Genomic DNA, 56,660 nt, shown 5'->3' on the forward strand with positions numbered 1-56,660 from the left:
GAGCTCTGGTCGTACGGTTCGTCTTCGGGTAGGGAGTCGTCGGGGTCGGGCTTGCTGTGCCTACCCATGCCGGTCTCTGCGTCCTCTCCTTGAAATCCTGTGCAGGTTGCCGCCCCTCGGTGGGCTGACTACGCGCCGGCGCGAGCTTTAAATTCCCGACGACGGCGGTGCAGGATCGGCTCGGTGTAGCCGTTAGGCTGCTGACCACCGGACAGAATGAGCTCCTGAGCAGCCAGGAAGGCGATGCTGTCGTCGAAGTTTGGCGCCATCGGAAGGTACGCCGAGTCGCCCTCGTTCTGCTTGTCCACCAGCGGCGCCATCCGTTCCAGGCTGGCACGCACGTCTTCGGCGGTGATCACGCCGTGCCGCAGCCAGTTGGCCAGCAGCTGGCTGGAGATGCGCAGCGTCGCACGGTCCTCCATCAGCGCCACGTTGTGGATGTCGGGCACCTTCGAACAGCCCACGCCCTGGTCGATCCAGCGCACCACGTAACCGAGGATGGACTGGCAGTTGTTGTCGACCTCTTCGCGGATCTCCTCGGGCGCCCAGGCCAACTCCTTGGCCAGGGGAACGGTGAGCAGTTCCGCTATGGTGGTGCGCCGCTTGCCTTCGAGCTCCTTCTGCACCGCGAAAACGTCCACCTGGTGGTAGTGCATGGCGTGCAGCGTCGCGGCCGTCGGCGACGGCACCCACGCGGTGGTGGCGCCGGCCTTCGGCTGGCCGATCTTCTGCTCGACCATGTCAGCCATCAGCTCCGTCATCGCCCACATGCCTTTACCGATTTGGGCTTTGCCGGCGAAACCGGTGGCCAGCCCGGTGTCGACGTTGGCGTCCTCGTAGGCCTTGATCCAGGTGGTGTTCTTCATCGCACCCTTGCGGATCATCGGACCCGCCTCCATGGAAGTGTGGATCTCATCGCCGGTCCGGTCGAGGAAACCGGTGTTGATGAAGACCACGCGGTCGGCGGCGGCCTTGATGCACGCCTTGAGGTTCACCGTTGTGCGGCGCTCCTCGTCCATGATGCCGACCTTGAGGGTGGACTGCGGCAATCCCAGGACGTCTTCGACGCGGCTGAACAGCTCGCAGGTGAAGGCGACCTCGTCGGGGCCATGCATCTTGGGCTTGACGATGTACACCGAACCGGTGCGGCTATTAACCAGCGGACCGTTGTCGTCGTTGCCCTTCAATCCGTGGATAGCGGTCAGACCGGTGAACAGAGCGTCCTGGATACCCTCGGGGATTTCGTTCCCGTCGGCATCGACGATTGCGTCGTTGGTCATCAAGTGGCCGACGTTGCGCACGAACATCAGGCTGCGCCCGGGCAGTGTGAGTTCGCCGCTGCCGTCCGGTGTGGTGTAGGTGCGGTCGGCATTGAGCTTGCGAGTGAACGACTTGCCGTCCTTGCTGACCTCTTCGGCCAGGTCACCCTTGTTGAGCCCCAGCCAGTTGCGGTAGCCGAGCACCTTGTCGTCGGCGTCGACCGCGGCAACGGAGTCCTCGAAGTCCATGATCGTGGTGATCGCCGACTCGAGCACCACGTCCTTGATTCCGGCGGCGTCGGTCTTGCCGATCGGCGACTCGGGGTCGATCAGGATCTCGATATGCAGTCCGTTGTTAACCAGCAACACCGACCAGTTGGGGGAGCCGAGTTCGCCGCTGTAGCCGACGAACTTCTCCGGGCTGGCCAACTCGGTGGCCTGACCACCGACCTCGATCTGCAGCGCACCGTCGACAATGCTCAAGCCGCTGGCATCCGCCCAGGACCCCGACGCGAGCGGGACAGCGCCGTCCAGGAAATTCCGGGCATAGGCGATCACCTTGTCGCCGCGCACCTTGTTGTAGCCCGAGCCCTTCTCGGCCCCGTCGTCTTCCGGGATGACGTCGGTGCCGTACAGGGCGTCGTACAGCGAACCCCAGCGTGCGTTGGCCGCATTGAGCGCGAACCGTGCGTTGAGCACCGGCACCACCAACTGCGGGCCAGCGGTCGCGGTGATCTCGTCGTCGACACCGGAGGTGGTGATGGTGAAGTCGGCCGGTTCGGGCTGCAGGTAGCCGATCTCGGTGAGGAACTGCTGGTAGGCCTCCAGGTCGAGCGGCTCAAGCACCCGCAAGCGGTGCCACTTGTCGATCTGGGCTTGCAGCTCGTCGCGGGTCGCCAGCAATTCCTGGTTACGCGGGGTGAGATCGGTCACCACCTTGTCCACACCGGCCCAGAAGCTGTCCGGGTCGATGCCCGTGCCGGGCAGGGCCTCGTTGTTCACGAAGTCGTACAAAACCCGGGCAACCCGCAGGTTGCCTGCCGACACACGCTCAGTCATCGTTCTCCTCCGTAACGGCCTTTCATGGCCCTTCATCAGCCCGCGCGCACCGTCATCGGACCCCGGATCAGCTACTGTCAGCCTACCCAGCGGTAACCTGACGAGCACCGATGATCCTAGCCCGGCCAAGCTGGGCTGCCAGGTCGCGGCGCGCTAAGAGCCGCTCCCGCGGCACATTCCGCGGGCCCCTCCAATAGCTTGGTGGCAACGAGAGCACCGGGGAATTCGTTCCCTTCGCGCTGTTCTGGTACCCGCGGCCGCTCAGATCATACGGCCCGCTGATCCGACGCGGGCGCCCCGTCGCGCATGCTGCCGAGCAAGTCTTCCACCAGATCCTCGAGCGCCACCATCGCCACCACCTGGTTCCGCGCCGTGTTCTTGGCGGCGCCGTCCTCACCGTCACCGGCGGTGACCAGCGCCAGGTGGCTGTTGCTGCGACGCATCCGGGAGAGCGCTTCTGGGAGGCCGAGCAATTGCGATACCCGTGGTAAGGGGCGCACCAGTGCAAGGTCGATCACCGTCGCGGGATCTGTTCCCAGCGCCAACACATCCTTGATGTGCAGGTAGCCGAGGTAATCCCCATCCCGGTCCACCACCGGGAAACGGGAGTAGCCGGTCTGCGCCAGCGCTTCCTCAATTGCGCCGATGGTCGGGCCCGACCCTTCAGCCGCCACCGGCACCGTGTGGACCTTAGCCAGCGGAACAGCAACGTCGCCGACCACCCGGGTGCGCACCCGCAACGCAAGCGTCAACCGGATGTGCTCCTCCGCGTCGAGCAGACCTTCGGAGAGCGACTCGGCGATCATCTCGGACAACTCCACCGTGGAAACGGTGATATCGAGTTCGTCCTTGGGCTCTACCCCCAGCAGCCGCAGGATGCCGTTGGCGCACTTGTTGTACAGCACGATGATCGGTCGCGCGGCCCGCACGTACGGCAGATACGCCGGGACCAGCAACATCGCAGTGCGCTCCGGGCCGGCGAGCGCAATGTTCTTGGGCACCATCTCGCCCAGCAGCACGTGCAGTGTCACCACCAGGGCCAGCGCGACCACGAACGCCAGGGTGTGCACCAGCGCGGGATAAAGCCCGGCCAAACCGAACACGGTGCTCAGCACCTCGGCCGCCGCCGGTTCGGCGATCCGGCCCAGCAGCAGCGATGACACGGTAACGCCCAGCTGCGCCCCGGCCAGCATCGCCGGCAGCTGCTCACCGGCGCGGATCACCGTCACCGCGCTGGCCCGGCCCTGTTCGGCCAGCGCCTCCAAGCGGTCCCGCCGGGCCGAGATCATGGCGAACTCGGCCCCCACAAAGAAGGCGTTGAGCGCTATCAGCAGAATCGCCAACAGCACCGCCGGCACCGGGTTCATCGCGCGCTCCCGCTCGCGGCGGGTAGCTCACAGAGTTCGAGCTGGTCGATTCGACGTCCGTCCAGCTGCACCACTTTGGCCTGCCAGCGCACTGACTCGTCGGGCAGGCCGTCACGGTCGAGTGCGGGCAACTCCACGGATTCGCCAGCCACCGGGATGTGCCCGAGTTCGCGCAGCACCAGGCCGCCGATCGTCTCGTACGGCCCTTCGGGCGCCCGGTAGCCGATGGCGGTCTCCACCTCGTCGATGCGCAGCAAACCCGACACCCGCCAGCCGTTGCCGAAGCTCACCACATCCGGCGTCGCGTCGTCGTGCTCATCGCGCACGTCACCGACGATCTCCTCGATCAGGTCCTCGACGGTGACCATCCCCGCCGTGCCGCCGTATTCGTCGACAACCATCGCCGTCTGCAGGAGGTTCGCCCGGATCTGCGCCATCACCGCATCGCCGTCCAGCGTCGACGGCACCACCGCGACCGGTTTGGCGACCGTCGTCAACAGGGTGGAGGCCCGGGCGGCGGGCGCCACTTCGAAGACCTGCTTGACGTGCACGATGCCGACGGTTTCGTCGAGGTCGCCCCGCACTACCGGGAACCGGGAGAAGCCGGTGTCGGCGACGGCGGCGACGAGGTCGGCGACGGTGTCGTCGGTCTGCAGAGCGACGATCTTCGACCGGGGCGTCATCAGCTCCTCGGCCGTCAGCGCACCGAACTGCAGCGAGCGGTGCATCAACGAAGCGGTGACGTCGTCCAGCGAACCGCGTCGCGCCGAGGTCCGTACCAGCGACACCAATTCCTGCGGTGTGCGGGCCGAACGCAGCTCCTCGGCGGGCTCGATGCCGAGTCGGCGCACGATCCAGTTGGCTGCGCCGTTCGTCAACCGGATAGCCGGGGTGAACAGCACCGAGAAACACCACTGCGGCAGCACGACCGCGCGGGCGGTCCGCAGTGGCCGGGCCACACCCAGGTACTTGGGGACCAGCTCACCGAAAACCATCGACACCGATGTCACAACTATCAACGCCAGAATCGCCATGATGGTGTCGGCCAGGTTGTCGGGCATTCCCAGCGCGTCGAACCACGGGTGCGGCAGGTTGGCCACCAACGGCTCGGTCAGATAACCGGTGGCCAGGGTGGTGATCGAGATACCCAGCTGTGCACCCGACAGCTGAAACGACAGTCGTCGGTGGGCGCGGCGGATGAATCGGTCGCGGCCTGAGCCGGTGCGGGCATTGGCCTCCACGGTGCTGCGGTCCAGCGCGGTCAGCGAGAATTCAGCGGCGACAAACACGGCGGTGCCGAACGTGAGCGCCAAAATAGCCAGCACGCTGAGCAAGGTGCTGGAGTGGTTCATCAGCCTTTCACCAACCGGTGGGCAAGGGGTGGCCCTCGGCGAACCCCGCCGCCGACTGGATGCCGACCACGGCTCGCTCGTGCAACTCTTCCAGGTTCGCCGCACCCACGTAGGTGCAGGTGCTGCGGACCCCGGACGTGATGTGGTCGATCAGGTCCTCGACGCCGCCACGGTCGGGGTCCAGGCCCATCCGCGAAGTCGAGATGCCCTCCTCGAACAGTGCTTTGCGCGCGCGATCGAACGGGCTGTCGGCGCCGGTTCGGGCGACCACCGCCCGCTTGGACGCCATGCCGTAGCTCTCCTTGTACGGTTGGTCGTCGCGGTCATGCATCAGATCGCCGGGGGACTCGTAGGTGCCGGCGAACCACGACCCGATCATCACATTGGACGCGCCGGCGGCCAGCGCCAGCGCCACGTCCCGCGGATGCCGAATTCCGCCGTCTGCCCACACATGCCCACCCAATTGCCTTGCGGCGAAGGCGCATTCGACTACGGCGGAGAACTGGGGCCGACCGACTCCGGTCATCATCCGGGTGGTGCACATGGCGCCGGGGCCCACGCCGACCTTGACGATGTCGGCGCCGGCCTCGATCAGGTCCCGGGTTCCCTGCGCCGAGACCACGTTGCCGGCCACCAGCGGCACACCCAGGTCCAGCGCCGCGATCGCCTTGATCGCCTCCAGCGTCTTGACCTGGTGTCCATGCGCGGTGTCGACCACCAGCACGTCGATCCCGGCCTCGGCCAACGCCTGCGCCTTGCTGGCCGCGTCGCCGTTGATACCCACTGCAGCACCGATCCGCAACCGACCGGCTTCGTCGACGGCCGGGCTGTAGATACCGGTGCGGATCGCCCCGGTGCGGGTCAGCACCCCGGCCAGCGCGCCGTCGTCGGCGGTCACTACTGCGACATCGATGGGCGAGTGCTCGAGCAGGTCGTAGATCTTGCGTGGCTTGGTGCCCACCGGCGCGGTGACGAAATCTGTGGCCGCGACGTCGCGGACCCGGGCGAACCGATCCACGCCGACGCACGATTCTTCGCGCACCACGCCGATCGGACGGCCTTCGAAGACAACCACCGCGATGCCGTGGGCCCGTTTGTGGATCAGTGCCATGGCGTCGGACACCGAATCGTCGGGCGCCAGCGTCACCGGAGTGTCGAGCACCAGGTTGCGGCTCTTGACGAACTGCACCATCTGCTGCACCGCCGGGATCGGCAGGTCCTGCGGCAGAATGACGATGCCGCCGCGACGGGCCACTGTCTCGGCCATCCGCCGCCCGGCCACCGCAGTCATGTTGGCGACCACCACCGGGATGGTGGTGCCGGAGCCGTCCACGGTGGACAGGTCGACGTCGAACCGCGACGCCACCTCCGACCGATTCGGCACGATGAATACATCGTTGTAGGTGAGGTCGAACGCTGGGCGGTGCCCGTCCAGGAATCTCATTCAGATAGCTCGCTACGCAGGTACTTCGCTTCGGTCTCCGCTCCACAGGGTGTGGAACTTCTTGCCCGGTTCCTCGTCGGTGCGCCCGTAGGTGTGAGCGCCGAAGAAGTCGCGCAGACCCTGGGTCAGGGCGGCGGGCAACCGCTCGGTGCGCAGACCGTCGTAGTAGGACAGCGCCGACGAGAACCCCGGAATCGGGATACCCAGCCGGGTGGCAGTTACCACGACCCGGCGCCAGCCGTCTATGGCTGCTTCGATCGCGCTACGGAAGTAGGGCGCCACGATCAGCGTCGGCAGATCGGGATCGTCGTCGAACGCTTCTTTGATCCGGTTGAGGAACTTGGCCCGGATGATGCAGCCGCCGCGCCAGATGGTGGCTAGATCACCCGGGGTGATGCCCCAGTCGTACTCGGCGCTGCCGGCCTGAATCTGGTTGAAGCCCTGCGCATAGGCGATGATCTTCGAGGCGTAGAGCGCCTGCCGGATGTCTTCGGTGAACTGAGCCGCATCGCTGGGCTTGGCGCCCAGGTCACCGGAGGCCAAGCCGGTGGTGGCTTTGCGCTGTGGCACTGAACCGGACAGTGCCCGAGCGAACACCGCCTCGGCGATGCCGGTGACCGGCACTCCCAGGTCCAGCGCGGACTTCACCGTCCACCGGCCGGTGCCTTTCTGCTCGGCTTCGTCGACGATTACGTCGACCAGCGGTTTGCCGGTCTTGGCGTCGGTCTGCCGCAACACCTTCGCGGTGATCTCGACCAGGAAGCTATCCAGGTCGCCGGAGTTCCATTCATCGAACACGTCGGCAATCTCGCCGGCGGACTTGCCGAGGGCATCGCGCAGCAGCTGGTAGGCCTCGCCGATCAGCTGCATGTCGGAGTACTCGATGCCGTTGTGCACCATCTTCACGAAGTGCCCCGCGCCGTCCGGGCCGATATGGGTGCAGCAGGGCACACCGTCGACATGGGCAGAGATCTCCTCGAGCAACGGACCCAATGACTCGTACGACTCAGCCGGGCCACCCGGCATGATCGACGGTCCGTTGAGCGCGCCTTCCTCTCCTCCGGAGATTCCGGCGCCGACGAAGTGCAGGCCGCGCTCGCGGATCGCTTTCTCCCGACGGATGGTGTCGGTATACAGAGCGTTACCGCCGTCGATGATGATGTCGCCTTCCTCCATGGCGTCGGCGAGTTCGTTGATGACGGCATCGGTCGGGTCACCGGCCTTGACCATGATGATGACCCGACGTGGCTTTTCCAGTGCGGCAAGGAATTCCGGGATGGTCTCGCTGCGCACGAAGTTCCCGTCGGAGCCGTGCTCTTGCAGCAGCGCGTCGGTCTTGGCAACGGACCGGTTGTGCAGGGCCACGGTGTACCCGTGGCGGGCGAAGTTGCGGGCCAGGTTCGAGCCCATCACCGCCAAACCGGTGACTCCGATCTGGGCGGTCGCGGTTGACGAGTCCGACGAACTCATGTCCTGCCTCTCAGGTCTGATGAACTACCGGGCCGGGACGAATAGCCCCGCAGCTGTCGGACCCACTCTGACACAACGGACTCGTGCCTCTCGTGTCTGCCTCGGGGTTAAGCGCTGAGCAACCGCTGCAGTTCGGTCAGCCAGGGAACGGCGAGGGAAATGGTGGGCACCACGAATACTGCCGCAGCGGCGAGGTAGGCGGCTACCGACAGCATCAGGCTGTTTCCTCGCCCGGAGAGCCTGCGCACCCGCACCACGGTGCTGGGGCCGCCCGCGGCCAACGCACCCGATGGTGCCCGTCCGGAGGCGCAGGCCACCAAGGCCCGGGCCAGGGGAGTGCGCCCGGTGGCGCGTACCGCGGCGTCGTCGGCCAGCAATTCCACCAGTAGTTGCACCGCTCCCAGCGCGTTGCCACTGCGGACCAGCCGCGGAAACGCGGCGTGCACCGCCGTGAAAGCCTCCAGCACCAGATCGTGCCGGGCCCGCAGGTGGGCTCGTTCGTGAGTCAGGATCGCCGTCACCTCGGTGTCGGCGAGCGTGTTAAGTGCACCTTCGCTGACTACGACGCGGCTCCGTACGCCGGGTAGGCAGTAGGCGAGGGGCTGTTCGACGTCCAGCACACGCAGGTCACGTGTCCTGGTGCAGGGCTGGGCCAGCGCCGCGTCACGCCCGACGCCGACCAGGTCGACGACCATCCGGTGCCGGGCGCGCCGGCGGCGGGTGGCTATCGCGACCCGCACCACCGCCACAACCAGGCGCACCCCGACCAGGACCGTCAGGGTGAAAACAGCCAGGTAGGCCGCCCACAGGGGCCAACCGAGGCGCCCTTCGGCGTCGAGGATTCCGGCGGTGGGTCGCCCGTCCGGACCGGGCATGAGCAGTCGGCTGGCAATCGCGATTCCGGCGCTGAATGTCGAGAGGACCGCGGCCAGGGCGATGGCCTGCCACAACACCATCGCGGCCCGGGGGGCCCGCAGCGGCCAGGAGGCGCGAGCCAGTACAGCCGGTGTCGGGCCAGCCAGCAGCACCGCAAGGATGGTGAAGGCCAGCGCAGACACGCTGTCAGTCTCCCTCAGTCGTCGGCTGGAGGTCCAGCGGATGGCGAATTACGGTGGTTTGCTTCCAGTTCGGCAAGTGCGCGTCGCAACGCGTCAGCTTCGTCGGCTCCGACCCGTTCGACGAAATGGACCAGTGCGGCCTGTCGGCCGCCGGAGTCCTCGGCCTGCGCCAGCGCATCGACCATCAGCCCGGCAACAAGCTCGTCGCGGCCGTGTACCGGCGCGTAGCGATGCGCGCGGTCGTCGCGGAGCTGGGAAACCAGATTCTTTTTGGCCAACCGTTGCAGCACGGTCATGATCGTCGTGTAGGCCAGATCGCGACGTGTCGACAGCGCCTCGTGCACCTGGCGAACGGTCTGGGGTTCCGGCTCGGACCATAGGTGATCCATCACTGCACGTTCCAGGTCTCCCAGCCGCGTCAGCTTGGCCATAGTTCATCTCCTGAGCGTTGGTATCAGCGTACTCCGGGTTACTACCGAGTGTCGTACCCAGTTGCCGGTGTTGTCCCGTTCGGGTAGTCGTATCCAGGCGTTGGATCGGCACTGTGACGGTTGTCACAGCAACACCGGAAGGGCGGCCGACTAGGAGGAACACACCGGCAACCCTACCCAATACATACTTGCAAAATTAGGGCAGCCTTGCCTATGCTAAATCCGGTCGAGCAAATAGATGACCGCGAAGGAGTCCTGAGGGCTGCAGTGACCCCCGGTCTACTCGATCGGCGAGCCCCGTGCCATGGGTACGGGGCTCGCCTGCTTTTCGGGTTTTCGGGGCCTTTTCGCACCGTGATCCGGATGGTGTAGACACAACAACGTGTCGTCAGCGCCTGACCCGAATCGTTTCCCGGCCGATTTTCTGGCCCCATTCGACAGCGAACTCGGTTTGCGATTCACCGAATTGAGTCCCGACGGCGCCAGGGCCGAACTCCAAGTTCAGCCCAAGCTGTTGCAGCCGATGGGCCTGGTGCACGGCGGCGTCTACTGCTCGATGGTCGAGAGCATGGCCAGTGTGGCCGCCTACACGTGGCTGGCCGAACATGGGGGCGGCAATGTCGTCGGAGTCAACAACAACACCGATTTCCTGCGATCCATCGGCTCGGGCACCGTGCATGGCAAAGCCGAACCCATACATCGAGGCCGCCGCCAACAGCTGTGGCAGGTCACCATCACCGACGACGACGACCGGGTGGTGGCCAGAGGTCAGGTACGCCTGCAGAATCTGGACGCCTGAGCGCCTGAGGTCAGCTGGCCACCTTGTCGACTGACGCCGATCCGTGCGCTTCAGCGGCGAGTTCTGCCAGCTGTTCGATTCGCGTTCGGGCGAATGCCTGCTGTTCGGTGATGGCGAGCTGGCCCCGGTGGGTGCTCAAGAAGGTAACCGTCCATGACAGCAGCGTGCTCACCTTGGTCTTGAACCCGACCAGGTACACCAGGTGCAGCACCAGCCAGGCCAGCCAGGCGATGAAGCCGCTGAACTCAAGCGGACCGATCTTGGCCAGCGCAGAGAACCGAGACACCGTGGCCATCGATCCCTTGTCGAAATACTGGAACGGTTCCCGCTCGCTCGGGTCGGCACCGGCCAACTCCGACTTGATCGTGCTGGCCACGTATTTGGCGCCCTGAATAGCGCCCTGCGCCACCCCTGGCACACCCTCAACCGCCGCCATGTCGCCGACGACGAACACGTTCGGGTGCCCCGGGATGGACAGGTCAGGCAGCACCTTGACTCGGCCGGCCCGGTCCAGTTCGACGTCGGACTGCTCGGCCAGGTCGCGACCCAACCCGCTGGCTTGGACTCCGGCCGACCACACCTTGCAGGCGGATTCGATGCGCCGCTCGGTGCCGTCGGAATCCTTGACCGTGATGCCGTTGCGGTCCACGGAGGTGACCATCGCGCCCAGCTGGATCTCCACGCCCATCTTCTCGAGCCGGGCCGCCGCCCGTTTGCCCAGCTTCTCACCCATCGACGGCAGCACTGCCGGCGCGGCATCGAGCAGTATCACTCGCGCTTTTGTGGAGTCGATGTGCCGGAAAGAGCCTTTCAGGGTGTGTCCAGCTAATTCGGCGATTTGCCCGGCCATCTCCACTCCGGTAGGGCCGGCGCCCACGACTGTGAAGGTCAACAACTTGGCACGGCGTTCCGGATCGCTGGACCGTTCGGCCTGCTCAAACGCGCTCAGGATCCGGCCGCGCAGTTCCAGCGCGTCGTCGATCGACTTCATCCCGGGAGCGAACTCGGCGAAATGGTCATTCCCGAAGTAGGACTGGCCGGCCCCGGCGGCGATGATCAGGCTGTCGTAGGGCGTCTCGTAGGTGTGGCCGAGCAGTTCTGAGACGACTTTCTTGTTGGCCAGGTCGATGTGGGTGACGTTGCCCAGCAACACCTCGACGTTGCGCTGCCGACGCAGCACCACCCGAGTAGCCGGGGCTATCTCGCCTTCGGACAGGATCCCGGTGGCAACCTGATACAGCAACGGCTGAAACAGGTGCTGGGTGGTTCGCGCGATCAGCTTGATGTCGACGTCGGCACGCTTGAGTTTCTTTGCCGCATTGAGACCGCCGAACCCCGATCCGACGATCACAACTCGATGACGACGGGGGGTTTCAACTGTGGTTTCTTGCTCAGAACTCATTGTGCGCTGCTCCTGACTGGGTCTCCTTGGGCGGGCGACTACAGTTAGCCATCGACCATTCCAAGCGTAGTCAACCGACTCCAACAAACCCAACTGCGAGCCTGTGCCCTTTGACACAGTCAGCGAAATACGCGTGTGCCGATACGGTTACCCGTCAAAGAGCGGTCGCAACACCTCGGCAGCCGCGGTGATTGTCCCGGGGATGTGGCCATTGGGCAGGTTGATTATCACTCCGCCCACACCGGCATCCAGGACTCTGGTCTGAACCTGCTCGGCGACGTCCGCGGGCCCGCCGATCGCGATGCGGGCGCTCATGTTCTCGGGAACCTGGTCCGCCTTGGCGTTCTCGTCGAGGATGACCGTCAGCATCAAGCTGGTTTCCAGGGTTGCGGGGTCGCGACCCACCTCTTCGCAACGGGCCTTGACCGCATCCATCTTGCGGGGCAGCTCGTCGAACGCGGCAACGATGTTGAGGTGATCGGCGTAGCGGGCGGCGAGTCGGAACGTCTTCTTCTCGCCGCTTCCCCCGATCAGGACGGGCACGCGGTCGCGGTAGCGCGGTTCCGCCATCGCCGACTCGGTGCGATACCAATCTCCGGTGAACGTGGGCCGTTCACCGGAGATCATCGGCTCCAAGATTTGCAGCGCCTCCTCGAGGCGGTTGAATCTGTCGGTGAAGGTGCCGAACTCGAATCCGAGCTCACGGTGTTCGAGTTCAAACCAACCGGTTCCGATGCCCAGCACCGCCCGGCCGGCGCTAACCACGTCCAGCGTGGTGATCACCTTGGCCAGCAGGGTGGGGTTGCGGTAGGTGTTTCCGGTGACCAGCGTGCCGAGTTGCAGCCGCTCGGTGGCGGTGGCCAGCGCGCCCAGCGCGGTGTAAGCCTCCAGCATCGGCTGATCAGGCGTGCCGATCATCGGCAGTTGGTAGAAGTGGTCCATCACGAAGAGCGAGTCGTAGCCAGCCGATTCTGCCTCGCGTGCCTGCGCAATGACGGTCGGGAACAGGCTTTCCACGCCCGTTCCGTAGGAGAAGTTGGGAATCTGGAATCCAAGCCGAATAGCCACGGTAACTACCGTAGCGATCGGTTTGAAAGGCCGAACAAACTCAGGCGAATTGAGCCAGTGCGCCGTGGCTGACGTGCAGCGTCTGCCCGGTGATGTGGCGAGCCGCGGGCGTGGTCAAGAACAGCGACAATCTGGCGATCTCCGCTGCGACGGGTGCGGGCGTGCGCGACAGGCCCTCGTAGCCCGCCTGCACGCTGCGACCGCATGCGACCGCGTTGACGGTGATTCCGCGGATGCCGTACACCTCGGCTTGGCCGCTGACCCAGTTGGACAGAGCGGCCTTGATCGCGGCGTCGACGCTACCGGTGGCCGGGTTTTCGGGTACCACCGTGATGATGTGTCCGCCCGAGCGCAGCAGCTCGCTGACACACTGCACGGTCAGCGCTACCGAGAGCACGGTGGCATCGAGCGTGCGGCGCCACGCGTTCGCAGTGTCGGACAACGAGTAGGTGCGCGGGTCGCCAGCGCCCCAGGTGGGCGCGGGAACGTGGACGATGGTGTCGAGGTGATGGGGGAACAAACTCCGCGCCTCTTGCAGGCTCGCGGGGTCGGTGGTGTCGCAGACTATGGCGTCGACGTCGAGTTCCTTTGCGACGACCTCGAGATCGCCACCACGGGCACCTACCAGGGTGACCTTGTGTCCATCCTCGCGGAAACGCTCCGCAACCGCGCGCCCAAGATCGGTGTCTGCGCCAGTGACCACTACCTCCACTGCCATGACCTCCTCGTGTTGGCAATTGCGGTTCATGTTACTGGACAGTAGCTATTCCACGAAACCTAGCGGCACCGCGACGCGCGGGCGAATTGGATAACTATTCAGTCGCACCCGCCCGGCATTACGTTGTACCGATGCGCCGCATCGGGTTCCTCACCGGATTGGTGACGTTATTGCTCGTCGGCGGAGTGGCAGCGTGTCACTCCAGTTCACCATCGGGCCGGTCGATCGTGGTGTTCGCAGCCGCCTCGCTGAACAAGGTGTTCACTCAGATCGGCGAGCGTTTCAAGGCCGACAACCCCGGGACAGACGTCAAGTTCAATTTTGCGGGATCATCCGACCTGTCCACCCAGCTCGTCGAGGGCGCGACCGCCGACGCCTTCGCCTCGGCGGATACCGCGCAGATGGACAAAGTCGCTAAAGCGGGGCTGCTGGCCTCGGATCCGGTCGCGTTCGCGGCCAACACATTGGTGATTGTGACCGCGCCGGGCAATCCCAAGCACGTTGCGTCCTTCGCCGACTTGGCCGCTCCGAGCCTCAACGTGGTCGTCTGCCAGCGCCCGGTGCCGTGCGGCGCCGCAACCGCGCGGGTCGAGGATTCCACTGGCACGCGGCTTCATCCGGTCAGCGAGGAACCTAGCGTCACCGACGCGCTCAACAAGGTCACCAGCGGACAGGCCGATGCGGCGCTCGTCTATATCACCGACGCGCGAACCGCCGGCTCGAAGGTAGCGACCGTCACGTTCCCCGAAGCTGCCGGCGCGGTGAACGTGTATCCCATCGCGACCCTGCGAAAGTCGCCGCAGTCCGAGCTGGCGCGCAAGTTCCTGGGGGTCGTCACCGGCGACGTCGGGCAGCAGATCCTGCGCGAAGCGGGCTTCGTCAAACCCTGACGGACTCTCGTGCACACGCCGACGGATCTGCCTCGCTGGGTCTACCTGCCCGCCGCGCTGGGGACGACGTTCGTGGGGCTTCCGCTGCTCGCGATCGCCGTGAGGGTCGATTGGCCACGGTTCTGGTCGTTGATCAGCAGCGATTCTTCGGCGGTGGCCTTGCTACTGAGCCTGAAGACAGCGACCGCCAGCACCGCTATGTGCGTCCTGCTGGGTGTGCCGATGGCACTGATGCTGGCTCGCAGCCGGCTGCGGGTGGTGCGGCTGGTGAGGCCGTTGATTTTGCTGCCGCTGGTGCTGCCGCCGGTGGTCGGCGGCATCGCCCTGCTCTACGCGTTCGGCCGGCTCGGTCTGCTGGGCCGCTACCTGGAGGCCGCCGGAGTCAGCATTGCCTTCAGCACCACTGCTGTGGTGATGGCGCAGACATTCGTTTCGCTGCCCTTCCTGGTGATCTCGCTGGAAGGCGCCGCGCGCACTGCCGGAGCCGACTACGAGGTGGTGGCAGCGACATTGGGTGCCCGACCCACCCGGATCTGGTGGCGAGTCACTTTGCCGCTGCTCTTGCCGGGGCTGGTGTCGGGGGCGGTGCTGGCCTTCGCCCGTTCGCTGGGAGAGTTTGGGGCCACGTTGACGTTTGCCGGGTCGTTGCAGGGAGTCACCCGCACGTTACCGCTCGAGATCTATGTGCAGCGCGTTAATGACCCGCAAGCCGCGGTGGCACTGTCGCTTCTACTGGTGGGGGTAGCGGCGCTGGTGGTGCTGGGGCTGGGCGCACGCCGGTTGGCCGGGTCGGTCTCAAAGTAGCTGGCAATGAGTGATCTGGAGCTGCGCGCGGTAGTGGCCGACCGTATGGTCGACGTCGATTTCGCGGTGGCCGCCGGCGAAGTCCTGGCCGTACTGGGACCCAACGGGGCGGGAAAGTCCACCGCGTTGCACGTCATCGCCGGCCTGATCCGACCCGATGCCGGGCTGGTGCGGTTGGGGGATCGGGTGCTCACCGACACAGCAGCCAAGGTGGAGGTCGCTACGCACGACCGGAGGGTCGGGCTGCTGCTGCAGGATCCGCTTCTGTTTCCCCACCTGAGTGTGGCCGCCAACGTCGCGTTCGGGCCGCGCAGCCGTCGCGGCATGTCGCGATCCGGCAATACTCGAGAATCTGCATTGCGCTGGCTGAGCGAGGTGGGGGCCGAGTCGCTGGCCAACCGCAAGCCCCGGCAGTTGTCCGGCGGGCAGGCCCAGCGCGTCGCGATCGCGCGGGCGCTCGCCGCCGAACCTCAAGCTCTGCTGCTCGACGAGCCGTTGACTGGCCTCGATGTGGCGGCGGCCGCCGCGGTTCGTGCGGTCCTGCGGGAGGTGGTCGCCCGCAGCGGTTGCGCAGTCATCCTGATCACCCACGACCTGCTCGACGTGCTCACGCTGGCCGACCGGGTGCTGGTTCTGGAGTCGGGTCGGGTCTGCGAGGTCGGGCCCGCCGCTGAAGTGCTGGCCGCACCAACAAGCAATTTCGGGGCCCGGATCGCCGGCGTCAACCTGGTTAGCGGAACGGTGGGCACCGACGGCGCCCTGCACACACCGGCCGGACAGATCTGGCACGGTTCGGGCTCGGGTGTGACCAGCGGCGATGCCGCGGTAGCAGTTTTCGGGCCATCGAGCGTGGCGGTGTTCCCGTCGCCGCCACACGGCAGCCCACGCAACGCCGTCGAGGTGACGGTGTCCGGGCTGGAAACCCGCGGCCCGACCGTCCTGGTACGTGGCGCAGACCAGCCTGACGGCGCGCCCGGGTTGGCCGCCAGCATCACCGGGCAGGCCGCAGCAGAATTGCAGCTCACGCCGGGTAGGCGGGTGTGGTTCGGCGTCAAGGCCCATGAGGTGGCGCTGCACCCCCGCCGCCGAGGATGAGCGAATGGTGAATGAACTGGCGAGACATACCTATTCGAATGGGCAGGTCTTCCTTGCTTCACAGCGCTAACACGGTAGGTTCGTCGCCATGCATCAGGTGGACCCATACCCGACCCGCCGCAAGGGATTGTGGGCGTCGCTGGCGATCGCCGCGGCGACCAGCGCCAGCGTCGTGACCATTGCGTTGCCGGCAGCGTCCAGCGCCGATCCGGAGACCCCGACACCCGTACCTGCGCCTGGCGCACCAGCCCCGGCTTCCCCGGCACCGGCCAATCCGGCGAACCCCGCAAACCCGGCAAATCCGGCGAACCCCGCAAACCCGGCAAATCCGGCGAACCCCGCAAATCCGGCCAACCCCGCCAATCCGGCCAACCCCGCGCCGAACGCTCAGCCCGGCGATCCAGCTGCGGCACCGCCCCCGGTGGACCCGAACGCGCCACCGCCCGACCCGAACGCGCCGGAACCCGGACGGGTGACCAACGCCGTCGGTGGGTTCAGCTTTGTTGTGCCGCCGGGCTGGGTGGAATCCGACGCGTCCCACCTGGACTACGGTTCGGCCCTGCTCAGCAAGACGGCCGGTGACGCGCCGATGCCCGGTCAGCCTCCCGCGATCGCCAACGACACCCGAATTGTGCTGGGACGACTAGACCAGAAGCTCTATGCCAGCGCCGAAACCACCAACCCGAAGGCCGCCGTCCGGCTCGGCTCGGACATGGGCGAGTTCTTCATGCCCTACCCGGGCACGCGAATCAACCAGGAGACGGTTCCGCTCAACGCCAATGGCATCTCGGGGAGCGCGTCGTATTACGAGGTGAAGTTCAGCGATGCCAACAAGCCGGTCGGGCAGATCTGGACCGGTGTCGTGGGGACCGCTGCAGGCGCCACGCCGCCGACCGGCCCGCCGCAGCGCTGGTTCGTGGTATGGCTGGGCACGTCTAACAACCCGATAGACAAGAATGCCGCGAAGGCGCTGGCTGAGTCGATTCGACCCTGGTCGGCCCCGGCACCAGAAGGGGCTCCGGGTGCGCCCGCAGTGGCTCCCGAACCCGGTGCCCCGGCGGCTCCGGCGCCCGCCGCTCCCGCGCCGGCGGCTCCCGCCCCTGCCGCTCCGGCGCCGGCGGCTCCCGCCCCTGCCGCTCCGGCGCCAGCTCAGGCTCCGGCCGCCGGAACCTCAACAGAGGCGCCACAGCGCAGCCAACCAGCCTGACGATATGAACCCGGGTGTCGGCCGAAACGACACTCGATTCGTTACGCAGAAGGGGTATACCGGGATCACGGTCCGGCACATGGGCTGGGCTGCCCAGTAATTACAAGGAGACCCCTCATGGACGTTCTGGCAGCTACCGAGTATTTGGCTCGCTCATCAACTCTGACCAGTGTTGGTGTCGTCGGCTACATCATCATCGGCGCGCTTGCGGGCTGGATCGCCGGCAAGATTGTCAAGGGCGGCGGATCCGGCATTTTGATGAACATCGTGATCGGTGTCGTCGGAGCGCTGATCGGCGGTTTTCTGCTGAGCTTCGCCTTCGACACCGCTTCGGGCGGCTGGTGGTTCACCTTCTTCACCGCGATCCTGGGTTCCGTGATCCTGCTGTGGGTCGTCGGGTTGGTGCAACGCCGCTGACCAGGCAGCCTCGTGGCGGCATGATGGGATGATGCCCGAACCGACGCCATCCTCGATGACCGCGTGGCAGGTACGCCGGCCCGGCCCGATGCAGACCAAGCCGCTGGAGCAAGTCAGCGTCGAGGTCCCCCGGCCCGGGCCGGCTGACCTGCTGGTACGCGTTCTGGCGTGCGGGGTGTGCCGCACCGACCTGCACGTCACTGAGGGAGACCTGGCGGTCCACCGCCAGCGGGTCACACCGGGCCACGAGGTGGTGGGAGAGGTCGTCGACGTCGGCCCCGACGCCGGTAACGACTTCAAGGTGGGGGACCGGGTCGGCATCGCCTGGTTGCGCCACACCTGCGGGGAATGCAAATACTGCCGCCGAGGGGACGAGAATCTGTGTCCACAGTCCCGCTACACCGGCTGGGATGCCGACGGTGGTTATGCCGAATTCGCCACCGTGCCAGCCAATTTCGCACATCACCTGCCGGCCGGCTACAGCGACACCGAGCTGGCGCCGTTGCTGTGCGCCGGCATCATCGGCTACCGATCACTGCTGCGCGCGCAGTTACCGCCCGGCGGGAGGCTTGGGCTATATGGGTTCGGCGGCAGCGCCCACATCACCGCCCAGGTCGCACTGGCGCAAGGGGCTGAGGTCCATGTGATGACACGTGGGGCCGAGGCGCGCGAGCTAGCACTGGCGCTGGGCGCGGCTTCCGCGCAAGGAGCCGCCGATCCACCGCCGGTGCCACTGGACGCCGCGATCCTGTTCGCGCCGGTGGGCGATCTGGTGCTGCCGGCGCTCGAGGCACTCGATCGCGGCGGCACGTTGTCGGTGGCCGGTATCCATTTGAGCGACATCCCGTCACTCAATTACCAACGGCATCTGTTCCAGGAGCGGCAAATCCGGTCCGTAACCTCGAACACCCGCGCCGACGCGCGCGCGTTCCTGGATTTCGCGGCGCATCATCACATCGAGGTCACGACACCGGAGTATCCGCTCGAGAGTGCCGATCGAGCGCTCGAGGATCTCAGTTCCGGCCGAATCGCCGGCGCCGCCGTGCTGCTGGTGTGATCGTCAGCTCGACAAGTGCCAGACCAGCGCGGCGGCCAGCGCGCCCATCCCGTTGAGCGACCAATGCAGCGCGATCGGCGCGATCAGGCTGCCGCTGCGCCGCCGCAGCCAGCTGAAGATGAAACCTGCTGCACCGGTCGCAAATACCGCCATCGTCACGCCTGCCATCATGCCGAAGACGCCACCACCGAACAGGTGGGTGAAACCGATGTTGTTGCTGGTCAAGCCCAACGATGTAGCGATGTGCCACAACCCGAACAGCAGCGATCCAGCCAGCGCCACCCCGCGGAATCCCCAGGCCCGGTCCAGCGCACCGTGCAGCACGCCGCGGAAGGCGAGCTCCTCAGGGATTACGGTCTGCAGCGGGATGATCACCATCGAGGCGATCAGCGCGCCGGAGACGGTCGCATAGTGGTTGTTCAGGAACATCGGCCGGGTTACGGGCAGCAGCACACCGATCGCGATGACCGACAGCACGAGGGCTACGGCGGCCAGCGCGTAACCCATGCCGGATTTCCAGTGCTCGCGGCCCAGGCCGAGTTCGGCCCAGCCCAGACCACGCCAGCGGACCAGGACCACCAGGCCCACGGCGGCAGCGGGGACCGTCGCGATGCCGGCCCAGGGAGTGGTGAAGTGCGCGACTAGGTTGGTGGTCACCAGCACCGCGACGACGACGGCGATGTCCACGTAGAGACGAAGCCGGTTGCGCTGCGGAACCGCCGGGGCATCGCACTGACCGTCCTGTCCTAACGCCTGACTCCGCACCGGGCTGATTCTACCTGCGATGGGCTAGGCGCCCGCTCAGTTCGCTTGCGGCGAACGGCGCCGCGCCAGTGCCTTCAGCTCGGTCGACAACGCATCGGCGACCAGCAATTGGGGGAGCAACTCGGGCGCGGTCATCTTCGCGCGAAAAGCCAGAGCAACCGTGACGTCGTGATCAGGCCGGTGGGTGATGCGGATCCGGTCGCCGGCGTGCAGGGTTCCGGGTTCGATAACCCGAAGGTAGGCACCGGGTTTGCCGGCCTGCGTGAACGTCTTGATCCACTGGTTGACGCTCAGGAACGCCGCGAAAGTGCGGCATGGGGTCCTGGGTGCGCAGACTTCCAGCAGCAAGCCGTGCGAGCCGACCTGCCAACGTTCGCCGATCAGCGCGCTGGTCACGTCGACGCCCTGGGTGGTCAGGTTTTCGCCGAACATCCCGTCGTTGATTTCGCGCTGCAGCTGGGTCTGCCAGCAGTCCAGGTCTTCGCGGGCGTAGGCGTAGACGGCCTGGTCGTCGCCGCCGTGCAGGTTCCGGTTGCCGATCGTGTCACCGACCAGGCCGCTGCCTAACCCACCCCGCATAGGCCCGGGTGCGCGGACTTCGACAGGACCCGTCGTAGGCAATTTGTCGATTCCGGTCAGCCGGGAAGACGCGCGTGGATCCGGATTGCGACGGGGCCGCGCCACGTTGACAGACAAGACCTTCGGCACGGGCCCAGGTTAGCGTCGCGCACCCCACCCGTCACCCTTACGGGCTACTCGCCAGAGCCCCAGGTCCAGCCGCTGATCTGCGGGTCGTCCTCACCGTGCTCGCGGGTGTAGCGGCGGGCAGACAAGCGCGCGTCGACCATCCGCTGGCGGAGTTCGGCGGCCCGGCTGGCCAGTCCGTCGACCCGGTCGATCACGTCGATCACCAGGTGAAATCGGTCCAGGTCGTTGAGCATGACCATGTCGAACGGGGTCGTTGTGGTGCCGCGCTCCTTGAAACCACGCACGTGCAGCTCGGCGTGGTTGGTCCGGCGGTAGGTGAGTCGGTGAATCAGCCACGGATAGCCGTGGTACGCGAAGATGACCGGCTTGTCCGATGTGAACAGGGCGTCGAATTCCTTGTCCGGCAGGCCGTGCGGGTGCTCAGCTTCTGGCTGGAGGCGCATCAGGTCCACCACGTTGACCACCCGCACCTGCAACTCCGGCAGCTCGTGGCGCAAGATGTCGGCGGCCGCCAAGGTCTCCAAGGTTGGGATGTCGCCGGCGCAGGCCAGCACCACGTCGGGCTCACCGACAGCCGTACTGGCCCATTGCCAGATCCCCAGGCCCCGCGTGCAGTGCAGGATCGCCTCGTCCATCGACAGATAGGACAGCGCGGGCTGCTTGCCGGCCACGATCACGTTGATGTAGTCGCGGCTGCGCAGGCAGTGATCGGCCACCGACAGCAGCGTGTTCCCGTCCGGTGGCAGGTACACCCGCACCACCTCGGCGCGCTTGTTGGCCACCAGATCGATGAACCCCGGGTCCTGGTGCGACGCCCCATTGTGGTCCTGACGCCACACGTGTGAGCTCAGCAGGTAATTCAGCGACGCAATCGGCCGGCGCCACGGCAGCTCACGGCTGGTGGACAACCACTTAGCGTGCTGGTTGAACATCGAGTCGACGATGTGCACGAACGCCTCGTAGCAGTTGAACAGCCCGTGCCGGCCCGTCAGCAGATAGCCCTCCAACCAGCCTTGGCACAGGTGCTCGGACAGCACCTCCATCACCCGGCCGTTGGGCGCGAGGTGGGTTCCCGCATCCTCGTCTGGGTCGGTTCGGGACAGCCACACCTTGTCGGTGGACTCGAACACCGCGCCCAGCCGGTTGGAGGCGGTTTCGTCGGGTCCCATCAGCCGGAACCGGTCCAGGTTGCGCGTAATCACGTCGCGCAGGAAGGTGCCCAGCACCCGGGTAGCTTCGTGGGTCGCGGTCGCTGGCCGCTCGACGGGCACCGCGTAGTCGCGGAAGTCCGGCAGATCCAGATCGTGCAACAGCAACCCGCCATTGGCGTGTGGATTGGCACTCATCCGCCGATCACCTTGCGGCGCAATAGCTTTCAAATCCGTACACAGAGCGCCGTCGGCGTCGAACAACTCGGCCGGACGGTAGCTGCGCAGCCACTCTTCCAGCTGCGCGCGATGCTCGGGGTTTTCGTGGGTGCCTGCCAGCGGCACCTGGTGGGCCCGCCACGTGCCCTCGACCTGCTGGCCGTCGACGACCTTCGGTCCGGTCCAGCCCTTGGGGGTACGCAGCACGATCATCGGCCAGACCGGCCGCTCGGTCCGCTCACCGGCACGCGCCCGCCGCTGGATGGCGGCGATGTCATCGAACGCGTCGTCCAGCGCCGCGGCCAGCCGCTGGTGCACATCGGCGGGATCGTCGCCGGCGACCATGATCGGGCGGTAGCCGTAGCCGCGCATCAGCGCCTCGAGCTCGGCTTCCGGAATGCGGGCCAGCACCGTCGGGTTCGCGATCTTGTAGCCGTTGAGATGCAGGATCGGCAGCACCGCGCCGTCGACGGCCGGGTTGAGGAACTTGTTGGAATGCCAGCCGGCGGCCAGCGGCCCCGTCTCGGCCTCTCCGTCACCGACGACGCAGGCCACCACCAAATCGGGGTTGTCGAAGGCGGCGCCGAAGGCGTGCACCAGCGCGTACCCGAGTTCGCCGCCCTCGTGGATCGATCCCGGCGTCTGGGCCGCAACGTGGCTGGGGATGCCGCCGGGAAAGGAAAACTGCCGGAATAGCTTGCGCAGCCCCTCGGTGTCTTCCTCGACGCCGGTGTAGACCTCGCTGTAGGTGCCTTCGAGGTAGGCGTTGGCCACCAGGCCGGGGCCGCCGTGTCCGGGGCCGGTGATGTAGATGACGTTGGCGTCGCGGTTGCGGATGATCCGGTTGAGGTGGACGTAGAGCAGGTTGAGTCCGGGCGTGGTGCCCCAGTGGCCCAACAGCCGGGGCTTGACGTGCTCGGCGGCCAGTGGTTCGGCTAGCAGTGGGTTGTCCAGCAGGTAGATCTGGCCCACCGAAAGGTAGTTCGCGGCTCGCCAGTAGGCGTCGATGAGGGCCAGTTCGTCATCGTTGAGGATCGCGGGCGCCGTCTTTGTCTTTGTTGCGGTTTCTGGGCTCATTGAGCCGATTGTGCGCGAAGTCGGCGAACTCCGCTTTACGTGTCCTGCTCTTCGCCGCGGGCGCGGGCCTCGTAGGCGCGGCGCTTTTCGACGTCGACGTCCTCGGTGAAGACGTGTTCGGCGCCGACCAGCCGGTTAAGCCCCTCGGCCACGCGGCGCGGCCAGAATTTCTGCGATACAACCATGGCGCCGGCCGCCTTTGTGACCCGCACCCGCGGCTTAGGGCGGGCCACCAACCCGACGATCGCGCCGGCGATCTCGGTCGGCTCGGCGTTGCGGAATCCCTTCATTCCCGGTGTGCCGGCAACCAATTCGGTGTTGACGAAGGTCGGTAGCACCGCCGAGAAGTGCACGCCCGCCGACCGGTACTCCAGCCGCGCCGAATCGGTGAAGCCCAACACCGCATGCTTGCTGGCCACGTAGCTGGCCAGACCGACGATGTGCAGTTCTCCGGCCAGCGAGGCGACGTTGATGACGTGCCCGCGCCGGCGGGGCACCATGCGCTGAGCGGCCAGCTTGCTGCCCAGGATCACCCCGTAGACGTTGATATCCAGGATGCGGCGGGTGACGGCGTCCGGCTCGTCGATGATCCGGCCGACCGGCATGATGCCCGCATTGTTGATCAGCACATCGATCGGTCCGAGCTGGCGTTCCACCTGGTCGAGGAAGTCCGAGAATGAGGCCGGGTCGGTGACGTCGAGCTTGCCGTAGACCTCGAGGCCGAGCTCGGCGCCGGACTCCTTGACCGCGGTCTCGTCAACGTCGCCGATGGCAACCTTGGCCCCCAGTTTGTGTAAGGCGGTTGCCGTCGCCAGCCCGATGCCCCGGGCGCCCCCCGTTATGACGATGATTTTGCCGCCAACTTTGGCGGCAACCGATGCCGTGTCTGCCATGCCGGATACGTTATGCCGCCGGATACTGGCCAACAATGACCGAGGTGCGACCCGCCGTCCCCGAAGACGCCGACGAGGTGGCCCGCCTGCATGTGCGGGCGTGGAAATCGGCCTACCGGGGCTTGATCGACCAGGCCTATCTGGACAGCCTCACTCCGGAGGCGCGGGCCCGTCGATACGCCTTCGGCCAGCCCGGCATTCGGATACCCCTCACCCTGGTTGCCATTCGCGACGCCGCCATCTGCGGCTTTGCCACCGCCGGTCTATGCGGAGACCAGGACGCGGCGAATCTCGGTGAGCTGATGGCGATTTATGTCGACCCAACCCTCCTGGGCACCGGGGTCGGGCCATTGCTGATCCGTGCCGTCCGCGACAGGTTGCGGGGCCTCGGGGTCCCCGGCGCCGTCCTTTGGGTGCTGGCGGTGAACACCCCCTGGCCGATCAGCAGCTGGACGAGTTCGTCAGCAACGGCAAATGCGAATTCCTCGACGCTTATTCCAAACCGTATGCGTTGTTGGCGGTCGCCAATCTACTGGGCGTCCCTGAGAATGATCACAGAGAATTCCGTGCTGCACTGGCGAATTCGCACACCGCCGGCAACCTGGACCACGATCCCGCGGCGATCAATCCGCTCGAATTTCTCGACGAGAAGTTCAACCACTACGTCGAAAGCCGGCGCCGGGAACCACGTGAGGACGTACTGAGCGATCTGGCGGCCGCCACCTATCCGGACGGCTCGACGCCACCGGTGGTCGAAGTGGTGCGCGCTGCCACCTTCCTCTTCGGCGCCGGGCAGGAGACCACCGCCAAATTGCTTGGTGCGGCCTTGCGGATTCTTTGCGAGCAACCGGATCTGCAGCAGGCACTGCGTGACGATCGCAGTCTGATTCCCTCCTTCGTTGAGGAAACGCTGCGAATGGAGGCCCCGGTGAAGACCGCTTTCCGGTTGGCGCGCAAGTCGACCCGGGTGGGGGACGTCGACATTCCGGCCGGCACCACGGTCATGGTCTGCCCAGGGGCCATCAACCGAGATCCCGACCGTTTCCCAAAGCCGCACGAATTCCGGCTCGACCGCAACAACGTTCGCGAGCACATCGCATTCGCCCGTGGTGTACACAGCTGTCCGGGCGCGCCTCTGGCGCGGGTCGAAGGCCGGGTCTCGCTGGAGCGCATCCTGGACCGCATGGGCGATATCCGCCTCGACGAGGAAAAGCACGGACCGGCCGGTGACCGGCACTACAGCTACGCACCGACCTACATCCTGCGTGGCCTCAACGAGCTACACCTTCGATTCACACCCATCACTTAGGGACCGCGATGCGGCGTATCACATCGGCTTTGATTTCGGGCATGGCACTGGTCATTTCCAGCACAACAACTGCCCCTGCCGCAGGAGCGTCCGGTGACGGCTGGGGGATCAACGGAACCTTCCAGGCGACGTCGATCGGCGACTGGGCGAAAACGAACGACATATTCCACGACGAACCGACAGTGCAGAGCATATGGACGATCAGCACTGCGTGCAGTACGCCGCTCGAGCGCACCGGACGGGTCACCAGTGACATGGGGTGGAGCGCGGACGTCGCGCTGCACGGTAGCGAGTACGTGGTCAAACGCGACATCGCCAACTGGGAGCCCTGCCCGGACGGCGCCTCGCGCACCGGACATCAGATCTATAGGTTTTATCCGGTCGATGAAAAGGGTTGGGTAGCATTCAATTCCGGCTCGCGCATTCTTGCCGGCGTGGACCTAACCGCGGGTGATAGCGGCGCCTGCGGCGTCAACAAAGCGTTGGTGATTACGCTGCCGTTCCGGCTGGAGAAGCTGAGCTGAGACACGGGCTCCCGCGCTGGTCCCACGTGGCGCACGGGACCGGCCGAAACGGTCGCGATAGGTTCGATCAATGCCCGTGGAGCCCAGAACGCCGGTTTTGATCGGCTACGGCCAGGTCAATCACCGCGAAGACATCGACCTCGATCAGCCCTGTATCGAACCCGCCGACCTGATGGTCTCCGCGACCCGGCAGGCGGCCGATTCCCGGGTGATCGAAGCCGTCGACTCCATTCGGGTGGTGCAGATCCTCTCGGCGCACTACCGCAACCCCGGCCGGCTGCTCGGCCAGCGTCTCGGCCTGGCCGACTTCACCGCGTTGTACAGCCCGGTGGGCGGCAACACCCCACAGTCGCTGGTCAACCAGGCGTGCCTGGACATTCAGGCCGGCCGCGCGAACGTGGTGCTGATATCCGGCGCCGAAACCTGGCGCACCCGCACCGGCCTGAAGAAGCGGGGCCGCCGGCTGGTGTGGACCGAGCAGGACAACTCGGTGCCGGTGCCGCCGATTGCCGGTGCGGACGTGCCCATGGCCGGCGACGCCGAGATACGGATCAAGCTGGACCGGCCAGCCTTCGTGTACCCGATCTTCGAGCAGGCGCTGCGGATCGCCGGCGAGGAATCCATCGAACACCACGCCCAACGCGTCAGCGAGCTGTGGGCACGATTCAACGCCGTGGCCGTCGACAATCCCAACGCCTGGATACGCCGCCCCCTCAGCGCCGAGGAGATCCGCCGGCCCGGCCCACAGAACCGAATGATCAGCTGGCCGTACACCAAGCTGATGAACTCCAACAACATGGTCGACCAGGGTGCATCGCTGATCCTCACTTCGGTCGAGCAGGCCCGGCGGCTGGGGGTACCGACCGAGCGCTGGGTCTATCCGCAGGCCGGCACCGATGCGCACGACACACCCGCGGTCGCCGAGCGGGCCGAATTGCACCGTTCACCAGCGATCCGGATCGGCGGGGCGCGGGCCTTGGAACTGGCCGGCATAGGCATCGATGACGTCCACTACGTCGACTTGTACTCCTGCTTCCCGTCCGCGGTCCAGGTCGCCGCCAACGAACTCGGCCTGGCGATCGACGATCCGGCCCGCCCATTGACCGTCACCGGCGGGCTGACCTTCGCCGGCGGCCCGTGGAACAACTACGTGACGCATTCCATCGCGACCATGGCCGAACTGCTGACCGCTAACCCCGGTCGGCGCGGCCTGATCACCGCCAACGGCGGCTTCCTGACCAAACACAGCTTTGGCTTGTACTGCACCGAACCGCCGAAACGATTCGTCTGGGAGGATGTACAGCCGGTGGTGGACCGCAAGCCGACCACCATGGGGCTGGTCGACTGGGAGGGAGTGGGGACCGTGGAAGCCTGGACGACGCCGTTCGACCGGGACGGGCAGCCCGAGAAAGCGTTCCTGGCGGTGCGCACGCCGGAAGGCGCGCGCGCATTGGCCGTGATCACCGATCCGGCAGCCGCCGCCGCGACTGTGCAGGAGGACATCGCCGGGGTGAAGGTCGCCGTCGCTGCCGATGGCATCGCGACCCTGCGGTAACCGTCACGAACGACGTAACCGCAGTTCAAGGGTCACGTTAGAGACTCAAAACTGCGCAACCGGGGCCGTCGTGCCTATTGTCATGGGGTAGACGTTGGGGGAGGTGAGGCCACGTGCACGTGCTACTTACCGACGCCGCAGGCACTGTCGGGCGGTTGGTCGCACGTCAGCTGATCGCCGCCGGGCACACGGTCAGCGGTATCGGCCCGCGCCCGCACCAGTGCCTGGATCCCGACGTCGAGTTCGTCAGCGCTGCGCTGCACAATCCGGTCCTGGTGGATCTGGCTGCCGAAGCCGACGTGGTGATTCACCTGGCCGCGGTCGACGTCACCGCGCCCGGCGGTGCCGGTTCGACGGGCGTCGCACATGTGGCGAATGCGGCGGCCCGGGCGGGTGCGCGGCTGCTGTTCGTGTCCCAGGCGGCCGGGCCGGCCGAGCTGTACCGGCCCGCCGAGACGCTGGTGGCCACCGGGTGGGCACCGAGCCTGATCGTTCGGATAGCGCCACCGGTGGGCCGCCAGCTGGACTGGATGGTGTGCCGCACGGTGGCAACGCTGATGCGCAGCAAGGTCTCGGCCCTGCCGATGCGGGTGCTGCACCTTGACGACCTGGTTCGCTTCCTGGTGCTCGCGGTCGGCACCGACCGCACCGGCGTGGTAGACCTGGCCACCCCCGACACCACCAACGTGATCACCGCCTGGCGGTTGATCCGGGCCGTCGAGCCGCGCTTGCGGCTGCACGGAGTGCGTAGCTGGGACAAGCTGATACCAGAGATGGATATTGCTGTTGCACAAGAGGATTGGAGCTTCGAATACGGTTGGGGCGCGCTGGAGGCGATGGTGGATACCGGGCGCGGGCTCAAAGGCCGCAGGATCGAGCCCGCCGGCGCCATTCCCGGGTCGGGCCAACTACCGTTACCGGTGGAGGCGCCGCCGCGGGTGGGTCCGGCCGACGGCGCACCGCTGCGCAGCGCCGCCCCCGACGGGTTGGAGGGCGAATTCGACGACCGGATCGACCCACGGTTCCCGGTGTTCAGCGCGTCCGGCCTGTCCGCAGCGCTGCCGGGCCCCCTGACGCCCATCACGCTGGACGTGCAACTTGGCGGGCTGCGCGCGGCCGGTCAGGCGATGGGTCGGGTACTCGCGTTGGGTGATGTCGTCGCCGAGGAGTGGGCGAGCAGGGCGATCGCAGTGTTCGGACACCGACCCTATGTCGGGGTGTCGGCCAACATCGTCGCCGCAACCCAGCTGCCAGGCTGGGACGAGGACGCCATCACCCAGCACACCCTGCACAACCAGCCGCAGGTCGGCGACCTGCTGCCGCTAGGCCCACCCCAGCGAACGAGCGGCCCGCGTGGATCCGTGGCCAAGGTGGTAGTGACCGCGCGCTCGCTGGCGCTGCTGCGTCACCTGCGACCCGACACCCAGGATTACGTCGCCGCGGCTGCCGCCGAGCACCTCGAAGCCGCGGAACTGGAGTCCTTGAGCGACGCGGCCCTGGGTGTTCGGTTGCAGTTGCTGCGGGATCGGATCCAGCAGGGCTGGATCTTGACCGGGCTGTGGGTCATCGACACCGGCGTCACGGCGGCCACGCTGGGACACACCCGTGCGGGATCAAGCGTCTACGGCGTCGGAGTGATCATGGAAAGCGGTCGCATCGCAGATGAGTGCGCCGGGCTGGCCACCATTCTGCGCGCGGACCCGCCGCTATGCGCGCTGGCCCGCCAAGGGAATGTCGGCAGCATCCGCGCGCTGTCCCCGCGCGCCGCGACCGCACTCGAGACTGCCGTAACCCACCTCGGACACCGCGGCCCCGCCGAAGCCGAATTGGCCAGCCCCACGTTCGCCGACGACCCCGGGCTGCTGCTGGCGGCCGCCGCGGAGATCGCCGAGGCCGGCGCGGCACCCGAACCGCCTGGCACGTTGTCTCAGCGGTTGGCCGACAGCGCCCGCAGCTCACGCGAACTTGCGCATGACACCACCATCCGGTTCACCCACGAACTTCGGATGACGTTGCGAGAACTGGGCTCTCGTCTTGCGCAGGCGGATCTAATCGACGTCGTCGACGACGCCTGCTATCTGCTGTGCGACGAACTCGTCACCGTTCCGAGCGACGCGCGGTTGCGGGTCAAGCGCCGGCGCGCCGAGCGGGAACGCCTGCAGGCGCAACACCCGCCCGACGTGATCGACCACACCTGGAACCCCGGCGGCTAGCGGTTAGCCCAGAATCTCGCGCAGCGACAGCGCATTTCGCACCGCATGACCGCCTAGGTCGTTGTTGAAGTAGATCCACACATCCCGGCCCTCACCGTCCCACACGGTGATGCGTTCAGCCCAGTCGCGCAACTCGGCGTCGCTGTAACAGGCGGTGTACATTGTGGCGGCTTCGGGACCGTGCAGCCGGACGTAGACCAGGTCGGTGGTGGCCCGCGGCAGGCATGCCAGACCCGCACCGCTCATCACGACGTAGCCGGCTCGGTGCTGTTCTAGCAACGCGAACACATTCGGGTCGTTCCAGGTGGGGTGGCGGAGTTCGACAGCCACCCTGATAACGGGCGGCACGCCGGCGAGGAACCCCGCCAGGCGTTCGTCGTCGCGCTGTTGCTCAGGATGCAGTTGGACCAGCAGCACACCGCGACGATCGCCCAGGATTTGCCAACAGCGCACGAACCGCTCGATCCATGGTTCGGGAGCGGACAGCCGACGGTAGTGGGAAAGACCGCGGTGCGCCTTGACCGACATCGCGAATCCGCTCGGCAATTGATCCCGCCAGCCGGCGAAGGTCGAATCCCTGGGCCAGCGATAGAAACTCGCGTTCAACTCGACGGTGTCGAACACTTCGGCGTAGTGGCACAGCCGGCGGGCACTGGGCAATCCCGGCGGATACAACACAGCGGTCCAGTGGTCGTAGGACCACCCGGAGGTACCTATCCGCACTGTCATCGGACTCAGTCCAGCACCCGCCCACGCAGGTCGTCGTCCAGCGATACTCGCACCAGCGCTGCCGCCAGTCGTGCGCAGCTGCGCGGCGCGAATCCGGCGAGCTCGGCGGGGTCGGACGGCAGCCGCAGCGCCTTGGCCCCAGCCGTGGCACGCTCGTCGAAGTACGGCCGCACCCACGTCCACACGTCTTGGACCTCACGCAGGAATATGTCCGCACCAGTGCTGCCGATCCCCTTGAAGCCCTGGATAATTCGAGTGGCTTCGGCGACATCGTGATTACTGCTGCGAGCTAGCTCCCGCAGGTCGCCGGAGAATTCGTCGCGGACCCGGGTCGCCATGACGGTGAGCCGGGTCGCCGAACTTTCGTCGTACCGCACGTAATGGGCGCGCCCGAACGCGTCGATCACGGTGCGCCGATCGGATGCGAGTACGGCCTTGGGCGTACGCAGGCCGGATTTGAACAGCTCTCGCGTGGCACGCATGGCGGTCCCGGCGTCGATCGGTTTACTGGCCAGCATGCACAGCACCAGCAGCTGAAACAGCGGCATCGGCTTGTCGGCGATCCGGATTCCCGCCTCAGCGGCGTAGGTGGTGCCGGCCATATTGAGCAGGCGGCGCACTCGGCGTTCGGGCGTGTTCATACGGCGCGGCGTACCCGGCACACCGCCTGGCAAACGCGATCACTTAGGCGGCAAAGCACCCGCATAGTCGGCGCCGCGGTCGACCCAGCTCTGCAGTTGACGTTTTGTTTTCACACCGTCGGCGGCGACGCGCAGCCAACCGCGAGTTTGCCTGCCAGCCATCACCATCGGGCTGACGTGCGCACGTTCGAGCAGCCGATCGGTGTCCTCCCGCGGCACCCGCACCATCAGCCCACCCTGCCCGCTGGCACAGACCGCCAGGTGCCCACCAATCAGAAACGCGAGACCGCCGAACATCTGCTTCTCGTCCACGTCGGGGCGCCGCGCCAACAGTTCGCGGATCCGGTTGGCCAGGTCTTCGTCGTAGGCCATCAGTCCAGGTCGACTCGAATGGTGAGCATGTCGCTGGCCATCACGCGCACCACCGAGCTGTTGAGTCTCGGCAGTTTGCGCAGCCGCGCCTGTACGTCATCGTCGGGCAGCAGGTGAGCGGTTCCGTTACGCCACTGCCCACGAATGCGCACCCGAACGGCCGGGTTCGCTTTGATGTTGCGAACGTAGTCGGAGTGCTCGCCGTGTTCGGAGACCATCCAGAACTGGTTGTCGATCTCTTTGCCGCCGACTGCGGTGTGGCGCGGCTGCCCCGACTTACGGCCCGTCGTTTCCAGCATGGTGACCGGCAGTTTGCGACCGAGCGGATTGACCACGAACCGTTGCACGCGATGCACGAACTGCCGTTTCAGATCCTGAGCCATGCCCGCGATTCTGCCAGGATCAGGCAGCGGAGGCCGCGCTCACCTCGAATTCCAGGGCTTGCGCGACAATTTCGGCCACGTCCGTCATCGGCAGCACGGTCAGTGACGCGAGAACTTCCGCGGGCACGTCGTCCAGATCCGGCTCGTTGCGGGCCGGAATGAAAACCGTTGACAGGCCGGCACGTTGCGCCGCCAACAGCTTCTGCTTGACGCCACCGATCGGCAGCACGCGACCGTTCAACGTAACCTCACCGGTCATGCCCACGTCGGAGCGGACCTGCCGCCCCGTCGCCATTGAGACCAGCGCCGTCACCATCGTCACCCCCGCGGACGGGCCGTCTTTGGGCACCGCGCCGGCGGGCACGTGGACGTGGATACGCCGGTCCAGGGCCTTGGGGTCAAGGCCGAGCGCGTCGGCGTGCGAGCGGACGTAGGAAAGCGCGATCTGAGCGGATTCCTTCATCACGTCGCCGAGTTGGCCGGTGAGCTGCAAACCGGCCTCACCCTCGGTAGAACCTGCCTCGATGTAGAGCACGTCGCCACCCAGGCCGGTGACGGCCAGCCCGGTGGCCACACCCGGCACCGCGGTGCGTTCGGCCGACTCCGGCGTGAAGCGCGGTCGGCCCAGGTAGCCGACCAGATCAGGCTCGTCGACCGTAACCGGCCCGGAATCGCTGGCGAGCTTGGTGGTGATCTTGCGCAGTGTCTTGGCCAGCAGCCGCTCGAACTGTCGCACCCCGGGCTCACGGGTGTAGTCGGCCGCGATCTTGCGCAGCGCGGTGTCGGTGACGGTGACCTCGTCGTCGGTCAGCGCCGCCCGGTCCCGCTGCCGAGGCAGCAGATAATCCCGCGCAATGGCGACCTTGTCGTCTTCGGTGTAGCCGTCGATCTGGACCAGCTCCATCCGGTCCAGGAGCGCCGACGGGATGTTCTCGATCACGTTGGCGGTGGCCAGGAACACCACGTCGGACAGGTCCAGATCCAGGTCCAGGTAGTGGTCGCGGAAGGTGTGGTTTTGGGCCGGGTCCAGGACTTCCAGCAGTGCAGCACTCGGATCGCCGCGATAGTCGGAACCGACCTTGTCGATTTCATCAAGCAGCACCACGGGATTCATCGTTCCCGCCTCACCAATGGCACGCACGATGCGGCCCGGCAGCGCACCGACGTAGGTACGCCGGTGCCCGCGGATCTCGGCCTCGTCGCGCACTCCGCCCAAGGCGACGCGCACGAACTTGCGGCCAAGCGCCCGGGCCACGCTCTCGCCCAGTGACGTCTTGCCGACGCCAGGCGGGCCGGCCAGCGCCATCACGGCACCCGACCCGCGGCCGCCGACCACCTGCAGACCGCGCTGCGCCCGGCGGGTGCGCACCGCGAGGTATTCCACGATGCGGTCTTTGACGTCGTCCAGTCCGTGGTGGTCGGCATCCAAGATTTGCCGCGCCGCCGCCAGGTCGGTGGAGTCCTCGGTCCGCACGTTCCACGGCAGGTCCAGCACGGTGTCCAGCCAGGTGCGGATCCAACCGCTCTCCGGGCTCTGGTCGCTGGCGCGTTCCAGCTTGGCGACCTCGCGCAGCGCGGCGTCACGCACCTTTTCCGGCAGGTCAGCCGCCTCCACCCGGGAGCGGTAGTCCTCCGACCCGTCCGGCTCACCCTCGCCGAGCTCTTTGCGGATGGCGGCCAGTTGCTGGCGTAACAGGAACTCCTTCTGCGTCTTCTCCATGCCGTCGCGCACATCCTCGGCGATCTTGTCGTTGACCTCGACCTCGGCCAGGTGCTCGCCCGTCCAGTCGATCAGGACGCGCAGCCGCTCTGCCACATCCACCGTTTCCAGTAACTGACGCTTCTGCACGTTGGACAGGTACGACGCGTAGCCCGATGTGTCGGCCAGCGCCGACGGGTCGGTCAGGCTGTTGACATAGTCGATGATCTGCCAGGCGTCACGCCGCTGCAGCATCGCCAGCAGCAATTTCTTGTACTCGGCGGCCAATCCCTTGACCTCGTCGGTCACCTCGGCGTCGGGGATCTCGGCCACCTCGACCCATAGCGCGGTGCCCGATCCCGTGACGCCGGCACCGATGTGCGCGCGCCGTTCGCCCCGCACCACGGCGGCGATCCCGCCGCCGCCGGGGATGCGCCCCACCTGCAGGATCTTTGCCACCACACCGTGTGTGGGGTAGCGGTCGTCCAACCGCGGTGCGATCAGTAGCTCCCGAGATTCACTGCCCTGAGCAGCGTCGACTGCGGTGCGTGCGGCGTCGTCGAGTGCGATCGGCACCACCATCCCGGGCAGCACGATCGGGTCCGTCACGAACAAAACCGGCACTGATTTGGCCTCAGCCATCAATTCCTCCCAAAGTTAAGTCTGCCCGACTCAACCCAGGCCCCGGGCAGTTTGTTCCCGGGCACCGCTCAATACCGCGACGCGCACATGAAAATTGTTAGGAAACGTTAGATGAACGAAAGTTGAACGTACACTGGACGGGCGCATCTACCGGAACACCGACAGCGAAGGGACGCCCGCACGTGATCACTAGGATGACCGTCGCCGTCATCGGTGTACTGAGTTCGTTCGCGCTCGGCGTGGTGCCAGCATCAGCCGAGCCCTCCGAGCCCCATCCCAACCCTTTCGGCGGTCTTGGCTGCGACTGCACGACCGTCCCCAGTGGAAAGCGGCCCGGCCTGACCACAGAATTCGATCGCGGAATCGGGTCGGGCCTGGCGGCCAGCCGCGTCAACCAGGGTCAGCAGCACTAGAGGGGCCCCAGCCGCCGCAGTTGGGTCACGTGTTTGGGCGATAGCTCCTCGAGGCAGGTCACGCCCAACAACGCCATAGTCCGGTATATGCCGCTTTCCAGGATCTCGATGGCGCGGGTAACGCCCGCTTCGCCGCCGGCCATCAACCCATATAGGTAAGCCCGCCCGATCAGCGTGCAGCGCGCGCCGAGCGCGACTGCCGCCACGATGTCGGCGCCGGACATGATGCCGGTATCCACCAGGATTTCGGTGTCCTTGCCCAATTCCCGTGCCACCGACGGCAGCAAATGGAACGGAACCGGCGCTCGATCGAGTTGGCGGCCACCGTGATTGGACAACACGATCCCGTCGACACCACGGTCGACCACCGCGCGCGCGTCCTCGACGGTCTGAATGCCCTTGACGACGAACTTGCCCGGCCACTGTTGCTTGATCCAGGTCAAGTCGTCGAAGGTGACGCTGGCGTCGAACATGGTGTTGAGGTATTCGCCCACTGTGCCCGGCCAACGGTCCAGCGATGCAAAGGCCAACGGCTCGGTGGTCAACAGGTCGAGCCACCAGTGCGGATGCGGTATCGCGTCGAGAACCGTACGCAGAGTCAGCGCCGGCGGGATGGCCATACCATTGCGCAGGTCGCGAAAGCGAGCTCCCGACACCGGGACGTCGACGGTGACCAGGATGGTGTCGAATCCGGCGTCGGCTGCGCGCCGCACCAACTGCATCGAGCGTTCGCGGTCCTTCCACATGTATAGCTGAAACCACTTGCGAGCCTGCGGGACAGCGCTCGCCACGTCTTCGATGGAAGCGGTGGCCAGGGTGGACATGGAGAACGGGATGCCCGCGGCGGCCGCGGCCCTTGCTCCGGCGATCTCGCCTTCGGTGTGCATCAGGCGGGTGAAACCGGTCGGCGCGATGCCGAACGGCAACACCACCGGCTGGCCCAGCACATCCCATCCGGCGGTCACCGCGCTGACATCGCGCAGGATCGTCGGATGAAACTCGATGTCGCGGAAGGCTTGACGGGCACGTGCGATGGACAGCTCGTCCTCGGCGGCGCCGTCGGTGTAGTCGAACGCTGCCTTAGGAGTGCGCCTCTTGGCGATTCGCCGCAGGTCCTCGATGGTCAACGCGGCATCCAGGCGGCGTTTGGTGCGGTTGAACTCAGGCCGTTTGAACTGCAGCAGGGGCGCCAGGTCGCGGACTCTGGGCACCCGTCGTTGGACCGCCATCAGCTCATCTAAGCAGTGTGCGACGGTGGTGTGATGGACTCCGCAACCGACCCCTACAACTTAAAGCGGTTCGTAGACGCGCAGGACCGGGTCTATGCCAACGTGACCGCCGAACTGCGCGCCGGACGGAAACGCAGTCACTGGATGTGGTTCGTGTTCCCCCAGTTACGCGGGCTGGGCCGCAGCCCGACCGCCGAGCGGTACGGCATCGCCTCGCTTCAGGAGGCCAGTGCCTATCTGGCACACCCCGTGCTGGGACCGCGGCTGCACGAGTGCGTAGCGCTGGTCAATGAGGTCCAGGGACGCTCGGCCGGGCAGATCTTCGGCTCGCCCGACGATCTCAAGCTGCGGTCGTCGATGACCCTGTTCGCACAGGCCGATGATGCCAATCAAGACTTCGTAGCGTTGCTGGACAAATACTTCAACGGAGATCAGGACCAGCTGACGCTGCAGCGGCTGAAGGTCAGTTAGGTTGCAGGATCCGCCAACCGTGGCCTTCGATCGTCACCTCGCCGACCACCTGTTCGGCGGGTGCCGTCGATCCGGCGATCAACCGCGCCTGCGGCATGCCGAGGTCCGGCAGGGTCAAGTGCAGCGCACGGTCATCGATGTTGAGTGCAACCAGTAGCGAGTCGTCACCGCGCTGGACGCGGTACACGTAGTGCCGGTTGTCCAGTCGTAGCGCGCTGGTGCTCGCCGAGTGCAGCCAGGGGTGGCGGCGGCGCAGCCCGATCAGGTATCGGTGCAGCTCCCAGGCCTGGGCGCCGGATTCGTCGAGTTGAATAGGGGGAGTGCCGAACTCGGGTCGTACGGCGTCGTCGCCGCCGAAGCGCTCCTCTTTGACGCCACGGAAGCCGAACTCGTCGCCGGCGTAGATGCTGGGGATACCGCCCACTGTCAGCAGGATCACCAGTGCGTGCGGCAGGTGTTCGGGACGTTGCAGCCTGCTCGCGATCCGGGTGACGTCGTGGTTGCCGATGAACGTCAGCGGCGCGAACGTCTCCTGGAAGGTGTTGTGGCGTGCCAGCGCGTGGTCCAGCTCGAAGAAGTTGCCGTCGTTGAGACTGCTCCAGATGGCCTTCCACAATTCGTACTGGGTGGCCGAGTCGAATCGCGCCGCCTTGACCACCGCGGCGTAGTCGCCGTGGATGAGCTCGCCGACAAACCAGGCGTCGGCGAAGCTGGCCCGGACCCTGGGCAGCACATCGGCCCAGAACCGTTGCGGCACTGTGTAAGCCGCGTCCAGGCGCCATCCGTCGGCGCCCCGCCCTAGCCAATGCTTCATGACATCGACTACGTAGTCGGCGACCTCGGGGTGGTCATGGTTGAGACCGATCAGACCCTCATGACCCTCGAAGGTGTCGCCGCTGAACCAGTCCCGCGACGCGGGATCCCGGTAGCGGGGAAAGTCGACACCGACGTGGTTGAATACGCCGTCGAGCAGCACCCGCAAACCCCGGCGGTGCGCCTCGCCGACGAGATGGTCGAAGTCGGCGTCGTCACCGAGGCGCGGGTCGATTCGGAGGTGATCGGTGGTGTCGTAACCGTGTGTGCGCGAGGCGAATATCGGGCCCAGTGCCATACCTGAGGCGCCCAGTTCGATGGCGTGGTCCAGCCAGCCGGCCAGCCGCCGAAGCCGGTGTTGATCCGGGTCCGGCGGCCGGCTGGCGGGAAACGCGCCGACGAAGCCGAGCGGGTAGACCTGCCACCAGATCGCGTGCTCGGTCCAGGATGGCATGTCTACGACACTACGGTCAGCCGACCGCCGCCAGGGTCTCCGCGGCCACGATCGCCTGCGCAACACCGGCGACGATCGCCGCCACCTTCAGCGCCTCCAGCACCTCTTCGCGGCTCACTCCCACCTCCCGCAGGGTGTGCTCGTGGGCAACCACGCAGTGCGAGCAGCCGTTGATCGAGGACACTGCGAACGACCACAGCTCGAAATTCGCCTTGGCTACGCCGGGGTTGCCAATGATGTTCATCCGCAGCCCCGGGCGCAGGTCGTCGTATTGCCCGTCGAGGAAACCGCGTCCCCGATAGAAGACGTTATTCATGCCCATGATCGAGGCAGCCCCCAAGGCGGCCTGATAGGCGTCCGCCGACAGGTTGTCCGCGGCCTCGGCGCCGATCTCCGCCAGTACCCGGGCATTTCGCGTCGCTGCGGCGCTGGCCAGCAGCGTGCCCCACAACCGCTCGTCGTCGAGCACCGTGCTGCGAGCGATCGAACCGAGGTTCAGTTTGAGGTCCTTGGCGTAGTCCGGCAGGGCCGCCTTGAGGTTCTCGATACTCATCATGTCTCCGTTCGGGCGTCAGGCCGAGGCCTTCAGCAGTTCACCGGCGTCCAGCGTCGGGTCGCCCTTGCGCCAGTTGCAGGCACACAGTTCGTCGGACTGCAGTGCGTCGAGCACTCGCAGCACCTCGTCGACGTTGCGGCCGACGGAGCCGGCAGTCACCGAGACGAACTGGATCTCGTTGTTGGGATCGACGATGAACGTCACCCGGTCCGCGACCCCGTCGGCGTTCAGGGCGCCGGTGGCCGTGACGAGTTCCCGCTTGATGTCCGAGAGCATCGGGAACGGCAGCTTCTTGAGGTCGTCGTGCTGTGCGCGCCACTGGAAGTGAACGAACTCGCTGTCGACCGATACGCCGAGCACCTGGGCGTCGCGGTCGGCGAACTCGTCGTTCAGCTTGCCGAACGCCGCAATCTCGGTGGGGCACACGAACGTGAAGTCCTTGGGCCAGAAGAAGATCACACGCCACTTACCCGGGTGGTCGTCGCTGGTGACGGTGGTGAAGTAGTCGCCGGGCTGCTGCGCGTCGACCTTGGACAGGTCTCCGCCGATCAGCGCGGTCAGCTGGTAGGAGGGAAACTGGTCGCCGATGGTCAGCAGGGACATGAGAGCTCCTTATTTGGATTGAATCAAGATTAGGTCGGCCACTACCCATGTTGCCCAACGCGCGACCTGAAGTAAAGGTGATATATAGCACTATATTGATAGGTATGACCGATAAGAGTTTTCAGCCCACCCTGGCCGGAATGCGGGCCTTCGTCGCCATCGCGGAGCGACAGCATTTCGGCAGCGCGGCAACGCTTCTCGGGGTCAGTCAGTCGACATTGTCGCAGGGCCTGGCGGCATTGGAAGCAGGGCTGGACATCCGCCTGGTGGAGCGATCAACGCGACGCGTCACCGTCACTGCCGAGGGTGCACAACTGCTGCCGTACGCGCGTGCGGTGATCAACGCAGCGGACGCCTTCACCGGCGTTGCCACCGCCAGCTCGGATCCGCTGTGCGGCCGCTTGCGGTTGGGGTTGATCCCCACCGTCGCACCGTATGTACTCCCAACGATCCTGACCGGACTGTCGGGCGAGTTGCCGGAGTTGACGCTGCAGATAGTCGAGGACCAGACTGCCCGGTTGCTGCGACTGTTGGGAGATGCGGCGTTGGACGCGGCGCTGATCGCGCTACCCGCCCAGACCGCTGGCATCGCCGAGATCCCGATTTATGACGAAGATTTCGTGCTAGTGCTGCCACCCGGACACCGATTGTCAGGCAAGCGCAGGGTGCCGACGACCGTGCTGCCGGACCTGCCCCTGCTGCTGCTGGACGAGGGTCACTGCCTGCGCGATCAGACCCTCGATGTCTGCCGACAGGCCGGGGCGCGGGTACAACCGGCCGACACCCGGGCAGCATCGCTGGCCACCGCGGTGCAATGCGTGGCCGGGGGATTGGGTGTGACGCTGATCCCGCACACCGCTGTCGCGGTCGAAACGGCGCGCACCAAGTTGAGCCTGGCCCACTTCGCGGCGCCGCGCCCGGGCCGGCGGATCGGGCTGGTCTACCGCGCCACCAGCGGTCGCGAGGAGCCCTACCGCCGGCTGGCCGGGATCATCGGCACAATGATCGCCGACGAGCACCAGGTGCGCCTGGCCGTCGAGCGGCCTGCCGGGCGCTTGTAGGTTCGTCCGCTATGGAGAAGGTGATTGCGGTATTGCGCCGGGCCGAGGCCGACGACGAGTGGTGCGCCCGGCTACGGGGGCCGGTTGCCGACCAGCTGGCGGAGCTGGGCCTGCCCGGCATCACGGTGAATGTCCGGGACAGTGCGGTGCGGGAGTCGTTGATAACGCTGACGACGCTGGATCCACCCGTTGCCGCGGTGGTGAACCTGTGGACCCAGCAGTGCTACGGCCAACAGGTAGCCGACGCGCTCAGGTTGCTTGCCGGCGAATGCGAGCAGCTGGCCGCCTATCTGGTCACCGAATCGGTGCCGTTGCCTGGCCCGAAGTTCGAACCCGGCTTGCGCACAACCGGTTTGGCGAATATCGCGCTGCTGCGCCGGCCCGCCGGCGTGGACCAGGCGACCTGGCTGAACCGCTGGCAACTCGACCACACCCCGGTCGCCATCGAGACCCAGTCGACGTTCGGCTACACCCAGAACTGGGTGGTTCGCGCCCTCACCCCCGACGCGCCGGGAATCGACGCCATCGTCGAGGAGTTGTTCCCGGCGGAGGCGGTCACCGATCTGAAGGCGTTCTTCGGGGCGGCCGACGACGCTGACTTGCAGCAGCGGGTGGGCCGGATGGTGGCCAGCACCAGTGCATTCGGTGCCAACGAAAACATCGACACCGTGCCCACCAGCCGTTATGTGATCAAGACGCCGTTCGGGGATTGAGCGAGACAGGGAGGCCCCAGTGACCACAATCGAGGACGCGGCGGCGCTGGCTGCCCCCGAACACGGCCTGGCCGTGGTGTCCACCGTCCGCGCCGACGGCACCGTCCAGGCATCTCTGGTCAACGTCGGTCTCCTGTCACACCCGGCCAGCAAAACCCCAGTGCTGGGATTTACCACCTATGGCAAGGTCAAACTGGCCAACCTGCGGGTCCGCCCGCAGCTGGCGGTCACCTTCCGCAATGGGTGGCAGTGGGCGACCGTCGAGGGCCGGGCCGAACTCGTCGGTCCCGACGACCCGCCATCGTGGCTGAAAGAGGACCAGCTGCGGTTGCTGCTACGTGACGTGTTCACCGCCGCAGGCGGTACCCACGACGATTGGGACCAATACGACGCGACCATGGCCAAGGAGCGTCGAGCGGTGGTGCTGATCGAACCCACTCGCGTCTACAGCAACGGATAATGTCTTTCGCGTGACGCTGCTCATCGACGACGACAACCGGGTACGCACCCTCACTCTCAACCGGCCGGAGGCGTTGAACGCCTTCAACGAGGCCCTCTACGACGCCACTACGCAAGCGCTCTACGATGCCGCCGACGACCCCGAGGTGGCCGTCGTACTGCTGACCGGCGCAGGCCGCGGCTTCAGCGCCGGTACCGACCTGGCCGAGATGCAGGCCCGAATCACCGACCCGGACTTCCAGGAGGGCAAGTACGGCTTCCGCGGGCTCATAGAGGCGCTCGCCGCGTTTCCCAAGCCGTTTATCTGCGCGGTCAACGGAGTGGGGCTGGGCATCGGAACCACCATCCTGGGCTATGCCGACCTGGTTTTCATGTCGTCCTCCGCGCGGTTGAAGTGCCCCTTCACCAGCCTGGGCGTGGCACCCGAAGCAGCGTCGTCCTACCTGCTGCCGCTGCTGCTCGGTCGGCAGAACGCGGCCTGGCTGTTGATGTCGTCGGAATGGGTCGACGCGACCGAAGCGTTGCGGATGGGACTGGCCTGGCGAGTCTGCGAGCCACAGGACCTGCTGCCCGATGCCCGGCGGCACGCGAACATACTGGCCAGCCGCCCGATTCCGAGCCTGCTGGCGGTCAAACACACCATGATGGAGCCGCTGCGCGCCGAGATAGCGGCCGCGACAGCCCGGGAGAACGCGCACTTCGCGGAGTTGATGGGCGCACAGGCCAACGCCGCAGCCCTTGCCGATTTCAGCGGACGAAAGCGGGACTAACCGACCGCGGCGGCGGAATCGAGTTGGGCGGCGGCGGCAAGTATCGCGCGCAACGTCCGCCGGCAGCGCCCACAGTCAGCGCCTGCCCCGCACGCGGCAGCGATCTCCTTGGAAGTGGACGCACCCCGTGCGACAGCCTCGCAAACAGTCTGATTGGTGGCTCCGACGCACAGGCATACGTACATCAGCAAACACCCGCCACACAGACGCGCAGCCGCCCAGGTGGGGCCGGGAAGCCCGGCGACAATGCCGATATCAAGCGCCACATAATTAGTAGAGTCTAACCTAAGTCGATTAGTGGAGTCTAACCTAACTCACTGATACGCTGTCGAACATCATCGCGCCCGCCGGACACGCCGACGGCGCGATGAAGGCTGTCCTGACTCGCCAAAACTGCACTAGATTCATAAGCGGCACGCAAAGGTGCTGCTAGATCCCGCAGGCGCGCTCCAGCCCAGCCTGCCTGCGGTCTGACCCGACAGCCTTCACCGTAGGAGTGATCATGCAAAGTGATCCAGACGTTCTACGGCTGCTCAACGAGCAGTTGACCAGCGAACTGACTGCCATCAACCAGTACTTCCTGCACTCCAAGATGCAGGACAACTGGGGATTCACCGAACTCGCCGAGCACACCCGCGCGGAATCGTTCGACGAGATGCGGCACGCGGAGTCAATCACCGACCGCATTCTGCTGCTTGACGGCCTGCCGAACTATCAGCGCATCTTCTCGCTGCGCATCGGCCAGACGCTACGCGAGCAGTTCGAGGCCGACCTGGCAATCGAGTACGAGGTGCTGGCCCGGCTCAAGCCCGGCATCATCATGTGCCGCGAGAAGCAGGACAGCACCAGTGCCACCTTGCTGGAGAAGATCGTCGCCGACGAGGAGTCGCACATCGACTACCTCGAGACGCAACTCGAGCTGATGGACAAGCTAGGCGAGGAGCTCTACTCCGCACAGTGCGTCTCCCGTCCGCCGAGCTGACGCGGTCGTTGTAACCTTCCGAGCCGTAACATCGGAAGGCGACCATGACGACAACCGCAAGCGGCACGGCGACCTCTCCATCAATCGCCCCGGAAATAACACCGCAGCGGCGCAACTTCATCTTCCTTGCCGTCGTGCTGGGAATGCTGTTGGCGGCGCTGGACCAAACCATCGTCGCGACGGCATTGCCCACCATCGTCGCCGACCTGGGCGATGCGGGCCGCCAGTCGTGGGTGGTCACCAGCTACCTGCTGGCATCCACGATCGTCACCGCGCTCGTTGGCAAGCTCGGCGACCTGTTCGGCCGCAAGCGGGTGTTCGTCGTCGCGGTGCTGTTTTTCGTCGCTGGATCGGTGCTGTGTGGTCTGGCGTCCTCCATGACGATGCTGGTGGGATCGCGAGCCCTGCAGGGCATCGGCGGCGGCGCTATCACCGTCACCGCCAGCGCCCTCATCGGCGAGGTGGTCCCGTTGCGAGATCGTGGCCGCTACCAAGGGATTCTGGGCGCGGTGTTCGGGGTGACGACGGTGGTGGGCCCCCTGTTGGGCGGCTACTTCACCGACTACTTGACCTGGCGGTGGGCCTTCTGGATAAATTTGCCGGTCTCGGTGGTGGTGATCTGCGTGGCGAGCGCGGCGATCCCGGCGCTGACCAGCACGGCCAAGCCGGTCGTGGATTACGCCGGGATCGCCTTCATCGGTCTCGGTGCGGCTGGCCTGACCCTGGCGACCAGTTGGGGTGGCACTGTCTACCCATGGGGTTCGGCGACCATCATCGGGCTGTTCGCCGCATCTGTGCTGGCCCTTGCGGTGTTCGTGTGGGTGGAACTCCATGTTGCACAACCGATTCTGCCGATCCGGCTATTCGCCAGTCCGGTCTTCACAGTCTGCTGCGTGCTGTCGTTCGTGGTGGGCTTCGCGATGCTGGGCGCCATGACGTTCCTGCCGACGTTCATGCAGTACGTCAACGGCGTCTCGGCGACCACCTCGGGCCTTCGTACACTCCCGATGGTGGTCGGCATGCTGATCACTTCCACCGGCAGCGGCACCCTGGTGGGCCGGACGGGCCGCTACAAGGTCTTCCCGGTCGCCGGCACCGCGCTGATGACGATCGCGTTCGTGCTGATGTCGCGCATGGACGGCTCGACGCCTGCGCTGTTGCAGTCGGTCTATCTGCTGACACTGGGCGCCGGGATCGGCCTGTCCATGCAGGTGTTGGTGCTCATCGTGCAGAACACCTCGAACTTCGAGGATCTCGGCGTGGCCACCTCCGGGGTGAGCTTCTTTCGCACTATCGGCAGCTCGTTCGGGGCGGCGGTGTTCGGCTCGTTATTCGTCAACTTCCTCCATGGCAGGCTCGGCCCGGCGCTGGCATCCAGCGGCGTCTCGGCCGAGGCTGCCAGCTCGCCGGGTGCCCTGCACCGCCAACCTCCCGCCGTGATCGCCCCAATTGTGCATGCCTATGCCGAGTCGCTGTCCCAGGTGTTCCTGTGCGCGGCACCGGTCGCAGCGGTGGGGTTCGTGTTGGCGTTGTTCCTGCGCGAAGTCCCGTTGCGCGACATCCACGCCAGCACCGTCGACCTCGGTGACGGCTTCGCGATGCCCACCACCGAAACCCCCGAACAGATGCTGGAGAACGCAATCTCCCGGGTACTGCGCGCGGAACCCGGCATGCGGCTGCGCAGCATCGCGATGCGGCCGGATTGTCGACTCGACGTCGCGGGACTGTGGGCAGTGTTGCGCGTCAACCGCTACCAGCAGTTCTTCGGCGCGGCCCGGCTCACAGACATGGGCGAACACCTGAATATTCCCTTCGAACTGCTCGAGCCGACCTTCGCGCGGCTGGCCGCCGCCGGCTACGTGGTTCGTGACGGCGACCGGGTCCGGCTCACTCCCGCCGGGGTGGCGCAGGTCGACTGGGTGTACTCGCTGCTGGTCGCCTGGCTCACCGACAAACTTTCCCGCTCGGCCGGATTTGGCGCCCGACCGGACCACGAGGCCGTCCAGGCGGCGCTCGGACGTGTCGCATATCGCGTGATCGCCCAACGGGATTGGCACGAAGAGACGCCCACCCTCGCGATGTCTGCTGCAGGCGCCCGGGCCGAGGGCTAACGGTCGACGGGCGCGAGCGTACGATCTCGCCATGAGCCGAATCGGAACTTTCGCCGACGACGACATAGCCGGCTGGGTCCTCAAATCTCCTGAACTCGGTAGCGCGATGGCCAATTTGAGCCACGCGGTCTACACCAGCAATCGGCTGCCGTTGCGCACCCGCGAAATCGCGCGCGCGGTGATCGCCAATAACAACGAGTGCATCGTGTGCGTCAATACCCGCGATGCCGACGGCCCGGCGGCCGGTGTGGACGAAGATCTCTATGATCACGCCACGGAATGGCACACCTGGCCCGGCTACAGCGAGCAGGAGCGCCTGGCAGCCGAATTCGCCCACCGTTTCTCCACCGACCACACCGCGCTGCGCGACGACGAGGATTTTTGGGACCGGGCTAAGGAACACTTCTCCGAGGAACTGCTGGCCGACCTCGCCCTCTCCTGCGCGCTGTGGGTGGGTATGGGACGGATGCTGCGGACCCTGGACATTGGTCAGGCGTGCAGGCTGACCTTGCCCAGTCGGGCCTGAGCCCGATCTGGCGGCTGGTGTGACGGCCACTCCGCTCGCCGCCGCGGCCATCGCTCAGCTCGAGGGCGAGGGCGTAGATACGGTCATCGGCACCGTGGTGAACCCCGCCGGCCTCACCCAGGCCAAAGCGGTTCCGATCCGACGCACCAACACTTTCGCCGATCCCGGATTAGGCGCGAGCCCGTCGTGGCATGCCTTCGCCATCGACCAGACCGGCATCGCTTTCACCGATGACGTCGGGGTGGTCGGTGATCAGCGGGTGCGCATCGACCTCTCCGGGCTGCGCCTGATTGGCGATGGCCTGGCCTGGGCGCCGGCCGGCTTCTTCGAGCAGGACGGCACCCCCGTTTCGGTGTGCGGACGCGGGACACTGCTGCGCGTCGAAGCCGCCCTTGCCGAGGCCGGTATCGAGGCCGCGGTGGGTCACGAAGTCGAATTTCTCTTGGTCGATCCCAACGGCGGGCGACTGCCCGCAGCAGTATGGGCCCAATACGGCCTGGCCGGCATTCTCGAACACGAGGGATTCGTCCGCGATGTCACCGCCGGAGCCACCCTCGCCGGTGTGGCGATCGAGCAGTTCCATCCCGAGTACGGGCCGAACCAGTTTGAAATCTCGTTGGCCCCGCAATCGCCGGTGGCCGCCGCCGACCAGTTGGTGCTGTTGCGTATCGTCGTCGGACGCGCCGCCCGTCGGCATGGGCTGCGGGTCAGCCTGTCACCCGCGCCCTTTGCCGACAGTGCTGGATCTGGTGCACATCAACACTTTTCGTTGCATACACCAGAAGGCCCGGCATTCTCCGGCGGCACCGGTCCCGGCGGCATGACCGCCACCGGGCAGGCGGCGGTGGCCGGCGTGCTGCGGGGCCTACCGCAGGCGCAGGCCATCCTGTGCGGATCAATCGTGTCAGGACTACGGATGCGGCCCGGCAACTGGGCCGGTGCCTACGCCTGCTGGGGAATCGAGAACCGCGAAGCCGCTGTGCGTTTCGTGGTCGCCGGGCCCGCGAACCCGCAGGGCGGCAACGTCGAGGTGAAGATCGTCGACCCGTCGGCCAACCCGTATCTGGCCTCCGCGGCAGTCCTCGGGCTGGCACTCGATGGCATCGAGACCGACGCCGCGTTGCCGCTGGAGACAACCGTCGACCCAGCGAAGCTGTCCGAATCGGACCGGGCCAGCGCCGGCATCCAGCTGCTGCCTCAAGCTCAACTAGCAGCTCTTGCAGCCCTGGATGGTTCGGAATTGCTCCGGAGAATTCTGGGCGATCAGGTAGTGAATATGGTGCTCGCAGTCCGCCGCATGGAATATGACCGGTACGGCAACCTTGCCGCCGAGCAGTTGGCAGATAAGTTCCGAATGGCGTGGAGCCTGTGAATACCGACTTGAGCACAACGGAATCCGACTTGGCGCAACATATTCGCTACGTGGCGCTGATAGACCAGCACGTACACGGGTGCTGGCTGACACCGGGGGACCGGAGGCGTTTCGAGAACGCACTCAACGAAGCCAACACCGAACCGCTGGCCGACTTCGACTCCGGATTCGACACCCAACTGGGCTTTGCCGTGCGCAACCATTGCGCTCCGATCCTCGGATTGCCTAAACATGTTGGACCACAACGTTATTGGGAAGCGCGCAGCCGACTCACCGAGATCGAATTGGCCCGACTGTTCCTGCCTGCCGCCGGGGTGAGCAACTGGCTAATGGACACCGGATTCGGCGACGAGGTCACCGGCGTTGAGCAATTGGCCCAACTCTCCGGTCGCCCCGGCTATGAAGTGGTCAGACTCGAACAGATCGCAGTCGAGGCAGCACGGGCCGCCGGCGATTACGCGTCGGCATTCGAGGAGATCCTGCGGCGGCGCGCGGCGAGGGCAGTGGGCACCAAATCCGTGCTGGCCTATCGGGGCGGGTTCGACAGGGATTTGAGCGAACCATCAACGGCCCAGGTCGCCGAGGCGGCGCAGCGGTGGCGCGACGAAGGCGCCACCCGCTTGACCGACCCGGTACTGCTGCGCTTCGGATTGCATCAGGGCCTGCGGATCGGCAAGCCACTGCAGCTGCATGTCGGCCTCGGCGACCGCGACTGCGACCTGGACAAGACCAACCCGCTGCTGCTGTTGGACTTCCTGCGCGAATCCGGCAGCGCCCCGATCGTGCTGCTGCATTGCTATCCGTACGAACGCGAGGCCGGATATCTGGCACAGGCTTTCAACAATGTCTATGTCGACGGCGGCTTGAGCGTGAACCACCTGGGCGCCCGCGCTCCGGCATTCCTCGCCCGATTGTTGGAACTGGCGCCGTTTCGCAAGATTCTGTATTCGTCAGATGGGTACGGTCCCGCCGAGCTGCATTTCCTGGGTGCCATGCTGTGGCGCAACGGGATTCACCGGGTGTTGGCCGGATTCGTGGCGGCCGGCGATTGGAGTGAAGCCGAGGCAATCAGGGTGGTGGATCTGATCGGCCATCTCAACGCGGCCCGCCTGTACCGGCTGGCCAGTGGCGACCCCCGGGGTCCGGTTACCGCGGGAGGATGAATCGGCGCGCCCAGCCCGTCGCCGAGCACCTTCGGCACCCATTGGAAGGGTCTTAATCCCCTGGTCAGTGGCTAAATTTCCGGGGTAGTCTCCAAAATGCCGCCAGGTCGGGAGTGTTGGCCGCCCGGGCCAGACGGAGCCAACCTCGCCAAGGAGTGCACAGATGTTAGAAAGCGTAACGGTCCGCAATAACGGGGTTTCACAGCAGCGCGAGCAGGATGCACGTTTGTTGAAGGAGTCGGGCGCACACAAGCTCATCGTCGCCGACCGCGATGGAAACTGCCTGGCGTTCGTCCTGGCCTGGGACCGCTTCGACTACGACCCCGAGACAGACACCTACGTCTGCGTGGTGGACTCCGACGGCAGAGAACTCATGAACATATACACCGCCGGGGAGATCAAGGCAGCACCCGGAACGAACATGTATGTCATCACCGCGCCCGAAGAACACCCCCGCCGCAAGCCGTTGCAGGCTCTCTAAAAGCAGCGCGAGGCACTCTGACTCCCTGAGTGCCTGCCCGTTCTGCAAGACTCCCGGAAGTCCCGGGTGGTTATAAGGCGCTTCGCCGGCGGCTACGTCGTGCCATGACGCAAATTCATGGGCCCTGGCCGATTTCGGGCGGGCAGCATAGTGGCGTCGACCGGCGGCGGTTCGCGACAACTAGAATCAACGATCGAGTCCGCGGGTGTCGGTTCAAGCCTTTCCCGCCACGCGCAGTTATGATAGACCGTTCGTACGGTTAGTCGACTCCAAAGGTTCCACATGCCCAGATCGCCCGGCCGACGCGGCGAGATTCTCGACGCGTTTGTCCGTTATGTGGCCGAACGCGGCTATGACAGAACGAATATCGGCGATATCGCCGACGAGCTCGGTATGTCCAAGGGCACCATCGTGCATCACTTTGGGACCAAGGCGCAGATGCTGCGGGAGTTGGAGGAAACCCACCTGGCCCGTCAGCTCGATGTGCTGCGGATGGCGTGGGATCGACTGAGCGCGCCTCACGAACGAATTGCGGCGATCATCTACACCTCCGCACTGCTGCAGGTGATCGCCCACCATTCCACGGTGGCGAGCCAGCGTGAAGTGGTCCAATTGTTCGATGATCCCGCGATGGAGCAGGTGCGAAAGCTGCGCGAGCAGCTGCAGTCGCTCACCGTTGACGAGATTCGTACCGGGGTGCAGGCCGGCGTATTCCGCGGCGTGGACGTCGAATTGGCCGCCCTGCAGTTGTGGGGGTCACTGGAGTGGATGTGGGTCTGGTTCGATCCCGCAGATTCGCGACCTCCCGAGCAGGTGGGGGCCGCGTTCGTCGATGTGTATCTCGGGGGACTGCTGCTCGACCGCCTAGGACTGAACAAGTGGGCGGATCCAGCAGCGGACGTCCTCTCGGTAGTGCGCGACTGCCTCACCGCGGTAATAGGCGCGCCGACCTGAAATCAGAGGCGCCACAATGAGGTTCGGTCATTACTGCCATCCACGACTGAACTGACTCAGCGTACGGTAAATGCGCCCGCTTGCAGCCTTGCCGACTGGAGCCCGTCGATTGCCCGGCGCTAATGAAGCACCAGGCCAGATAATACAACCGGGGTAATGGCCGACGAGCAACGTCAATTTCACCACTGTCAAAACCGTCCATATAATTGACTGAACGTACGGTCTAATGCGATAGTTGCCCCGTGGCGCAAACACGAGCGGCAGAGAGCCGGCGGGCGCCGACAGCAACCGTCGGCCGCGAAGCCCGCATGGTTCACCTCGCGCTTAGCAACCCGGTTCCCGCGCGATCGCAGGCCATCGCCCGAACACCGAAATATGTTTTGAATCAATATGTTTCCGGTAGCCATCCGGGGGCACGCCGATGAGCGCCCCCAGCACCATCGTCGGCAGAGTAGGCGACAAGATCAGACCGGGCACGGAGGTAGCCGGCGGATTCTTCCGGATGTGCGTACTGACCGCCAAAGCCCTCAAGCAGCCGTTCGAATGGCGTGAATTCATCTGGACCGGCTGGTTTCTCATGCGGGTGTCGCTGTTGCCCACCATCGCGGTTTCCATCCCAGAAACCGTGCTGCTCATCTTCACACTCAACGTCCTGCTGGCCGAGTTCGGCGCCGCCGACGTCTCGGGTGCCGGTGCCGGCATCGGAGCGGTCACCCAGCTCGGCCCGATCGTGACGGTGCTGGTGGTGGCCGGAGCCGGCGGCACCGCCATCTGCGCCGACCTCGGAGCCCGAACCATCCGCGAAGAGATCGACGCGCTCGAAGTGCTCGGCATCGACCCGATCCACCGCCTGGTCGTCCCCCGCGTCGTCGCCTCCACCATGGTCGCGGTGCTGCTCAACGGCCTGGTGATCGCCGTGGGATTGGGCGGCGGCTACCTGTTCAGCGTCTACCTGCAAAACGTTTCGAGCGGCGCATACCTGTCCACGTTGACCGCGCTCACCGGCCTGCCCGAGGTAGTGATCGCCAACATCAAGGCCGCCAGCTTCGGCCTCATCGCCGGTTTGGTCGGTTGTTACCGCGGATTGATCGTCCGAGGCGGGTCCAAAGGCCTGGGCACTGCGGTCAACGAGACCGTGGTCCTGTGCTTCATCGCGCTGTTCGCCGTCAATGCGGCGCTGACCACCATCGGCGTCCGGTTCGGCACAGGACGCTGAGATGGCCGGTTCCACAGCAGTCGCCAACGCCCGCATTCGCTGGCCGCGAGCCAACTTAGCTCGGTACGGCGGCGCGCCTGCCCGGCTGCTACTCGAGATCGGCCAGTTGATCTGGTTTGCGGTCACCGCCATTGGGCAGATCCCGTTTGCCCTGCATCGCTACCGCAGAGAACTGGTGCGCATGGTCGCCCAGATGGGGATGGGCACCGGAGCGATGGCCGTGGCCGGTGGCACCGCCGCCATTGTCGGATTCATCACCCTGTCCGCAGGTTCGCTGGTCGCCATCCAGGGATTCGCGTCGCTGGGCAACATCGGTGTCGAGGCATTCACCGGCTTCCTCGCCGCGATGGTCAACGTGCGATTCGTGGCGCCAGTAGCCGCCGGACAGGCGTTGGCCGCCACCGTCGGAGCTGGCGCCACCGCCGAACTCGGCGCCATGCGCATCAGCGAGGAGATCGACGCGCTGGAAGTGATGAGTATCAGGTCGATCGCCTTCCTGGTGTCCACTCGGGTGGTGGCCGGCCTGATCGTCATCATCCCGCTCTACGGGCTGGCGATCACCCTGGCCTTCCTCTCCGCGCAGCTGACCACCGTGTTTCTCTACGGGCAGTCCGCGGGCACCTACAACCACTACTTCCACACCTTTCTGCGCCTTAACGACGTGGGCTGGTCCTTCGCGGAGGTCATCCTGGTTGCGGTGGTCGTGATGACGACCCATTCCTACTACGGCTATACCGCCCACGGCGGCCCGGTCGGCGTGGGCGAAGCGGTCGGCCGGTCGATGCGGCTGTCATTGATCACAATCGTCGTAGTCGTCGTCCTGACTGCCATGGCGGTGTACGGCAAGAACCCGAACTTCAACCTGACCGGATAGCCGACATGACCAATCCGGTGAAGGAAAATCCGCCTCGAATACCGCCTTACAAGACGGCTGCCGTGGTGTTCCTGTTGGTCTTCGCGGCGGTGCTGGGGTTCGTATGGTTCCAGTTCCGCGGCCGGCTCACTTCGAAAACGCCCTTGACGCTGCTGGCTCCGCGGGCAGGCCTGGTGATGGATCCGGGGTCGAAGGTCACCTATAACGGCGTGGAAATCGGTCGGGTGGCCAGCATTTCGGAGGTGCAGCGGGACGGCGTGCCGGTCGCAAAGTTCGTGTTGGACGTGAATCCGGACTACATCAGGTTGATCCCGGCCAATGTGGACGCGAACATCCGGGCCACCACCGTGTTTGGCAACAAATACGTGTCCCTGACCTCGCCGAGAGACCCTATGCCGCAGCGCATCACACCGGAACACGTGATCGACGCCCGATCGGTAACGACCGAGTTCAACACGTTGTTCGAGACACTCACGTCGATCGCGGAGAAGGTGGATCCGGTCAAACTGAACCTGACGTTGGCGGCGGCCGCGCAGGCACTGACCGGACTGGGGGAGAAGTTCGGCCAGTCGATCGTCAACGCCAACGCCATCCTCGACGACGTCAATCCGCGAATGCCGCGGATCCGCCGTGACATTCAGCAATTCGCAATGCTGGCCGACACCTACGCTGATGCCGCTCCGCATCTGCTCGAGGCGCTGAACCACGCGGTTGTCACGGCGCGCACGCTGCACCGCCAAGAAGCCGAACTCGATGCCGCGTTGCTGTCGGCCGCCGGGTTAGGCAACACCGGCGAAGACATCTTCGCCCGCGGCGGGCCCTATCTGCAGCGGGGACTGGCGGATCTCGTGCCAACTGCGCAGCTCCTAAACACCTACAGTCCCGAATTCTTTTGCACCATACGCAATTACCACGATGCCGAACCCGCGGCCTACCAGACGACCGGCGGTGGCAACGGTTACGGGCTGAAGACCATGACCGAACTGACGTCGGGGCTGGGCGGCATCCTGACGCTGCCGGGACTGACCGGAGCGGTCCTCAGCCAGGGGCTGCTTGGACTTGCTGGCGTGGTGGGCGGCGCGCCCAATCCTTATGTGTACCCGGACAATCTGCCACGGGTGAACGCTCGCGGCGGCCCGGGCGGAGCGCCGGGATGTTGGCAACCCATCACGCACGATCTGTGGCCGGCGCCAAGTCTGGTGGTCGACACCGGCGCCAGCCTCGCACCATACAACCACTTGGACACCGGATCCCCGTACGCACTCGAGTACGTCTGGGGCCGTCAGGTCGGGGACAACACGATCAACCCATGAAGATAACCGCCAGCGCGATCAAGCTCAGCATCGTCTCACTGGTGCTGTTCCTCATCACGGCGTCAATTGTCGTGGTGTTCGGGCAGATGCGCTTCAACAGTACCAACAGCTATACCGCGGAGTTCAGCAATGGCAGCGGCCTGCGCGACGGGCAGTTCGTGCGCGCGTCCGGGGTGGAGGTCGGCAAGGTCAAGGCCGTCCGCCTCATCGACGGCGGCAGCCGCGTCCTGGTGGATTTCGATGTCAACCGCTCAATATCGCTGTATCAGTCGACCACCGCGCAGATCCGCTATCTGGATCTGCTCGGAAACCGGTTCGTGGAGCTCAAGCGCGGCGAGGGCGACGGCGCTGACCGGGTGCTGCCGGCCGGCGGTTTCATCCCGCTGTCCCGGACCTCTCCGGCACTGGACCTCGACGCCTTGATCGGCGGATTCAAACCGCTGTTCCGGGCGCTCGAACCGAACAAGGTCAATACGATCGCGACGGCGATTATTACCGTGTTCCAGGGGCAGGGCGGCACTATCAACGACGTCCTCGACCAGACCGCACGATTGACCGCGCACATCGCCGAACGTGATCAAGCGATCGGCGAGGTGGTCAAGAATCTGAACATCGTGCTGGACACCACGGTTCGGCATCGCCAGGAGTTCGACGGCGTCATCGACAATTTCGAAAGATTGATCACCGGCTTGAGCAATCACGCCGACCCACTGTCCACCGGCGTAGCGCAGCTCAGCGAGGCCGTTGGCACGGTCGCCGACCTGCTCTCGGACAATCGAGCGTTGCTGCACAAGGAGATCGGCTACCTGCAGGCGCTGCAGCAGCCGATCCTCGATCAGCGCGAACAGCTCAACGATCTGATCCACAAGACCCCCACTGCCCTCAACCTGATCGGTCGCAGCATCGGCCTCTACGGAGACTGGGTCAACTTCTATCTCTGCGACCTGCAGATCAGGTGGAACGGATTGCAGGCGGGTGGCCCGGTCCGCACCGTCAAGATTTGGCAGCAGCCCACCGGCAGGTGCACGCCGCAATGAGAACCCTCAAAGAGTTCAACCGCTACCGCGTCGGCCTGATGGGCATCGCCGTGCTGGTGCTGGTTGTTGCCGTCGGCCAGAGCTTCACCAGCGTCCCAATGATGTTCGCCACGCCCGCCTACTATGGACAGTTCACCGACACCGGCCAGCTGAGCAAGAACGACAAGGTACGTATCACCGGAGTCAATGTGGGCACCGTGCAGGGACTCGACATCGACGGCGACCTCGTCCGGATCAAGTTTTCGATCGGCGCCAACACCATCGGCACCGAGAGCCGGCTCACCATCAAGACCGACACCATCCTGGGTAAGAAGGTGCTTGAGATCGAGCCCCGGGGAAAGCGGACGTTGCAGCCGGGGGGAGTGTTGCCCTTGGGCCAAACCACCACTCCCTATCAGCTCTACGACGCGGCCTTCGATGTCACCAACGCCGCCACCGGCTGGGACATCGACGCTGTCAAGCAATCGCTGAACGTGTTGTCGGAGACCATCAATCAGACCTACCCGCATCTCAGCGCCGCCCTGGACGGGGTGGCCCGGTTCTCCGACACGGTCGGCCAGCGCGACGAACAGATCAAGCACCTGCTCGCTCAGGCCAACCAGGTCGCCAGCGTGCTAGGTGACCGCAGCCAGCAGGTCGAACGGTTGTTGGTCAACACCAAGACGCTGCTGGCGGCGTTCAACGAACGCGGACGGGCGATCGACGCCCTGCTGCACAACATCACCGCATTCTCGGCTCAGGTGCAGGGGTTCATCAACGACAACCCAAACCTGAATTCCGTGCTGGAGCAGTTGCACGGGATCAGCGACCTGCTGGTGGCACGCAAGGACGACCTGGCCCTAACCCTCACGTACGTAAGCCAATTCGCTGCATCGCTGGGGGAATCTGTCGCGTCGGGACCGTACTTCAAGATCGTCCTGTCCAACTTGCTGCCGCACTGGATGCTGCAGCCGTTCGTCGACGCCGCGTTCAAGAAGCGGGGAGTCGACCCCGAAGAGTTCTGGCGCGACGCTGGGCTGCCGGCATTCCGCTTCCCGGACCCGAACGGCACCCGGTTCCCCAACGGCGCACCGCCGCCCGCGCCTGCGGTGTTGGAAGGCACCCCCGAGCATCCGGGACCGGCCGTCCCCCCCGGGACACCCTGTTCCTACACCCCGGCCGCGGACTCACTGCCCAGGCCCTGGAACCCGCTACCCTGCGCGGGCACCGACCTCGGCCCCTTCGGTGGCAATTTCCCAGCGCCGCTGGACGTTCAAACGTCACCGGCGGTCCCCAACGGCGTGCCACCCACGCCGGGAATCTCGATCGCCGGGCGACCTGGCGAGCCGCCGCCCGATGTCCCCGGTACGCCGGTACCGCTGCCGCCGAACGCGCCGCCGGGAGCCCGGGTCGAGGCGCCCCAACCCGTCGGCCCAACGAGAGGTGACCAGAATTGAGCGCCTTCGGTTTTCGCAACCTGTGGCTGCGCAGGTCCGTCGCGACGCTGGTCGCCGCGCTGGCCCTGGTCGCCGGATTCTTCGGCTGGCAGACCTACCAGCAGTTGACGAACAACACCGTCGTCGCCTACCTGCCGTCGGCGATCGGGCTGTACTCGGGCGACAAGGTCCAGATCATGGGCGTGCGGGTCGGATCGATCGACACCATCGAGCCGGCCGGCGACAAGATGAAAGTCACCTTCCACTACAAGAACAAGTACAAGGTCCCCGCCAACGCGTCCGCCGTGGTGGTGAACCCCACCCTGGTGGCGTCACGAAGCATCCAGCTGGAGCCGCCTTACAAAGGCGGCCCGGTGCTGGCCGATCACGCGGTCATCCCGCTCTCGCGCACCCAGGTGCCCACCGAGTGGGACCAGCTTCGTGAGAGCGTCGCGCACATCATCGACAAACTCGGTCCGACGCCCCAGCAGCCCACCGGCCCATTCGGTGAACTCATCGAGTCGTTCGCCAACGGGCTAGCCGGTAAAGGCGAACAGATCAACACCACGCTGAACAGCCTGTCGCAAGCGCTGACCGCGCTCAACGAAGGCCGCGGCGACTTTTTCGCGGTAGTGCGCAGCCTGGCACGTTTCGTCAACGCCCTGCATAAGGACGACCAGCAGTTCGTCGCGTTAAATACCAGCCTGGCTCGCTTCACCGACAAGTTGACCGGATCTGATCACGACCTCGCCAACGCGATCCAGCAATTCGACGGCCTGCTCGCCACGCTGCGCCCATTCCTGGCCAAGAACCGCGAAGTCCTGGCACGTGATATCGGCAACCTCGACACCCTGACCACCACCTTGGTCCAACCCGAGCCGCTCAATGGGCTAGAAACCGCCCTGCACGTGCTGCCGACCCTGGAGACCAATCTCAGCCAGATCTACCACCCGTCGCACGGCGCAGTCATGTCCATCCCGGCGATTCCGAATTTCGCGAACCCAATGCAGTTCATGTGCAGCATGATTCAGGCAGGCAGCCGGTTGGGCTATCAAGACTCCGCCGAGCTTTGTGCGCAATATCTGGCGCCGATTCTCGACGCGATCAAGTTCAACTATCTTCCGTTCGGACTGAACCTGTTCAGCACCGCCGAGGTGCTACCGAAACACGTTGCGTACTCCGAGCCCCGCCTGCAACCGCCAAACGGTTATAAGGACACGACGGTGCCGGGCATCTGGGTGCCGGATGGCCCGCTGTCCCACCGCAACACCAGCCCGGGCTGGGTGGTTGCCCCGGGCATGCAGGGTGTGCAGGTGGGTCCGGTCACCGCGGGACTGCTCACTCCAGAATCGCTGGCCGAACTGATGGGCGCGGCGGATATCGCACCACCGGCTTCGGGTCTGCAGACGCCACCCGGCCCGCCCAATGCCTACGACGAGTACCCTGCTTCGCCTCCGATCGGCCTGCAAGCGGCGGCGCCGATTCCGCCGCCGCCACCGGCGTCGGGTGTGCTGCCGGGACCCGTTGCGCCGACACCCGCCCCGGTTGGACCGGCACTGCCCGCGGAGGCGGTCACATCGAACGGACCGGCCTCGTGAGAGGCGCACGGGCCGTGCGGAAGCTGGCGTGGATCGGGATGGCGATGGCGCTCACGTCGTGCGCGAATTGGCAGGGCATCGCGAACGTGGCAATGCCCGGCGGCCCCGGCAGCGGGCCCGGCTCCTACTCCGTCTATGTGCAACTGGCCGACACGCTTGCCCTTAACACAAACAGCCGGGTGCGGGTGGCCGACGTCTTCGTCGGAACGGTGCGCTCGATCGACCTGAAGAACTGGGTCGCCACGCTGACCCTTCAGCTGGACGGAAATGTGAAGTTGCCCAGGAACGCCACCGCCAAGATC

55 protein-coding genes and 2 pseudogenes (2 of these 57 only partly in view) are annotated in these 56,660 nt (G+C 65.8%); 32 read left to right on the forward strand and 25 right to left on the reverse strand.

What is annotated here, in order from left to right; genetic code table 11:
* From H0P51_RS14730 to H0P51_RS14765, 8 genes are all read right to left on the reverse strand, one after another.
* Window positions 1-68, reverse strand: the start of a protein-coding gene (locus tag H0P51_RS14730) for a substrate-binding domain-containing protein (protein WP_180913561.1). 2,065 nt of this gene lie to the left of the window's left edge; 68 of the gene's 2,133 nt are visible here — the first part of the coding sequence; its start codon is at window positions 66-68; the stop codon falls past the left edge of the window.
* A 60-nt stretch (window positions 69-128) separates the two neighbouring features.
* Complete coding sequence (locus tag H0P51_RS14735; protein ID WP_180913562.1) at window positions 129-2,318, reverse strand: malate synthase G; 2,190 nt, start codon at window positions 2,316-2,318, stop codon at window positions 129-131.
* A gap of 266 nt (window positions 2,319-2,584) precedes the next feature.
* Entirely contained in the window at window positions 2,585-3,685 is a 1,101-nt protein-coding gene (locus H0P51_RS14740; RefSeq protein WP_180913563.1) for a hemolysin family protein, read from the reverse strand.
* Complete coding sequence (locus tag H0P51_RS14745; RefSeq protein ID WP_180913564.1) at window positions 3,682-5,037, reverse strand: hemolysin family protein; 1,356 nt, start codon at window positions 5,035-5,037, stop codon at window positions 3,682-3,684. Before H0P51_RS14745 ends, H0P51_RS14740 begins: the two co-directional genes overlap by 4 nt.
* 7 nt (window positions 5,038-5,044) lie before the next feature.
* Window positions 5,045-6,481: a GuaB1 family IMP dehydrogenase-related protein gene (locus H0P51_RS14750; protein WP_180913565.1), complete on the reverse strand. Its 1,437-nt coding sequence runs from the start codon at window positions 6,479-6,481 to the stop codon at window positions 5,045-5,047.
* Window positions 6,482-6,493: 12 nt separating this feature from the next.
* Window positions 6,494-7,951 carry an NADP-dependent phosphogluconate dehydrogenase gene (gene gndA / locus H0P51_RS14755; protein ID WP_180913566.1) on the reverse strand — a complete coding sequence of 486 codons (1,458 nt, stop codon included), beginning with the start codon at window positions 7,949-7,951 and terminating at the stop codon, window positions 6,494-6,496.
* Window positions 7,952-8,058: 107 nt separating this feature from the next.
* Window positions 8,059-9,009 carry a M56 family metallopeptidase gene (locus H0P51_RS14760; protein ID WP_180913567.1) on the reverse strand — a complete coding sequence of 317 codons (951 nt, stop codon included), beginning with the start codon at window positions 9,007-9,009 and terminating at the stop codon, window positions 8,059-8,061.
* Between the two features lie 14 nt (window positions 9,010-9,023).
* Window positions 9,024-9,440 carry a BlaI/MecI/CopY family transcriptional regulator gene (locus tag H0P51_RS14765; RefSeq protein ID WP_180913568.1) on the reverse strand — a complete coding sequence of 139 codons (417 nt, stop codon included), beginning with the start codon at window positions 9,438-9,440 and terminating at the stop codon, window positions 9,024-9,026.
* 382 nt (window positions 9,441-9,822) lie between these two features.
* Between H0P51_RS14765 and H0P51_RS14770 the strand changes: the two genes are divergently transcribed.
* On the forward strand, window positions 9,823-10,239 hold the full coding sequence (locus H0P51_RS14770; RefSeq protein ID WP_180913569.1) for a PaaI family thioesterase: 417 nt from the start codon (window positions 9,823-9,825) through the stop codon (window positions 10,237-10,239).
* Window positions 10,240-10,249: 10 nt separating this feature from the next.
* Here H0P51_RS14770 and H0P51_RS14775 read toward each other — a convergent pair whose 3' ends face one another.
* The 3 genes from H0P51_RS14775 to H0P51_RS14785 all read right to left on the reverse strand — a co-directional run bounded on the left by H0P51_RS14775 (window position 10,250) and on the right by H0P51_RS14785 (window position 13,427).
* Window positions 10,250-11,641, reverse strand: coding sequence for an NAD(P)/FAD-dependent oxidoreductase (locus H0P51_RS14775; protein ID WP_180913570.1), 1,392 nt, complete (start codon window positions 11,639-11,641; stop codon window positions 10,250-10,252).
* 147 nt (window positions 11,642-11,788) lie between these two features.
* Window positions 11,789-12,709: an LLM class F420-dependent oxidoreductase gene (locus H0P51_RS14780; protein WP_180913571.1), complete on the reverse strand. Its 921-nt coding sequence runs from the start codon at window positions 12,707-12,709 to the stop codon at window positions 11,789-11,791.
* Window positions 12,710-12,749: 40 nt separating this feature from the next.
* On the reverse strand, window positions 12,750-13,427 hold the full coding sequence (locus H0P51_RS14785; protein WP_180918985.1) for an SDR family oxidoreductase: 678 nt from the start codon (window positions 13,425-13,427) through the stop codon (window positions 12,750-12,752).
* Window positions 13,428-13,558: 131 nt separating this feature from the next.
* On the opposite strand from H0P51_RS14785, the gene modA reads away from it, so the two are divergent.
* The 6 genes from modA to H0P51_RS14815 all read left to right on the forward strand — a co-directional run bounded on the left by modA (window position 13,559) and on the right by H0P51_RS14815 (window position 18,897).
* Complete coding sequence (gene modA, locus H0P51_RS14790; RefSeq protein WP_180913572.1) at window positions 13,559-14,317, forward strand: molybdate ABC transporter substrate-binding protein; 759 nt, start codon at window positions 13,559-13,561, stop codon at window positions 14,315-14,317.
* 9 nt (window positions 14,318-14,326) lie between these two features.
* Entirely contained in the window at window positions 14,327-15,121 is a 795-nt protein-coding gene (locus tag H0P51_RS14795) for an ABC transporter permease (protein WP_180913573.1), read from the forward strand.
* Window positions 15,122-15,127: 6 nt separating this feature from the next.
* Complete coding sequence (locus tag H0P51_RS14800) at window positions 15,128-16,216, forward strand: sulfate/molybdate ABC transporter ATP-binding protein (protein WP_180913574.1); 1,089 nt, start codon at window positions 15,128-15,130, stop codon at window positions 16,214-16,216.
* Window positions 16,217-16,304: 88 nt separating this feature from the next.
* Complete coding sequence (locus H0P51_RS14805; RefSeq protein WP_180913575.1) at window positions 16,305-17,423, forward strand: alanine and proline-rich secreted protein Apa; 1,119 nt, start codon at window positions 16,305-16,307, stop codon at window positions 17,421-17,423.
* Between the two features lie 117 nt (window positions 17,424-17,540).
* Complete coding sequence (locus H0P51_RS14810) at window positions 17,541-17,840, forward strand: GlsB/YeaQ/YmgE family stress response membrane protein (RefSeq protein ID WP_180913576.1); 300 nt, start codon at window positions 17,541-17,543, stop codon at window positions 17,838-17,840.
* Between the two features lie 31 nt (window positions 17,841-17,871).
* Window positions 17,872-18,897 carry a zinc-binding alcohol dehydrogenase family protein gene (locus tag H0P51_RS14815; RefSeq protein ID WP_425488862.1) on the forward strand — a complete coding sequence of 342 codons (1,026 nt, stop codon included), beginning with the start codon at window positions 17,872-17,874 and terminating at the stop codon, window positions 18,895-18,897.
* A 3-nt stretch (window positions 18,898-18,900) separates the two neighbouring features.
* Here the strand turns inward: H0P51_RS14815 and H0P51_RS14820 are convergent, their stop codons facing one another.
* Genes H0P51_RS14820 through H0P51_RS14835 form a run of 4 tightly spaced genes read right to left on the reverse strand, consistent with a single transcriptional unit; the run spans window position 18,901 to window position 23,707 of the window.
* The gene (locus H0P51_RS14820; protein ID WP_180913578.1) at window positions 18,901-19,662 is read right to left on the reverse strand and encodes a CPBP family intramembrane glutamic endopeptidase; all 762 of its coding nucleotides are present in this window, start codon (window positions 19,660-19,662) and stop codon (window positions 18,901-18,903) included.
* Window positions 19,663-19,698: 36 nt separating this feature from the next.
* Window positions 19,699-20,370 carry an MOSC domain-containing protein gene (locus H0P51_RS14825; protein WP_180913579.1) on the reverse strand — a complete coding sequence of 224 codons (672 nt, stop codon included), beginning with the start codon at window positions 20,368-20,370 and terminating at the stop codon, window positions 19,699-19,701.
* Window positions 20,371-20,414: 44 nt separating this feature from the next.
* A complete protein-coding gene (locus H0P51_RS14830; protein ID WP_180913580.1) occupies window positions 20,415-22,814 on the reverse strand; it encodes a phosphoketolase family protein in 2,400 nt (799 codons plus the stop codon).
* 35 nt (window positions 22,815-22,849) lie between these two features.
* Window positions 22,850-23,707: an SDR family oxidoreductase gene (locus tag H0P51_RS14835; RefSeq protein ID WP_180913581.1), complete on the reverse strand. Its 858-nt coding sequence runs from the start codon at window positions 23,705-23,707 to the stop codon at window positions 22,850-22,852.
* Between the two features lie 35 nt (window positions 23,708-23,742).
* Here H0P51_RS14835 and H0P51_RS14840 point away from each other — a divergent pair.
* From H0P51_RS14840 to H0P51_RS14860, 5 genes and pseudogenes are all read left to right on the forward strand, one after another.
* A pseudogene (locus tag H0P51_RS14840) lies at window positions 23,743-24,078 on the forward strand (GNAT family N-acetyltransferase); the annotation flags it as partial.
* Between the two features lie 62 nt (window positions 24,079-24,140).
* Window positions 24,141-25,016, forward strand: a pseudogene (locus H0P51_RS14845) (cytochrome P450); the annotation flags it as partial.
* 41 nt (window positions 25,017-25,057) lie between these two features.
* Window positions 25,058-25,540 (forward strand): Rv2253/PknI dimerization domain-containing protein, encoded by a 483-nt coding sequence (locus H0P51_RS14850; protein WP_246397968.1) that lies wholly within the window; start codon window positions 25,058-25,060, stop codon window positions 25,538-25,540.
* Window positions 25,541-25,610: 70 nt separating this feature from the next.
* Complete coding sequence (locus H0P51_RS14855; RefSeq protein WP_180913583.1) at window positions 25,611-27,095, forward strand: acetyl-CoA acetyltransferase; 1,485 nt, start codon at window positions 25,611-25,613, stop codon at window positions 27,093-27,095.
* Between the two features lie 113 nt (window positions 27,096-27,208).
* Complete coding sequence (locus H0P51_RS14860) at window positions 27,209-29,308, forward strand: NAD-dependent epimerase/dehydratase family protein (RefSeq protein ID WP_180913584.1); 2,100 nt, start codon at window positions 27,209-27,211, stop codon at window positions 29,306-29,308.
* A 3-nt stretch (window positions 29,309-29,311) separates the two neighbouring features.
* Here H0P51_RS14860 and H0P51_RS14865 read toward each other — a convergent pair whose 3' ends face one another.
* From H0P51_RS14865 to lon, 5 genes are read right to left on the reverse strand one after another with little or no spacing between them, the layout of a single operon-like run.
* A complete protein-coding gene (locus H0P51_RS14865) occupies window positions 29,312-30,037 on the reverse strand; it encodes a DUF72 domain-containing protein (RefSeq protein WP_180913585.1) in 726 nt (241 codons plus the stop codon).
* Window positions 30,038-30,042: 5 nt separating this feature from the next.
* Window positions 30,043-30,678 carry an endonuclease gene (locus H0P51_RS14870; protein ID WP_180913586.1) on the reverse strand — a complete coding sequence of 212 codons (636 nt, stop codon included), beginning with the start codon at window positions 30,676-30,678 and terminating at the stop codon, window positions 30,043-30,045.
* 39 nt (window positions 30,679-30,717) lie between these two features.
* Window positions 30,718-31,050 (reverse strand): TfoX/Sxy family protein, encoded by a 333-nt coding sequence (locus tag H0P51_RS14875; protein ID WP_180913587.1) that lies wholly within the window; start codon window positions 31,048-31,050, stop codon window positions 30,718-30,720.
* On the reverse strand, window positions 31,050-31,433 hold the full coding sequence (locus H0P51_RS14880) for a nitroreductase family deazaflavin-dependent oxidoreductase (RefSeq protein WP_180913588.1): 384 nt from the start codon (window positions 31,431-31,433) through the stop codon (window positions 31,050-31,052). The genes H0P51_RS14875 and H0P51_RS14880 overlap by 1 nt, the downstream gene beginning before the upstream one ends.
* A gap of 19 nt (window positions 31,434-31,452) precedes the next feature.
* Window positions 31,453-33,774, reverse strand: coding sequence for an endopeptidase La (lon, locus tag H0P51_RS14885; protein ID WP_180913589.1), 2,322 nt, complete (start codon window positions 33,772-33,774; stop codon window positions 31,453-31,455).
* Between the two features lie 182 nt (window positions 33,775-33,956).
* On the opposite strand from lon, the gene H0P51_RS14890 reads away from it, so the two are divergent.
* Window positions 33,957-34,187, forward strand: a complete 231-nt coding sequence (locus tag H0P51_RS14890) for a hypothetical protein (RefSeq protein WP_213016695.1) — start codon at window positions 33,957-33,959, stop codon at window positions 34,185-34,187.
* Here H0P51_RS14890 and H0P51_RS14895 read toward each other — a convergent pair.
* Window positions 34,184-35,416, reverse strand: coding sequence for an alpha-hydroxy acid oxidase (locus H0P51_RS14895; protein WP_180913591.1), 1,233 nt, complete (start codon window positions 35,414-35,416; stop codon window positions 34,184-34,186). The genes H0P51_RS14890 and H0P51_RS14895 overlap by 4 nt on opposite strands.
* A 33-nt stretch (window positions 35,417-35,449) precedes the next feature.
* Here H0P51_RS14895 and H0P51_RS14900 point away from each other — a divergent pair, with 33 nt between their 5' ends.
* Window positions 35,450-35,887, forward strand: a complete 438-nt coding sequence (locus H0P51_RS14900) for a DUF1810 domain-containing protein (RefSeq protein WP_180913592.1) — start codon at window positions 35,450-35,452, stop codon at window positions 35,885-35,887.
* Here the strand turns inward: H0P51_RS14900 and H0P51_RS14905 are convergent.
* Genes H0P51_RS14905 through H0P51_RS14915 form a run of 3 tightly spaced genes read right to left on the reverse strand, consistent with a single transcriptional unit; the run spans window position 35,880 to window position 38,313 of the window.
* A complete protein-coding gene (locus tag H0P51_RS14905) occupies window positions 35,880-37,154 on the reverse strand; it encodes an alpha-amylase family protein (protein ID WP_180913593.1) in 1,275 nt (424 codons plus the stop codon). The genes H0P51_RS14900 and H0P51_RS14905 overlap by 8 nt on opposite strands.
* 16 nt (window positions 37,155-37,170) lie before the next feature.
* Entirely contained in the window at window positions 37,171-37,707 is a 537-nt protein-coding gene (locus H0P51_RS14910) for an alkyl hydroperoxide reductase (RefSeq protein ID WP_180913594.1), read from the reverse strand.
* A gap of 18 nt (window positions 37,708-37,725) precedes the next feature.
* Window positions 37,726-38,313 carry a peroxiredoxin gene (locus H0P51_RS14915; RefSeq protein ID WP_180913595.1) on the reverse strand — a complete coding sequence of 196 codons (588 nt, stop codon included), beginning with the start codon at window positions 38,311-38,313 and terminating at the stop codon, window positions 37,726-37,728.
* A gap of 104 nt (window positions 38,314-38,417) precedes the next feature.
* Between H0P51_RS14915 and H0P51_RS14920 the strand changes: the two genes are divergently transcribed.
* Genes H0P51_RS14920 through H0P51_RS14935 form a run of 4 tightly spaced genes read left to right on the forward strand, consistent with a single transcriptional unit; the run spans window position 38,418 to window position 41,316 of the window.
* Complete coding sequence (locus tag H0P51_RS14920) at window positions 38,418-39,374, forward strand: hydrogen peroxide-inducible genes activator (protein WP_180913596.1); 957 nt, start codon at window positions 38,418-38,420, stop codon at window positions 39,372-39,374.
* Window positions 39,375-39,385: 11 nt separating this feature from the next.
* Complete coding sequence (locus H0P51_RS14925; RefSeq protein WP_180913597.1) at window positions 39,386-40,087, forward strand: EthD domain-containing protein; 702 nt, start codon at window positions 39,386-39,388, stop codon at window positions 40,085-40,087.
* A gap of 19 nt (window positions 40,088-40,106) precedes the next feature.
* Window positions 40,107-40,547, forward strand: coding sequence for a TIGR03618 family F420-dependent PPOX class oxidoreductase (locus H0P51_RS14930; protein WP_180913598.1), 441 nt, complete (start codon window positions 40,107-40,109; stop codon window positions 40,545-40,547).
* Between the two features lie 10 nt (window positions 40,548-40,557).
* A complete protein-coding gene (locus H0P51_RS14935; RefSeq protein ID WP_180913599.1) occupies window positions 40,558-41,316 on the forward strand; it encodes an enoyl-CoA hydratase/isomerase family protein in 759 nt (252 codons plus the stop codon).
* Here H0P51_RS14935 and H0P51_RS14940 read toward each other — a convergent pair.
* Window positions 41,313-41,501: a (2Fe-2S)-binding protein gene (locus H0P51_RS14940; protein ID WP_180918986.1), complete on the reverse strand. Its 189-nt coding sequence runs from the start codon at window positions 41,499-41,501 to the stop codon at window positions 41,313-41,315. The genes H0P51_RS14935 and H0P51_RS14940 overlap by 4 nt on opposite strands.
* Before the next feature lie 317 nt (window positions 41,502-41,818).
* Between H0P51_RS14940 and bfr the strand changes: the two genes are divergently transcribed.
* The 14 genes from bfr to H0P51_RS15010 form a co-directional block, all read left to right on the forward strand.
* The gene (gene bfr, locus H0P51_RS14945) at window positions 41,819-42,298 is read left to right on the forward strand and encodes a bacterioferritin (RefSeq protein ID WP_180913600.1); all 480 of its coding nucleotides are present in this window, start codon (window positions 41,819-41,821) and stop codon (window positions 42,296-42,298) included.
* Between the two features lie 44 nt (window positions 42,299-42,342).
* Window positions 42,343-44,409, forward strand: a complete 2,067-nt coding sequence (locus H0P51_RS14950; protein ID WP_180913601.1) for an MDR family MFS transporter — start codon at window positions 42,343-42,345, stop codon at window positions 44,407-44,409.
* Between the two features lie 31 nt (window positions 44,410-44,440).
* Window positions 44,441-44,935: a carboxymuconolactone decarboxylase family protein gene (locus H0P51_RS14955; protein WP_180913602.1), complete on the forward strand. Its 495-nt coding sequence runs from the start codon at window positions 44,441-44,443 to the stop codon at window positions 44,933-44,935.
* 19 nt (window positions 44,936-44,954) lie between these two features.
* A complete protein-coding gene (locus H0P51_RS14960) occupies window positions 44,955-46,307 on the forward strand; it encodes a type I glutamate--ammonia ligase (protein ID WP_180913603.1) in 1,353 nt (450 codons plus the stop codon).
* An 8-nt stretch (window positions 46,308-46,315) separates the two neighbouring features.
* Window positions 46,316-47,470 carry an amidohydrolase family protein gene (locus tag H0P51_RS14965; RefSeq protein WP_180913604.1) on the forward strand — a complete coding sequence of 385 codons (1,155 nt, stop codon included), beginning with the start codon at window positions 46,316-46,318 and terminating at the stop codon, window positions 47,468-47,470.
* Between the two features lie 163 nt (window positions 47,471-47,633).
* Window positions 47,634-47,951: a hypothetical protein gene (locus H0P51_RS14970; RefSeq protein ID WP_180913605.1), complete on the forward strand. Its 318-nt coding sequence runs from the start codon at window positions 47,634-47,636 to the stop codon at window positions 47,949-47,951.
* A gap of 282 nt (window positions 47,952-48,233) precedes the next feature.
* Window positions 48,234-48,905, forward strand: coding sequence for a TetR/AcrR family transcriptional regulator (locus tag H0P51_RS14975; RefSeq protein WP_180913606.1), 672 nt, complete (start codon window positions 48,234-48,236; stop codon window positions 48,903-48,905).
* A gap of 502 nt (window positions 48,906-49,407) precedes the next feature.
* Entirely contained in the window at window positions 49,408-50,121 is a 714-nt protein-coding gene (locus H0P51_RS14980; RefSeq protein ID WP_425489052.1) for an MlaE family ABC transporter permease, read from the forward strand.
* 1 nt (window position 50,122) lies between these two features.
* Complete coding sequence (locus H0P51_RS14985; protein ID WP_180913608.1) at window positions 50,123-50,995, forward strand: MlaE family ABC transporter permease; 873 nt, start codon at window positions 50,123-50,125, stop codon at window positions 50,993-50,995.
* 5 nt (window positions 50,996-51,000) lie between these two features.
* Window positions 51,001-52,308 (forward strand): MCE family protein, encoded by a 1,308-nt coding sequence (locus H0P51_RS14990; protein ID WP_180913609.1) that lies wholly within the window; start codon window positions 51,001-51,003, stop codon window positions 52,306-52,308.
* Window positions 52,305-53,345 (forward strand): virulence factor Mce family protein, encoded by a 1,041-nt coding sequence (locus tag H0P51_RS14995; RefSeq protein ID WP_180913610.1) that lies wholly within the window; start codon window positions 52,305-52,307, stop codon window positions 53,343-53,345. The genes H0P51_RS14990 and H0P51_RS14995 overlap by 4 nt, the downstream gene beginning before the upstream one ends.
* Window positions 53,342-54,781: an MCE family protein gene (locus tag H0P51_RS15000; RefSeq protein WP_180913611.1), complete on the forward strand. Its 1,440-nt coding sequence runs from the start codon at window positions 53,342-53,344 to the stop codon at window positions 54,779-54,781. Before H0P51_RS14995 ends, H0P51_RS15000 begins: the two co-directional genes overlap by 4 nt.
* Window positions 54,778-56,358, forward strand: a complete 1,581-nt coding sequence (locus H0P51_RS15005; RefSeq protein WP_180913612.1) for a virulence factor Mce family protein — start codon at window positions 54,778-54,780, stop codon at window positions 56,356-56,358. Before H0P51_RS15000 ends, H0P51_RS15005 begins: the two co-directional genes overlap by 4 nt.
* Before the next feature lie 38 nt (window positions 56,359-56,396).
* Window positions 56,397-56,660 carry the start of an MCE family protein gene (locus tag H0P51_RS15010; protein ID WP_180918987.1) on the forward strand. Its footprint extends 843 nt past the window's final position, so 264 of the gene's 1,107 nt are visible here — the first part of the coding sequence; its start codon is at window positions 56,397-56,399; its stop codon lies beyond the right edge, outside the window.

It is taken from the genome of Mycobacterium vicinigordonae (assembly GCF_013466425.1).
GTDB classification, from domain to species: domain Bacteria; phylum Actinomycetota; class Actinomycetes; order Mycobacteriales; family Mycobacteriaceae; genus Mycobacterium; species Mycobacterium vicinigordonae.

Excerpts from the sequence above, each read along its gene's own strand:
- H0P51_RS14955 (WP_180913602.1), top strand. The coding sequence starts at position 44,441 with ATGAGCCGAATCGGAACTTTCGCCGACGACGACATAGCCGGCTGGGTC.
- H0P51_RS14875 (WP_180913587.1), bottom strand. The coding sequence starts at position 31,050 with ATGGCCTACGACGAAGACCTGGCCAACCGGATCCGCGAACTGTTGGCG.
- H0P51_RS14925 (WP_180913597.1), top strand. The coding sequence starts at position 39,386 with ATGGAGAAGGTGATTGCGGTATTGCGCCGGGCCGAGGCCGACGACGAG.
- gndA (WP_180913566.1), bottom strand. The coding sequence starts at position 7,951 with ATGAGTTCGTCGGACTCGTCAACCGCGACCGCCCAGATCGGAGTCACC.
- H0P51_RS14735 (WP_180913562.1), bottom strand. The coding sequence starts at position 2,318 with ATGACTGAGCGTGTGTCGGCAGGCAACCTGCGGGTTGCCCGGGTTTTG.
- modA (WP_180913572.1), top strand. The coding sequence starts at position 13,559 with ATGCGCCGCATCGGGTTCCTCACCGGATTGGTGACGTTATTGCTCGTC.
- H0P51_RS14810 (WP_180913576.1), top strand. The coding sequence starts at position 17,541 with ATGGACGTTCTGGCAGCTACCGAGTATTTGGCTCGCTCATCAACTCTG.
- H0P51_RS14850 (WP_246397968.1), top strand. The coding sequence starts at position 25,058 with ATGGCACTGGTCATTTCCAGCACAACAACTGCCCCTGCCGCAGGAGCG.
- H0P51_RS14905 (WP_180913593.1), bottom strand. The coding sequence starts at position 37,154 with ATGCCATCCTGGACCGAGCACGCGATCTGGTGGCAGGTCTACCCGCTC.
- H0P51_RS14830 (WP_180913580.1), bottom strand. The coding sequence starts at position 22,814 with ATGAGCCCAGAAACCGCAACAAAGACAAAGACGGCGCCCGCGATCCTC.
- H0P51_RS14920 (WP_180913596.1), top strand. The coding sequence starts at position 38,418 with ATGACCGATAAGAGTTTTCAGCCCACCCTGGCCGGAATGCGGGCCTTC.
- H0P51_RS14990 (WP_180913609.1), top strand. The coding sequence starts at position 51,001 with ATGACCAATCCGGTGAAGGAAAATCCGCCTCGAATACCGCCTTACAAG.
- H0P51_RS14805 (WP_180913575.1), top strand. The coding sequence starts at position 16,305 with ATGCATCAGGTGGACCCATACCCGACCCGCCGCAAGGGATTGTGGGCG.
- H0P51_RS14740 (WP_180913563.1), bottom strand. The coding sequence starts at position 3,685 with ATGAACCCGGTGCCGGCGGTGCTGTTGGCGATTCTGCTGATAGCGCTC.
- H0P51_RS14910 (WP_180913594.1), bottom strand. The coding sequence starts at position 37,707 with ATGAGTATCGAGAACCTCAAGGCGGCCCTGCCGGACTACGCCAAGGAC.
- H0P51_RS14895 (WP_180913591.1), bottom strand. The coding sequence starts at position 35,416 with ATGGCGGTCCAACGACGGGTGCCCAGAGTCCGCGACCTGGCGCCCCTG.
- H0P51_RS14870 (WP_180913586.1), bottom strand. The coding sequence starts at position 30,678 with ATGAACACGCCCGAACGCCGAGTGCGCCGCCTGCTCAATATGGCCGGC.
- H0P51_RS15000 (WP_180913611.1), top strand. The coding sequence starts at position 53,342 with ATGAGAACCCTCAAAGAGTTCAACCGCTACCGCGTCGGCCTGATGGGC.
- H0P51_RS14915 (WP_180913595.1), bottom strand. The coding sequence starts at position 38,313 with ATGTCCCTGCTGACCATCGGCGACCAGTTTCCCTCCTACCAGCTGACC.
- H0P51_RS14765 (WP_180913568.1), bottom strand. The coding sequence starts at position 9,440 with ATGGCCAAGCTGACGCGGCTGGGAGACCTGGAACGTGCAGTGATGGAT.
- H0P51_RS14800 (WP_180913574.1), top strand. The coding sequence starts at position 15,128 with ATGAGTGATCTGGAGCTGCGCGCGGTAGTGGCCGACCGTATGGTCGAC.
- H0P51_RS14995 (WP_180913610.1), top strand. The coding sequence starts at position 52,305 with ATGAAGATAACCGCCAGCGCGATCAAGCTCAGCATCGTCTCACTGGTG.
- H0P51_RS14940 (WP_180918986.1), bottom strand. The coding sequence starts at position 41,501 with ATGTACGTATGCCTGTGCGTCGGAGCCACCAATCAGACTGTTTGCGAG.
- H0P51_RS14815 (WP_425488862.1), top strand. The coding sequence starts at position 17,872 with ATGCCCGAACCGACGCCATCCTCGATGACCGCGTGGCAGGTACGCCGG.
- H0P51_RS14865 (WP_180913585.1), bottom strand. The coding sequence starts at position 30,037 with ATGACAGTGCGGATAGGTACCTCCGGGTGGTCCTACGACCACTGGACC.
- H0P51_RS14880 (WP_180913588.1), bottom strand. The coding sequence starts at position 31,433 with ATGGCTCAGGATCTGAAACGGCAGTTCGTGCATCGCGTGCAACGGTTC.
- H0P51_RS14785 (WP_180918985.1), bottom strand. The coding sequence starts at position 13,427 with ATGGCAGTGGAGGTAGTGGTCACTGGCGCAGACACCGATCTTGGGCGC.
- H0P51_RS14950 (WP_180913601.1), top strand. The coding sequence starts at position 42,343 with ATGACGACAACCGCAAGCGGCACGGCGACCTCTCCATCAATCGCCCCG.
- H0P51_RS14970 (WP_180913605.1), top strand. The coding sequence starts at position 47,634 with ATGTTAGAAAGCGTAACGGTCCGCAATAACGGGGTTTCACAGCAGCGC.
- H0P51_RS14750 (WP_180913565.1), bottom strand. The coding sequence starts at position 6,481 with ATGAGATTCCTGGACGGGCACCGCCCAGCGTTCGACCTCACCTACAAC.
- lon (WP_180913589.1), bottom strand. The coding sequence starts at position 33,774 with ATGGCTGAGGCCAAATCAGTGCCGGTTTTGTTCGTGACGGACCCGATC.
- H0P51_RS14975 (WP_180913606.1), top strand. The coding sequence starts at position 48,234 with ATGCCCAGATCGCCCGGCCGACGCGGCGAGATTCTCGACGCGTTTGTC.
- H0P51_RS14745 (WP_180913564.1), bottom strand. The coding sequence starts at position 5,037 with ATGAACCACTCCAGCACCTTGCTCAGCGTGCTGGCTATTTTGGCGCTC.
- H0P51_RS14855 (WP_180913583.1), top strand. The coding sequence starts at position 25,611 with ATGCCCGTGGAGCCCAGAACGCCGGTTTTGATCGGCTACGGCCAGGTC.
- H0P51_RS14985 (WP_180913608.1), top strand. The coding sequence starts at position 50,123 with ATGGCCGGTTCCACAGCAGTCGCCAACGCCCGCATTCGCTGGCCGCGA.
- H0P51_RS14980 (WP_425489052.1), top strand. The coding sequence starts at position 49,408 with ATGTGCGTACTGACCGCCAAAGCCCTCAAGCAGCCGTTCGAATGGCGT.
- bfr (WP_180913600.1), top strand. The coding sequence starts at position 41,819 with ATGCAAAGTGATCCAGACGTTCTACGGCTGCTCAACGAGCAGTTGACC.
- H0P51_RS14835 (WP_180913581.1), bottom strand. The coding sequence starts at position 23,707 with ATGGCAGACACGGCATCGGTTGCCGCCAAAGTTGGCGGCAAAATCATC.
- H0P51_RS14900 (WP_180913592.1), top strand. The coding sequence starts at position 35,450 with ATGGACTCCGCAACCGACCCCTACAACTTAAAGCGGTTCGTAGACGCG.
- H0P51_RS14775 (WP_180913570.1), bottom strand. The coding sequence starts at position 11,641 with ATGAGTTCTGAGCAAGAAACCACAGTTGAAACCCCCCGTCGTCATCGA.